General features: G+C 52.9%; 62 protein-coding genes, 1 tRNA gene and 1 other RNA gene (1 of these 64 only partly in view). 25 read left to right on the top strand and 39 right to left on the bottom strand.

Annotated elements, in window-relative coordinates:
* The 9 genes from pabC to yceD all read right to left on the bottom strand — a co-directional run.
* On the bottom strand, positions 1–112 hold the 5' portion of the coding sequence (gene pabC / locus ACJ9N4_RS15730) for an aminodeoxychorismate lyase (RefSeq protein WP_182919794.1). The gene continues 698 nt to the left of window position 1, outside the view; only the first 112 of its 810 coding nucleotides appear in the window; the start codon lies at positions 110–112; its stop codon lies beyond the left edge, outside the window.
* Positions 113–233: 121 nt separating this feature from the next.
* The gene (fabF, locus tag ACJ9N4_RS15725) at positions 234–1,475 is read right to left on the bottom strand and encodes a beta-ketoacyl-ACP synthase II (RefSeq protein ID WP_182919793.1); all 1,242 of its coding nucleotides are present in this window, start codon (positions 1,473–1,475) and stop codon (positions 234–236) included.
* A 92-nt stretch (positions 1,476–1,567) separates the two neighbouring features.
* Complete coding sequence (gene acpP / locus ACJ9N4_RS15720) at positions 1,568–1,804, bottom strand: acyl carrier protein (RefSeq protein WP_003857954.1); 237 nt, start codon at positions 1,802–1,804, stop codon at positions 1,568–1,570.
* 154 nt (positions 1,805–1,958) lie between these two features.
* Positions 1,959–2,693: a 3-oxoacyl-ACP reductase FabG gene (fabG, locus tag ACJ9N4_RS15715; RefSeq protein ID WP_182271026.1), complete on the bottom strand. Its 735-nt coding sequence runs from the start codon at positions 2,691–2,693 to the stop codon at positions 1,959–1,961.
* 12 nt (positions 2,694–2,705) lie between these two features.
* Entirely contained in the window at positions 2,706–3,635 is a 930-nt protein-coding gene (gene fabD / locus ACJ9N4_RS15710) for an ACP S-malonyltransferase (RefSeq protein WP_182271025.1), read from the bottom strand.
* Positions 3,636–3,650: 15 nt separating this feature from the next.
* Positions 3,651–4,604 (bottom strand): beta-ketoacyl-ACP synthase III, encoded by a 954-nt coding sequence (locus ACJ9N4_RS15705; protein ID WP_182919791.1) that lies wholly within the window; start codon positions 4,602–4,604, stop codon positions 3,651–3,653.
* Between the two features lie 6 nt (positions 4,605–4,610).
* On the bottom strand, positions 4,611–5,645 hold the full coding sequence (plsX, locus tag ACJ9N4_RS15700) for a phosphate acyltransferase PlsX (protein ID WP_182274491.1): 1,035 nt from the start codon (positions 5,643–5,645) through the stop codon (positions 4,611–4,613).
* Between the two features lie 79 nt (positions 5,646–5,724).
* The gene (gene rpmF, locus ACJ9N4_RS15695; RefSeq protein WP_003857964.1) at positions 5,725–5,898 is read right to left on the bottom strand and encodes a 50S ribosomal protein L32; all 174 of its coding nucleotides are present in this window, start codon (positions 5,896–5,898) and stop codon (positions 5,725–5,727) included.
* 16 nt (positions 5,899–5,914) lie between these two features.
* Positions 5,915–6,436, bottom strand: a complete 522-nt coding sequence (yceD, locus tag ACJ9N4_RS15690; RefSeq protein ID WP_182271023.1) for a 23S rRNA accumulation protein YceD — start codon at positions 6,434–6,436, stop codon at positions 5,915–5,917.
* Positions 6,437–6,577: 141 nt separating this feature from the next.
* Here yceD and ACJ9N4_RS15685 point away from each other — a divergent pair, with 141 nt between their 5' ends.
* Positions 6,578–7,162 (top strand): Maf family protein, encoded by a 585-nt coding sequence (locus ACJ9N4_RS15685; RefSeq protein WP_182271022.1) that lies wholly within the window; start codon positions 6,578–6,580, stop codon positions 7,160–7,162.
* A gap of 100 nt (positions 7,163–7,262) precedes the next feature.
* Here ACJ9N4_RS15685 and rluC read toward each other — a convergent pair whose 3' ends face one another.
* Positions 7,263–8,210: a 23S rRNA pseudouridine(955/2504/2580) synthase RluC gene (rluC, locus tag ACJ9N4_RS15680; protein WP_411500605.1), complete on the bottom strand. Its 948-nt coding sequence runs from the start codon at positions 8,208–8,210 to the stop codon at positions 7,263–7,265.
* A 571-nt stretch (positions 8,211–8,781) separates the two neighbouring features.
* On the opposite strand from rluC, the gene rne reads away from it, so the two are divergent.
* A complete protein-coding gene (rne, locus tag ACJ9N4_RS15675; RefSeq protein ID WP_411500604.1) occupies positions 8,782–11,898 on the top strand; it encodes a ribonuclease E in 3,117 nt (1,038 codons plus the stop codon).
* 40 nt (positions 11,899–11,938) lie between these two features.
* Here the strand turns inward: rne and ACJ9N4_RS15670 are convergent, their stop codons facing one another.
* A complete protein-coding gene (locus tag ACJ9N4_RS15670) occupies positions 11,939–12,970 on the bottom strand; it encodes a LysR family transcriptional regulator (protein ID WP_411500631.1) in 1,032 nt (343 codons plus the stop codon).
* 16 nt (positions 12,971–12,986) lie between these two features.
* Between ACJ9N4_RS15670 and ACJ9N4_RS15665 the strand changes: the two genes are divergently transcribed.
* Positions 12,987–14,201, top strand: a complete 1,215-nt coding sequence (locus ACJ9N4_RS15665; RefSeq protein ID WP_182919788.1) for an MFS transporter — start codon at positions 12,987–12,989, stop codon at positions 14,199–14,201.
* Positions 14,202–14,278: 77 nt separating this feature from the next.
* Here ACJ9N4_RS15665 and flgL read toward each other — a convergent pair whose 3' ends face one another.
* The 11 genes from flgL to flgB form a co-directional block, all read right to left on the bottom strand.
* The gene (flgL, locus tag ACJ9N4_RS15660) at positions 14,279–15,232 is read right to left on the bottom strand and encodes a flagellar hook-associated protein FlgL (protein ID WP_411500603.1); all 954 of its coding nucleotides are present in this window, start codon (positions 15,230–15,232) and stop codon (positions 14,279–14,281) included.
* A gap of 14 nt (positions 15,233–15,246) precedes the next feature.
* Entirely contained in the window at positions 15,247–16,887 is a 1,641-nt protein-coding gene (gene flgK / locus ACJ9N4_RS15655) for a flagellar hook-associated protein FlgK (RefSeq protein WP_182271016.1), read from the bottom strand.
* Between the two features lie 75 nt (positions 16,888–16,962).
* Positions 16,963–17,916, bottom strand: a complete 954-nt coding sequence (gene flgJ, locus ACJ9N4_RS15650) for a flagellar assembly peptidoglycan hydrolase FlgJ (RefSeq protein WP_182919786.1) — start codon at positions 17,914–17,916, stop codon at positions 16,963–16,965.
* Positions 17,916–19,013 (bottom strand): flagellar basal body P-ring protein FlgI, encoded by a 1,098-nt coding sequence (locus ACJ9N4_RS15645; RefSeq protein ID WP_182271014.1) that lies wholly within the window; start codon positions 19,011–19,013, stop codon positions 17,916–17,918. Before ACJ9N4_RS15645 ends, flgJ begins: the two co-directional genes overlap by 1 nt.
* A 12-nt stretch (positions 19,014–19,025) precedes the next feature.
* Positions 19,026–19,724 (bottom strand): flagellar basal body L-ring protein FlgH, encoded by a 699-nt coding sequence (flgH, locus tag ACJ9N4_RS15640; RefSeq protein WP_024909015.1) that lies wholly within the window; start codon positions 19,722–19,724, stop codon positions 19,026–19,028.
* 57 nt (positions 19,725–19,781) lie between these two features.
* The gene (flgG, locus tag ACJ9N4_RS15635; RefSeq protein WP_182271013.1) at positions 19,782–20,564 is read right to left on the bottom strand and encodes a flagellar basal-body rod protein FlgG; all 783 of its coding nucleotides are present in this window, start codon (positions 20,562–20,564) and stop codon (positions 19,782–19,784) included.
* Between the two features lie 11 nt (positions 20,565–20,575).
* Positions 20,576–21,331 (bottom strand): flagellar basal body rod protein FlgF, encoded by a 756-nt coding sequence (locus tag ACJ9N4_RS15630; RefSeq protein ID WP_182271012.1) that lies wholly within the window; start codon positions 21,329–21,331, stop codon positions 20,576–20,578.
* A gap of 20 nt (positions 21,332–21,351) precedes the next feature.
* Positions 21,352–22,602: a flagellar hook protein FlgE gene (gene flgE / locus ACJ9N4_RS15625; RefSeq protein WP_182271011.1), complete on the bottom strand. Its 1,251-nt coding sequence runs from the start codon at positions 22,600–22,602 to the stop codon at positions 21,352–21,354.
* A 26-nt stretch (positions 22,603–22,628) separates the two neighbouring features.
* Positions 22,629–23,342 carry a flagellar hook assembly protein FlgD gene (gene flgD, locus ACJ9N4_RS15620; RefSeq protein WP_182271010.1) on the bottom strand — a complete coding sequence of 238 codons (714 nt, stop codon included), beginning with the start codon at positions 23,340–23,342 and terminating at the stop codon, positions 22,629–22,631.
* Between the two features lie 11 nt (positions 23,343–23,353).
* On the bottom strand, positions 23,354–23,758 hold the full coding sequence (gene flgC / locus ACJ9N4_RS15615; RefSeq protein WP_003857997.1) for a flagellar basal body rod protein FlgC: 405 nt from the start codon (positions 23,756–23,758) through the stop codon (positions 23,354–23,356).
* Positions 23,759–23,761: 3 nt separating this feature from the next.
* Positions 23,762–24,178, bottom strand: a complete 417-nt coding sequence (gene flgB / locus ACJ9N4_RS15610; RefSeq protein ID WP_182271009.1) for a flagellar basal body rod protein FlgB — start codon at positions 24,176–24,178, stop codon at positions 23,762–23,764.
* A 157-nt stretch (positions 24,179–24,335) separates the two neighbouring features.
* Between flgB and flgA the strand changes: the two genes are divergently transcribed.
* The 3 genes from flgA (at position 24,336) to flgN (ending at position 25,812) form a co-directional block, all read left to right on the top strand.
* Entirely contained in the window at positions 24,336–24,995 is a 660-nt protein-coding gene (gene flgA, locus ACJ9N4_RS15605; protein WP_182271008.1) for a flagellar basal body P-ring formation chaperone FlgA, read from the top strand.
* Between the two features lie 93 nt (positions 24,996–25,088).
* Positions 25,089–25,382: a flagellar biosynthesis anti-sigma factor FlgM gene (gene flgM, locus ACJ9N4_RS15600; RefSeq protein WP_182919785.1), complete on the top strand. Its 294-nt coding sequence runs from the start codon at positions 25,089–25,091 to the stop codon at positions 25,380–25,382.
* A 4-nt stretch (positions 25,383–25,386) separates the two neighbouring features.
* Entirely contained in the window at positions 25,387–25,812 is a 426-nt protein-coding gene (flgN, locus tag ACJ9N4_RS15595; RefSeq protein WP_182271006.1) for a flagella biosynthesis chaperone FlgN, read from the top strand.
* A gap of 59 nt (positions 25,813–25,871) precedes the next feature.
* On the opposite strand, the gene murJ is transcribed toward flgN, so the two are convergent.
* The 4 genes from murJ to rimJ form a co-directional block, all read right to left on the bottom strand.
* Positions 25,872–27,407 (bottom strand): murein biosynthesis integral membrane protein MurJ, encoded by a 1,536-nt coding sequence (gene murJ, locus ACJ9N4_RS15590; protein WP_182271005.1) that lies wholly within the window; start codon positions 27,405–27,407, stop codon positions 25,872–25,874.
* Between the two features lie 192 nt (positions 27,408–27,599).
* Entirely contained in the window at positions 27,600–28,523 is a 924-nt protein-coding gene (locus ACJ9N4_RS15585; protein WP_182920017.1) for a Gfo/Idh/MocA family protein, read from the bottom strand.
* A 2-nt stretch (positions 28,524–28,525) separates the two neighbouring features.
* Positions 28,526–29,176 carry a YceH family protein gene (locus tag ACJ9N4_RS15580; RefSeq protein ID WP_182919784.1) on the bottom strand — a complete coding sequence of 217 codons (651 nt, stop codon included), beginning with the start codon at positions 29,174–29,176 and terminating at the stop codon, positions 28,526–28,528.
* 9 nt (positions 29,177–29,185) lie between these two features.
* Positions 29,186–29,770, bottom strand: coding sequence for a ribosomal protein S5-alanine N-acetyltransferase (gene rimJ, locus ACJ9N4_RS15575; protein WP_182271003.1), 585 nt, complete (start codon positions 29,768–29,770; stop codon positions 29,186–29,188).
* Positions 29,771–29,996: 226 nt separating this feature from the next.
* Between rimJ and mdtH the strand changes: the two genes are divergently transcribed.
* The 9 genes from mdtH (at position 29,997) to ACJ9N4_RS15530 (ending at position 36,691) form a co-directional block, all read left to right on the top strand.
* Positions 29,997–31,205 (top strand): multidrug efflux MFS transporter MdtH, encoded by a 1,209-nt coding sequence (gene mdtH, locus ACJ9N4_RS15570; protein ID WP_182919783.1) that lies wholly within the window; start codon positions 29,997–29,999, stop codon positions 31,203–31,205.
* A gap of 124 nt (positions 31,206–31,329) precedes the next feature.
* Entirely contained in the window at positions 31,330–31,890 is a 561-nt protein-coding gene (locus ACJ9N4_RS15565) for a lipoprotein (protein WP_182271001.1), read from the top strand.
* A gap of 126 nt (positions 31,891–32,016) precedes the next feature.
* Entirely contained in the window at positions 32,017–33,063 is a 1,047-nt protein-coding gene (pyrC, locus tag ACJ9N4_RS15560; RefSeq protein ID WP_182271000.1) for a dihydroorotase, read from the top strand.
* Positions 33,064–33,137: 74 nt separating this feature from the next.
* Complete coding sequence (dinI, locus tag ACJ9N4_RS15555) at positions 33,138–33,383, top strand: DNA damage-inducible protein I (protein WP_182270999.1); 246 nt, start codon at positions 33,138–33,140, stop codon at positions 33,381–33,383.
* A 272-nt stretch (positions 33,384–33,655) separates the two neighbouring features.
* Positions 33,656–33,910 carry a biofilm formation regulator BssS gene (bssS, locus tag ACJ9N4_RS15550; RefSeq protein WP_008500827.1) on the top strand — a complete coding sequence of 85 codons (255 nt, stop codon included), beginning with the start codon at positions 33,656–33,658 and terminating at the stop codon, positions 33,908–33,910.
* Positions 33,911–34,024: 114 nt separating this feature from the next.
* Positions 34,025–35,143, top strand: a complete 1,119-nt coding sequence (solA, locus tag ACJ9N4_RS15545) for an N-methyl-L-tryptophan oxidase (RefSeq protein WP_196391149.1) — start codon at positions 34,025–34,027, stop codon at positions 35,141–35,143.
* 59 nt (positions 35,144–35,202) lie between these two features.
* Complete coding sequence (locus ACJ9N4_RS15540) at positions 35,203–35,316, top strand: DUF2770 family protein (RefSeq protein WP_182920016.1); 114 nt, start codon at positions 35,203–35,205, stop codon at positions 35,314–35,316.
* A 227-nt stretch (positions 35,317–35,543) separates the two neighbouring features.
* Positions 35,544–36,110 carry a cytochrome b gene (locus ACJ9N4_RS15535; RefSeq protein WP_182919781.1) on the top strand — a complete coding sequence of 189 codons (567 nt, stop codon included), beginning with the start codon at positions 35,544–35,546 and terminating at the stop codon, positions 36,108–36,110.
* A gap of 2 nt (positions 36,111–36,112) precedes the next feature.
* A complete protein-coding gene (locus tag ACJ9N4_RS15530) occupies positions 36,113–36,691 on the top strand; it encodes a YceI family protein (protein WP_182270997.1) in 579 nt (192 codons plus the stop codon).
* A 41-nt stretch (positions 36,692–36,732) separates the two neighbouring features.
* Here the strand turns inward: ACJ9N4_RS15530 and ACJ9N4_RS15525 are convergent, their stop codons facing one another.
* Entirely contained in the window at positions 36,733–37,782 is a 1,050-nt protein-coding gene (locus ACJ9N4_RS15525; protein ID WP_182270996.1) for a rhodanese-related sulfurtransferase, read from the bottom strand.
* Positions 37,783–38,005: 223 nt separating this feature from the next.
* On the opposite strand from ACJ9N4_RS15525, the gene ACJ9N4_RS15520 reads away from it, so the two are divergent.
* From ACJ9N4_RS15520 to ACJ9N4_RS15510, 3 genes are all read left to right on the top strand, one after another.
* On the top strand, positions 38,006–38,932 hold the full coding sequence (locus ACJ9N4_RS15520; protein WP_182919779.1) for a Kdo(2)-lipid IV(A) acyltransferase: 927 nt from the start codon (positions 38,006–38,008) through the stop codon (positions 38,930–38,932).
* Positions 38,933–39,073: 141 nt separating this feature from the next.
* A complete protein-coding gene (gene mdtG, locus ACJ9N4_RS15515; RefSeq protein WP_182270994.1) occupies positions 39,074–40,324 on the top strand; it encodes a multidrug efflux MFS transporter MdtG in 1,251 nt (416 codons plus the stop codon).
* Between the two features lie 98 nt (positions 40,325–40,422).
* Positions 40,423–40,797, top strand: a complete 375-nt coding sequence (locus ACJ9N4_RS15510) for a MysB family protein (RefSeq protein WP_411500602.1) — start codon at positions 40,423–40,425, stop codon at positions 40,795–40,797.
* Between the two features lie 7 nt (positions 40,798–40,804).
* Here the strand turns inward: ACJ9N4_RS15510 and ACJ9N4_RS15505 are convergent, their stop codons facing one another.
* The 3 genes from ACJ9N4_RS15505 to mdoG form a co-directional block, all read right to left on the bottom strand.
* Positions 40,805–41,032 carry a YceK/YidQ family lipoprotein gene (locus tag ACJ9N4_RS15505; RefSeq protein ID WP_182270992.1) on the bottom strand — a complete coding sequence of 76 codons (228 nt, stop codon included), beginning with the start codon at positions 41,030–41,032 and terminating at the stop codon, positions 40,805–40,807.
* 109 nt (positions 41,033–41,141) lie between these two features.
* Positions 41,142–43,670 carry a glucans biosynthesis glucosyltransferase MdoH gene (mdoH, locus tag ACJ9N4_RS15500; RefSeq protein WP_182270991.1) on the bottom strand — a complete coding sequence of 843 codons (2,529 nt, stop codon included), beginning with the start codon at positions 43,668–43,670 and terminating at the stop codon, positions 41,142–41,144.
* A complete protein-coding gene (mdoG, locus tag ACJ9N4_RS15495) occupies positions 43,663–45,216 on the bottom strand; it encodes a glucans biosynthesis protein MdoG (protein ID WP_182270990.1) in 1,554 nt (517 codons plus the stop codon). The genes mdoH and mdoG overlap by 8 nt, the downstream gene beginning before the upstream one ends.
* 255 nt (positions 45,217–45,471) lie before the next feature.
* Here mdoG and mdoC point away from each other — a divergent pair, with 255 nt between their 5' ends.
* Positions 45,472–46,611, top strand: coding sequence for a glucans biosynthesis protein MdoC (mdoC, locus tag ACJ9N4_RS15490; protein ID WP_182919778.1), 1,140 nt, complete (start codon positions 45,472–45,474; stop codon positions 46,609–46,611).
* Positions 46,612–46,646: 35 nt separating this feature from the next.
* On the opposite strand, the gene ymdB is transcribed toward mdoC, so the two are convergent.
* The 5 genes from ymdB to csgB form a co-directional block, all read right to left on the bottom strand.
* Positions 46,647–47,189, bottom strand: a complete 543-nt coding sequence (gene ymdB / locus ACJ9N4_RS15485) for an O-acetyl-ADP-ribose deacetylase (protein ID WP_182919777.1) — start codon at positions 47,187–47,189, stop codon at positions 46,647–46,649.
* Between the two features lie 104 nt (positions 47,190–47,293).
* On the bottom strand, positions 47,294–47,614 hold the full coding sequence (locus ACJ9N4_RS15480; RefSeq protein ID WP_411500601.1) for a type 1 fimbrial protein: 321 nt from the start codon (positions 47,612–47,614) through the stop codon (positions 47,294–47,296).
* Between the two features lie 165 nt (positions 47,615–47,779).
* The gene (gene csgC / locus ACJ9N4_RS15475) at positions 47,780–48,112 is read right to left on the bottom strand and encodes a curli assembly chaperone CsgC (RefSeq protein WP_182274673.1); all 333 of its coding nucleotides are present in this window, start codon (positions 48,110–48,112) and stop codon (positions 47,780–47,782) included.
* Positions 48,113–48,173: 61 nt separating this feature from the next.
* On the bottom strand, positions 48,174–48,617 hold the full coding sequence (gene csgA / locus ACJ9N4_RS15470) for a curli major subunit CsgA (protein ID WP_182919775.1): 444 nt from the start codon (positions 48,615–48,617) through the stop codon (positions 48,174–48,176).
* A 42-nt stretch (positions 48,618–48,659) separates the two neighbouring features.
* Entirely contained in the window at positions 48,660–49,115 is a 456-nt protein-coding gene (gene csgB / locus ACJ9N4_RS15465; protein ID WP_182274671.1) for a curli minor subunit CsgB, read from the bottom strand.
* A gap of 769 nt (positions 49,116–49,884) precedes the next feature.
* On the opposite strand from csgB, the gene csgD reads away from it, so the two are divergent.
* From csgD to csgG, 4 genes are read left to right on the top strand one after another with little or no spacing between them, the layout of a single operon-like run.
* Positions 49,885–50,535, top strand: a complete 651-nt coding sequence (csgD, locus tag ACJ9N4_RS15460) for a biofilm master transcriptional regulator CsgD (RefSeq protein WP_182274670.1) — start codon at positions 49,885–49,887, stop codon at positions 50,533–50,535.
* Between the two features lie 4 nt (positions 50,536–50,539).
* Entirely contained in the window at positions 50,540–50,929 is a 390-nt protein-coding gene (gene csgE, locus ACJ9N4_RS15455) for a curli production assembly/transport protein CsgE (RefSeq protein ID WP_182274669.1), read from the top strand.
* 23 nt (positions 50,930–50,952) lie between these two features.
* Positions 50,953–51,366 (top strand): curli production assembly/transport protein CsgF, encoded by a 414-nt coding sequence (csgF, locus tag ACJ9N4_RS15450; RefSeq protein ID WP_182274668.1) that lies wholly within the window; start codon positions 50,953–50,955, stop codon positions 51,364–51,366.
* 26 nt (positions 51,367–51,392) lie between these two features.
* The gene (csgG, locus tag ACJ9N4_RS15445; RefSeq protein WP_182274667.1) at positions 51,393–52,226 is read left to right on the top strand and encodes a curli production assembly/transport protein CsgG; all 834 of its coding nucleotides are present in this window, start codon (positions 51,393–51,395) and stop codon (positions 52,224–52,226) included.
* 43 nt (positions 52,227–52,269) lie between these two features.
* Here the strand turns inward: csgG and ACJ9N4_RS15440 are convergent, their stop codons facing one another.
* From ACJ9N4_RS15440 to ghrA, 4 genes are all read right to left on the bottom strand, one after another.
* Complete coding sequence (locus tag ACJ9N4_RS15440) at positions 52,270–52,752, bottom strand: DUF1097 domain-containing protein (protein ID WP_220471165.1); 483 nt, start codon at positions 52,750–52,752, stop codon at positions 52,270–52,272.
* A gap of 96 nt (positions 52,753–52,848) precedes the next feature.
* Positions 52,849–53,403, bottom strand: coding sequence for a molecular chaperone (locus ACJ9N4_RS15435; protein WP_182274665.1), 555 nt, complete (start codon positions 53,401–53,403; stop codon positions 52,849–52,851).
* A 19-nt stretch (positions 53,404–53,422) separates the two neighbouring features.
* Complete coding sequence (locus ACJ9N4_RS15430) at positions 53,423–54,160, bottom strand: phosphatase (RefSeq protein WP_182274664.1); 738 nt, start codon at positions 54,158–54,160, stop codon at positions 53,423–53,425.
* A gap of 84 nt (positions 54,161–54,244) precedes the next feature.
* Complete coding sequence (gene ghrA / locus ACJ9N4_RS15425; RefSeq protein WP_182919774.1) at positions 54,245–55,183, bottom strand: glyoxylate/hydroxypyruvate reductase GhrA; 939 nt, start codon at positions 55,181–55,183, stop codon at positions 54,245–54,247.
* 231 nt (positions 55,184–55,414) lie between these two features.
* On the opposite strand from ghrA, the gene ACJ9N4_RS15420 reads away from it, so the two are divergent.
* Both ACJ9N4_RS15420 and ACJ9N4_RS15415 read left to right on the top strand, forming a co-directional pair.
* Positions 55,415–55,502 (top strand) — tRNA-Ser (locus ACJ9N4_RS15420).
* Positions 55,503–55,547: 45 nt separating this feature from the next.
* Positions 55,548–55,684: non-coding RNA, RtT sRNA (locus ACJ9N4_RS15415), on the top strand.
* Positions 55,685–55,983: the final 299 nt, after the last annotated feature.

Here is a 55,983-nt window from a genome sequence, read left to right as displayed (position 1 = left end):
GGCATACATCCCCGTCAAGAATGCGCGCCGTCGTAAAGCAGCCATCACCAAACTGAGTTGCTCTGTCGCTGGCAGGCAGAGAATCTAGCTCAAGGCCATTGATTAAAAACATGGTGGCTCCTTATGCGTGGGGGTTCAGTCTGGCAGGATGTCGTACACCCGACAAGAAGAAAAGACCTAATAAAAAAGGTCCGACAAGCGGACCTTTTTTGATAGCCATCGGGCAGCCAGACTCAAATCTTTTTGAAGATCAGAGAGCCGTTGGTGCCACCAAAGCCGAAGGAGTTACACAGCGTGTACTCCATGCCACTAACCTGACGCGCTTCGTGCGGTACGAAATCCAGGTCACAACCTTCATCCGGGTTATCCAGGTTGATGGTTGGCGGTACAGCCTGATCGCGCAGCGCCAGGATAGAGTAGATAGACTCTACTGCACCCGCCGCACCCAACAGGTGACCGGTCATGGATTTCGTCGAGCTCACCAGTACGCGGCGGGCAGATTCGCCGAAGATAGACTTAACGGCCTGAGTTTCTGCTTTATCGCCCGCAGGAGTAGACGTACCGTGCGCGTTAACGTAGCCGATCTGCGCAGGGGTAATACCCGCATCGCGAATCGCATTTGCCATTGCCAGCGCGGCACCGGCACCATTTTCTGGTGGTGACGTCATGTGGTAGGCATCACTGCTCATACCAAAGCCAACGATTTCAGCATAAATTTTCGCACCGCGTTTTTTCGCGTGCTCGTACTCTTCCAGCACGATCATGCCCGCACCGTCACCCAACACGAAACCATCACGGTCTTTATCCCACGGACGGCTCGCCGCCTGAGGGTTATCGTTACGGGTAGACAGCGCACGCGCCGCACCAAAGCCACCTACACCCAGCGGGGTACTGGCTTTTTCCGCACCGCCTGCAACCATAGCATCTGCATCGCCGTACGCAATGATACGCGCGGCCTGGCCGATGTTATGTACGCCAGACGTACATGCGGTAGCGATAGAAATGCTTGGCCCACGCAGGCCGAACATGATAGTCAGGTGACCTGCCACCATGTTAACAATCGTGGACGGAACGAAGAACGGGCTGATCTTACGCGGGCCACCATTCATCAGAGATGTATGGTTTTCCTCGATCAGGCCAAGACCGCCAATCCCGGAGCCGATAGCGGCACCGATACGGGTTGCGTTCTCTTCCGTAATTTCAAGACCAGAATCCTGCATGGCCTGAACGCCAGCGACAATTCCATATTGAATGAAGGCATCCATCTTGCGCTGTTCTTTGCGCGAGATTATCTCTTCACAGTTAAAATCCTTTACTAAGCCAGCAAATTTCGTTGCATAGGCGCTAGTATCGAAATGGTCGATTAGGCTGATGCCGCTCTGACCGGCAAGGAGAGCTTTCCAGGTGGACTCTACGGTATTGCCGACAGGAGACAACATGCCAAGTCCGGTCACAACTACACGACGCTTAGACACGTTTGTCCTCCAGGGAGGGATAAAAAAAAGAGATTCGTGGGACTAAAAAAGATAAAACTCAGGCGGTCGAATGACCGCCTGGAGATGTTCACTTACGCCTGGTGACCGTTGATGTAATCAATGGCAGCCTGAACGGTGGTGATTTTCTCAGCTTCTTCGTCCGGAATCTCAGTATCAAACTCTTCTTCCAGAGCCATTACCAGCTCAACGGTGTCAAGAGAATCTGCGCCCAGGTCTTCAACGAAGGAAGCGGAGTTCACAACTTCTTCCTGCTTAACGCCCAGCTGTTCGCCAATAATTTTCTTAACGCGTTCTTCGATAGTGCTCATACTCTTAAATTTCCTATCAAAACTCGCTTTCGCGATGGTTTTCGTAGTGTATAAAATGTTGAAAAATTTGCAACTAAATCCCGGCAGGTCTTACCACGATTTTACGTTATTTTGAGGCCATTCGCCCTAATAACGCAAATATTTTCGATCGTGATTAAACCATGTACATTCCGCCGTTGACGTGGAGGGTTTCACCAGTGATGTAACCCGCTTCGTCAGAGGCTAAAAATGCAACCGCGCTGGCGATTTCTTTAGGGTCGCCAAGACGACCCGCCGGAACTGCCGCCAACGTACCCGCACGCTGATCATCGGTCAGCGCACGCGTCATGTCCGTTTCAATAAAGCCCGGAGCAACAACGTTTACAGTAATACCGCGTGACGCGACTTCACGCGCCAGCGACTTACTGAAACCGATCAGACCCGCTTTCGCCGCAGCGTAGTTAGCCTGACCAGCATTTCCCATGGTACCAACCACAGAACCAACAGTGATAATACGACCATGACGCTTTTTCATCATAGCGCGCATTACCGCTTTTGACAGACGGAATACAGATGACAGATTGGTTTCGATAATATCGTTCCACTCGTCGTCTTTCATTCGCATCAACAGGTTGTCGCGCGTGATCCCGGCATTATTTACCAGAATGTCCACTTCGCCAAACTCTGCGCGAATATTTTCCAGAACAGATTCGATAGATGCAGGTTCAGTCACATTCAGTACCAGACCTTTACCGTTCGCACCCAGATATTCGCTGATGGCTTTAGCGCCATTCTCGCTGGTCGCTGTACCAATCACTTTCGCGCCGCGCGCAACCAGTGTTTCAGCAATTGCACGCCCGATACCACGGCTTGCGCCGGTGACCAGTGCGATTTTTCCTTCAAAACTCATGGTATTCCTCTTTTATTGCGAGAGTGCCGCTGACATCGCTTCCGGCTCGTTAATCGCCGAGGCAGTCAGGGTGTCAACAATACGTTTTGTCAGACCGGTGAGGACTTTACCTGGGCCAACTTCATACAGATGCTCAACGCCCTGTGACGCCATAAACTCAACGGTTTTGGTCCACTGTACCGGGCTATAAAGCTGGCGAACCAGCGCGTTACGGATAGCTTCCGGCGCGGTTTCGCATTTCACATCGACGTTGTTCACAACGGAAATCGTCGGTGCGTTAAAGACAATTTTTTCCAGCTCAATGGCCAGTTTGTCGGCTGCTGGTTTCATCAGCGCGCAATGAGATGGAACGCTCACTGGCAGCGGCAGAGCACGCTTCGCACCTGCAGCTTTACAGGCGGCACCTGCACGTTCAACCGCTTCTTTATGGCCCGCGATAACCACCTGGCCCGGCGAGTTGAAGTTAACCGGAGAAACCACCTGGCCTTCGGCTGATTCTTCACATGCTTTCGCAATAGAGGCATCATCCAGACCGATGATGGCAGACATGCCACCCGTTCCTTCTGGCACCGCTTCCTGCATGAATTTACCACGCAGTTCGACCAGACGTACTGCATCAGCAAAGGCGATCACACCTGCACATACCAGCGCAGAGTATTCACCCAGGCTGTGACCCGCGAGCAGCGCTGGCGTTTTACCGCCCTGCTGCTGCCATGCACGCCACAGCGCAACGGATGCGGTCAGCAGTGCTGGCTGAGTCTGCCAGGTTTTGTTCAGCTCTTCGGCTGGGCCCTGCTGGGTCAACGACCACAGATCATAACCCAGCGCATCGGAAGCTTCACGGAAAGTCTCTTCGATTACCGGATAGTTTGCTGCCATTTCAGACAACATCCCAACGGTTTGAGAGCCCTGGCCCGGGAACACAAAAGCAAATTGCGTCATTTTTTAATCCTTATTCTAGAAACGAACCAGCGCGGAACCCCAGGTGAATCCACCACCGAAGGCTTCAAGCAAGACCAACTGGCCCCGTTTGATTCGTCCATCGCGTACCGCTTCGTCAAATGCACACGGTACCGACGCCGCAGAGGTGTTGCCGTGGCGATCCAGCGTCACGACAACGTTATCCATCGGCATGCCCAGCTTTTTAGCGGTCGCAGTGATGATACGCAGGTTCGCCTGATGCGGTACCAGCCAGTCGAGCGCAGAGCGTTCAAGGTGATTCGCTTCCAGCGTTTCATCGACAATATGTGCAAGCTCGGTCACCGCCACCTTGAATACCTCATTACCTGCCATTGTCAGGTGGATTGAGTTCTCCGGATTAACGCGATCGGCGTTAGGCAGTGTCAACAGCTCGCCGTAGCTACCGTCGGCATGCAAATGCGTGGAGATGATGCCCGGCTCTTCGGACTGGCCCAGCAACACTGCGCCCGCACCATCACCAAAAATAATGATCGTACCACGATCGGTTGGATCGCAGGTACGTGCCAGCACGTCAGCACCGATCACCAGCGCATACTTTACTGCGCCAGATTTGACATACTGATCGGCAACGCTCAGTGCATAGGTGAAACCTGCGCATGCAGCAGCAACATCAAACGCCGGGCAACCCTTAATACCGAGCATGTTCTGCACCTGGCATGCCGCGCTTGGGAAAGCATGCGTGGCGGACGTCGTGGCAACCACGATCAAACCAATTTGTTCTTTATCGATGCCGGCCATCTCGAGCGCACGCTGTGCCGCTTCGTAGCCCATAGTCGCAACGGTTTCATCTGGCGCGGCGATACGACGCTCACGGATACCTGTGCGCGTGACAATCCACTCGTCAGACGTATCTACCATTTTTTCCAGATCGGCGTTGGTTCGCACTTGTTTTGGCAGATAGCTGCCGGTACCAATAATCTTCGTATACATGTACGCTCAGTCACTTTTAGCTAATACAGATCCCAGGCGAGCGGCAATCCGCTGAGGGACTTGTCGCTGCACCGCCTGCACTGCCTGTTCAATCGCGACGGAAAATGCTCGCTGATTGGCGGCTCCATGACTCTTAATCACGATGCCGCGCAATCCTAACAGACAGGCGCCATTATACTGGTCGGGGTTGAGGTGACTGAATCGCCGCGTCAGGCTTTTTTGTAACCAACGCTTTAATAAAATCAGCCACCAGGACCTTTTTTTACCTTCTCCCTGGGTTTTCAGCAGAGAAAGAAACATCCGAACGACCCCTTCCATGGTCTTCAGCGTTACGTTTCCGGTGAAGCCATCACACACTAATACATCCGTTTTACCCGTCAGCAACTCATTGGCTTCGAGATAACCAATATAGTTGATGGAAGGAACCTGTTTAAGTAATTCGGCAGCATCACGAATACTATCCAGGCCTTTGGTCTCTTCTTCACCAATATTCAGCAACGCAACGCGGGGGTTTTTAATCCCGACCACATCTTCTGCCAGCACCGACCCCATCACGGCGAACTGAACCAGCATTGTACTATCACAATCGACGTTAGCACCCAGATCGAGCACCACCGTTTTGCCCTTTTGCTGGTGCGGTAACACCGTCACCAGCGCCGGGCGCTCAATGCCCTCAATAGGCTTGAGCAATAATTTCGACAGCCCCATCAGCGCGCCGGTATTTCCCGCACTGACGCAAGCCTGCGCTCGCCCTTCTTTCACCAGCTCCAGTGCTATTCGCATGGAGCTGCCACGGCTATTGCGAATCGCTTGCGATGGCCGGGCATCACTGGCAATAACTGACTGCGCAGGAATAATCTGCAGACGCGAACGTTGTTCGAAGTCAGCTTTTGCAAGTAATGGCGTGATTGTGTCGGGGTTACCGACTAAAAGAAGTGTGAGTTGCGAATTAGAATTCAGTGCCTGCAATGCTGCAGGCACTGTCACAGAAGGGCCAAAATCTCCCCCCATGACATCTAACGCCAGGGTTAGACGTGTCAAGGTATCGTCACTGCCTGGTTTGGTGTTTCCCCAGTGACCTGGGGAAATCCTCACTAAGCTTCATCACGCTTGCGCGTGATTACTTAGTGATAACCTTGCGGCCGCGGTAGAAACCGTCAGCAGTGATGTGGTGACGCAGGTGTTTTTCACCAGAAGTCTTGTCTACAGACAGGCTGGTAACTGCAGTCAGCGCGTCATGGGAACGACGCATGCCACGTTTGGAACGGGTTGGTTTATTCTGTTGTACGGCCATGGACCTTACTCCTCAATTACTTACGCTTTAAGCTGGCTAATACGGCAAATGGGTTTGGTTTTTGCGCTTCATCAGGCAGTTCCCCAAAGACCATGTCCGCCTCGGACACTTCACAGTGTTCAGAATCATGCACCGGAACTACAGGCAAGGAGAGGATAATTTCATCTTCTACCAGAGCCAGCAGATCGATTTCACCGAATTCGTTAACCTCAATCGGCTCATACGCTTCCGGGAGTGCCTCAGCCTGTTCGACAGAGCGAACCGGACTGAAACAATACGTTGTGTGAACATGTTGTACGAACGGTTTCCCGCAACGCTGACATTCGAGCGTTACCGTCACCTTTGCATCACCGGTTAATACGGCAAGGCGCTGGTTATCGATAGCGAACGACATGGAGCATTCCACATCACTGTCCACACTGACTACGGATTCGGCGATACGCTCAGCCTGATCGGAAGAATAGATCCCTTCATAATCGAGGCGTTTTTGAGCCGTACGAACCGGATCAAGAGTCAGGGGTAATTTTACCTTTTGCATAGGGCGCGCATATTAACTTTGTAACGTCATATAGTCAAAGAAAAAGGCAACCAGGGCTGCCTTTTGCCAATTATTCGCACACATTGCGGCCTGTAGTTTAAAATGGCTGGCATCGATACGCTATATCCTGGTGATAAAAATATGCCAAATCTGGTTCTCGCCTCCACTTCACCCTACCGCCGAATGTTGCTTGAAAAGCTCGGGATCCCGTTTGAATGTGCTGCACCCGACGTTGACGAGACGCCACAACCTGGCGAATCTCCACGCCATCTGGTGACCCGTCTGGCCCAGGAAAAAGCACAATCGCTTGCCGTACGTTACCCTGCACATCTGATTATAGGCTCCGATCAGGTTTGTGTGCTGGACGGAGAAATCACCGGCAAACCCCATACTGAAGAAAACGCCCGCCAACAGCTCATGCGAGCGCGCGGTAACATTGTCACCTTCTATACTGGCCTCGCGCTCTATAACTCTGCCTCCGGTCACCTGCAGACCGAGTGCGAGCCTTTTGACGTACACTTCCGCCATCTCAGCGAACAAGAGATTATCGACTACGTGCGCCGGGAACGGCCACTCAACTGTGCGGGCAGTTTTAAAAGCGAAGGGTTAGGGATTGCGCTGTTTGAAAAGCTGGAGGGACGCGATCCGAATACGCTGATTGGGTTACCGCTGATTGCGCTGTGTCAGATGTTAAGGCGAGAAGAGTATAATCCGCTGACGATGTGATTGGATCGCTGCGGCCTGATGCCCTCGCCCCGGCACTCTCCCACAGGACGAGGGAGCAAACATTAAAAACGGCAACATTCGTTGCCGTTTTACCTTTACCTTAACCGCGCAGAATTTTAAGACAGCGCTTCAACTGCTCATCCAGCGGCGCTTCAATACGGATAACTTCGCCCGTATTCGGGTGGGTAAACTTCAGCGCTGCCGCGTGCAGGAAAAGACGAGACAACCCCGTGCCCGCTAACTGCTTATCAAATTCACGATCGCCATAACGATCGTCAAACGCAATCGGATGCCCGGCATACTGGGTATGCACACGGATCTGGTGAGTACGACCGGTCACCGGACTACAACGCATCAGCGTGGCAAATTCATAGCGTTCTTCAACTTTGAATCGCGTTTCAGAAGGCTTGCCTTCCTGACTCACACGGACAATACGCTCGCCGCTTTGCAGAATATTTTTCAGCAACGGTGCCTGCACTACCTTAACGTGGGACTGCCACTGGCCGCGAACCAGCGCCAGATAATCCTTCTGCATCCCTTTTTCGCGCAGTTGTTCATGAAGAGAACGCAGTGCAGAACGCTTTTTCGCCACCAACAGCACGCCGGAGGTGTCACGATCAAGGCGGTGAACCAGTTCGAGGAAACGTGCTTCCGGGCGCAGTGCGCGCAGCCCTTCAATCACACCGAAGCTCAGACCGCTACCGCCATGCACAGCCGTGCCTGACGGCTTGTTCAGCACCAGGATATAGTCATCTTCATAGAGGATAACATCACTCAGGGCCGCCACTTTCTGTAGCTTCGGTGAAACCGCTTCTTCTTCGCGCTCGGCAACACGTACCGGCGGGATACGCACTTCATCACCGGCTTCGAGTTTATACTCAGGCTTCACGCGTTTTTTGTTAACCCGCACCTCACCCTTACGCAAGATGCGATAAATCATGCTCTTTGGCACCCCTTTCAGTTGGGTGCGCAAAAAGTTATCGATACGTTGCCCCGCGTAGTCATCCGCGATAGCAACCATTTTTACGGCTGGAGTCTCTGTTTTCATGGTTGGCGATTCTAAATATCGTCAGGCATTAGCGCCACTCATTTTTCTATGCTTATATTTACTTTTATCCGGCCTGCCCTCCGTTTCGCGCAATCGATTTGGTGGTTATTAAACCAATCACCGCGTTGAAGTGAAGAAACTGTGAGTAACCGGGTGATAATTGGTAAAAGTCATCTTGCTATAACCCGGCGAGCAGTGGAATAATGATGCCGTTTTCCGTGTTAAATCCTGGTTAAGTAAGGATACTGACGGAATGACCAATTTTGTCTGACCGATCATCCACGCAGCAATGGCGTAAGACGTATTGATCTTTCAGGCAGTTAGCGGGCTGCGGGTTGCAGTACTTCCCGGTATAAGGATTGTTTTCTGGAGAGTTTTCCCAGGCAATTCCCCTGATAATTGCGCTGTATTTCCGTATGAAATACAGGCAACCGACACTCTGCGCCTCTTAAGCGGGCGACAACCGTGAGGTTGGCGACGTGAATAGACACGAGGCCATCGGTTCATACCCCGGAAAGCGTCACCTTGCCCGCAGCTTTGTCGTCAATGTAAGAATAATGAGTAAGTTACGATGAAAAGAATGTTAATCAACGCAACTCAGCAAGAAGAGTTGCGTGTCGCCCTTGTGGATGGGCAGCGCCTGTACGATCTGGATATCGAAAGTCCTGGACACGAACAGAAAAAAGCGAACATTTACAAAGGCAAAATCACCCGCATTGAACCAAGCCTTGAAGCTGCATTTGTCGACTACGGTGCTGAGCGTCATGGTTTCCTCCCTCTGAAAGAAATCGCCCGCGAATATTTCCCTGCAAACTACAACTCTCATGGCCGTCCGAACATTAAAGATGTTCTGCGTGAAGGTCAGGAAGTTATCGTTCAGATTGATAAAGAAGAGCGTGGCAACAAAGGGGCCGCACTAACCACCTTTATCAGCCTGGCGGGAAGTTATCTGGTTCTGATGCCAAACAACCCGCGTGCGGGTGGTATCTCTCGCCGTATCGAAGGTGATGACCGTACCGAACTGAAAGAAGCGCTGGCAAGTCTTGAACTGCCGGATGGCATGGGGCTTATCGTTCGCACCGCAGGTGTAGGCAAATCTGCCGAAGCGCTGCAGTGGGACTTAAGCTTCCGTCTGAAGCACTGGGAAGCTATCCAGAAAGCTGCAGAAAACCGCCCTGCACCGTTCCTGATCCACCAGGAAAGTAACGTTATCGTACGTGCCTTCCGTGACTACCTGCGTCAGGACATCGGCGAAATTCTGATTGATAACCCGAAAGTGCTTGAGCTGGCCCGCCAGCACATCGCCGCGCTGGGTCGTCCGGATTTCACCAGCAAAATCAAACTGTACACCGGTGAAATCCCGCTGTTCAGCCACTATCAGATCGAATCCCAGATTGAGTCCGCCTTCCAGCGTGAAGTGCGTCTGCCGTCTGGCGGTTCTATCGTTATCGATACTACTGAAGCGCTGACCGCGATCGACATCAACTCCGCACGTGCAACGCGCGGTGGTGATATCGAAGAGACGGCCTTCAACACCAACCTTGAAGCCGCTGATGAAATCGCCCGCCAGCTCCGCCTGCGCGACCTGGGTGGTCTGATCGTTATCGACTTTATCGACATGACACCGGTTCGTCACCAGCGTGCGGTTGAAAACCGTCTGCGCGAAGCGGTACGTCAGGACAGAGCCCGTATCCAGATCAGCCACATTTCACGTTTTGGCCTGCTGGAGATGTCCCGTCAGCGTCTGAGCCCATCACTGGGTGAATCCAGCCATCACGTGTGCCCACGCTGTTCCGGTACGGGTACCGTGCGTGACAACGAATCTCTGTCTCTGTCTATTCTGCGTCTGATTGAAGAAGAAGCGCTGAAAGAGAACACCAAAGAGGTTCATGCCATTGTTCCGGTGCCAATTGCCTCCTACCTGCTGAACGAAAAACGTGCAGCGGTCAGCGCCATTGAAGCACGTCAGGGCGGCGTTCGCTGCATCATCGTACCAAACGATCAGATGCAGACCCCGCACTATCACGTGCTGCGCGTGCGTAAAGGTGAAGAGACGTCTACTCTCAGCTACCTGCTGCCGAAACTGCATGAAGAAGAGATGGCACTGCCATCCGATGAAGAACCTGCCGAGCGTAAACTGCCTGAGCAGCCAGCATTAGCAACCTTCATCATGCCGGAAGCACCGCCTGAAGCGGCACTGGAAAAACTGGCAGCAAAACCTGCGGCGCAAAAACCAGCGGCAGAAGTGGCAAAAGCACAACCTGAACAACCGGGTCTGCTGAGTCGCTTCTTCGGTGCGCTGAAAAAGATGTTTGCAGGCGAAGAAGTTCAGCCGGAGCAGCCAAAAGAGGCAACGAAAGAAGCCAAACCTGAGCGCCAGCAGGATCGTCGTAAACGCCAGAACAACCGCCGCGATCGTAACGACCGCAGTGACCGTAATGACCGTAATGAGCGTCGTGACAACCGTTCTGACAATAACGAAGGCCGTGAGCAACGCGAAGACAACCGTCGTAACCGTCGCGATAAACAACAGCAGAATGTTGAAGATCGTGAAATTCGCCAGCAGGCGGGCGATGAGTCTGAGAAGAGCAAACAGCGTGACGAGCAGCAGCCTCGCCGTGAACGTAACCGTCGCCGCAACGACGAGAAACGTCAGGCGCAGCAGGAAGTTAAAAACCTGAACCGTGAAGAACCTGTTGAACAGCAGGACACGGAACAGGAAGAGCGCACTCAGGTGATGCAGCGTCGTAAACCGCGCCAGCTGGCTCAAAAAGTCCGTATTGGTGGCCAGCCAGCGGAAGAGACTGCAATTGTCAGCGCGGAAGTGACCGAAAGTGCACCGAACATGCAGCTGGCTAAAGTTGATCTGCCTGCAGTGGTAGAAAACAACGTCGAGCAGGATGAAAACGGTGAAGGCCGTGATAACGCCGGTATGCCGCGCCGTTCACGCCGTTCTCCGCGCCACCTGCGCGTCAGCGGCCAGCGTCGTCGTCGTTACCGTGACGAGCGTTACCCGACTCAGTCACCAATGCCGTTAACCGTGGCGTGCGCGTCACCTGAAATGGCATCCGGCAAAGTCTGGATCCGCTACCCGGTTGCACGCCCGGAACAAATTGTTGAAGAGCAAGCGCTCACTGAAGAAGTGATTGCACCTGTCGCTGCCGTTGAAGATGTGGCCGCTGCAGCCGCAACAGTGGTTGAACCGCAGGTTGTCGACGCAGCAGCACCTCACGCTGTTGCAGTAGAAACGACCCATCCTGAAGTGATTGCCGCGCCGGTTGATGCTGCACCGCAGTTTATCGCTGCAGAAGACACGGTGGTGGCTGAAGAAGTAGCAGAAGAAGTTGAACCTGCCGCAGCGGTTGAAGAAACCACTGAAGCCGTGGCTGAAACTGCCGCTGCAGAAGTCGTTCAGGAAGCCGCTGTTGACGTTGAACCTGTTCGCGAAGCCCAGGAAGTGAAAGCGCCTGAGGTGAAACCAGAGCCGGTTGTTGCTGCCCCTGCGTCTGCACACGTTGCGACAGCACCTATGACGCGTGCCCCGGCACCTGAATATGTGCCAGAAGCACCGCGTCACAGCGACTGGGTTCGCCCTGCATTCAGCTTTGAAGGCAAAGGTTCTGCCGGTGGTCACAGTGCAACGCACCAGGCTACTGCGCCAGCTACCCGTCCGCAGTCTGCCGAGTAAATCGACATAATGTAAAAAGCCGACCTCCGGGTCGGCTTTTTTATTGCTCGCTGACGGGCTTTCTCATCCCGGCAATATCCGGCATCACCTGCTTCATCATCTCCAGGAAACGTCGCAAGCGTGCCGGGTAATATCGGGACCACGGATACACCAGATGGACGGGCAGTGCCGCTGGCTGCCATTCTGGCAGCAGATGAATTAAACGTCCTTCCCGGATATCCTCTTTTACCGTCCAGCTTGATACCACGGCGACACCCAGACCCGTCAGCACGGTATTACGCGCCACATGGAGGCTGTCAGTGCTCAAGCGCGGGGTAATGGCGATACGTCGTGGCTGCATCGAAAGACCGTCAAACAAATCCACATGCCGTTGATAAAAGGTGCTGATGGCAATCCAGGGAAGCACCAGAAGATCTTCCGGGGTGTTAACCGGGGGGAACTGCGCCAGCAACGCGGGTGATGCCACCACACAGCGCGGTACTTCAGCCAGCATGACCGACACCGTCGCGGGATCTACCTCGGCCCCGACACGGATTGCACAATCAAGATTATCGCTCAGAAAATCCACCGACTTATCATTCAGCATCCACTCGACGGACAGCTGCGGATAACGCTGTAAAAATTCCGTTAACGGTTTCAGAAGCTGATCCTGCCCAAAAGCATGCGGGGCACGCACCCGTAATACCCCAACAGGCTCATCCTCCGCCTGCCCGACTTCGTCTTCCAGCGCCAGCCAGCTATCAATCACACGTCTGGCATGCTGATAACAGCGCTCACCGTCGTCGGTGAGCTTGGTCGCATGGGTCGTACGCAACAGCAGGCGTGCCCCCAACAGGGTTTCCAGAGACTGCAAACGCCGGCTCACCGTGGCCTGGGTGGTAGAAAGCTGCCTTGCCGCCGCCGATAACGACCCGGTTTCCACGATACGCACAAAGGTGCGCATCAGCTCTACCCTGTCTATACGTTCAACTCGTTTCATATTTTCATCTGTCATACACCTAACGTATATGCGTTTTACCACCGGGCCGTCTACCGTCGCAAGACGTACTGATAAAAAATAGCCGCACACTATGACTGAGGAACGTCTTATGAACACAACAACTGCTCCCCACGCGGCAAGCCGCTGGGTGATTTTAATGCTGGCTCTGGGGGCTGGCTTCAGCGTGGCATCCATTTACTACGCACAACCGCTGTTGCCGCTGATGGGGTCAGACCTTCATCTGAGCATTGAAGGCATGGGGCTGGTTCCGACATTGACCCAGGCAGGCTATGCGCTCGGCATACTCTTCTTACTACCGCTTGGCGATCGCCACGACCGCAGAACGCTGATCCTGATTAAGAGCGTCGCCCTGGCCCTCTTCCTGCTGGGTTGTAGCCTGGCCGGACAATTGCACTCATTGCTGCTGGCAAGCCTGCTGATCGGGATGGCGGCAACAATGGCGCAGGATATCGTCCCTGCCGCCGCCATCCTCGCGCCGGAAGGGAAACAGGGTAAAACCGTGGGAACAGTGATGACAGGGCTGTTGCTGGGTATATTGCTGTCGAGAACCGTCAGCGGCGTGGCGGGTGAAGCTTTTGGCTGGCGCGTCATGTACCAGCTGGCAGCGGCAAGCATTGCGTTTGTCGGCGTGGCGATGTGGGCAGTCCTTCCCCGATTTGCCATCCACTCTACGCTCAGCTATCCCGCGTTGATGCGTTCAATGGAACATCTGTGGCGTCGTTATCCGGCACTGCGTCGTGCGGCGCTGGCTCAGGGGTTCCTGTCGATTGCCTTTAGCGCATTCTGGTCAACGCTTGCCGTTATGCTCTACGAACACTATCACTTCGGCAGCGCCGTGGCGGGTGGGTTTGGTATTGCGGGTGCCGCAGGTGCATTGGCCGCCCCACTGGCAGGGGGACTGGCGGATAAGCTGGGTGCAAGGAAAGTCACACAGCTGGGAGCCATGCTCGTCACCGCCGCGTTTGCCCTGATGTTTCTGATGCCCATTTTTGGTCTTCACGGACAACTCATTCTGATTGCCGTGTCCGCCGTCGGGTTTGATCTTGGTCTGCAGTCGAGTCTGGTGGCACACCAGAATCTGGTGTACAGCCTTGAACCTCAGGCCCGTGGACGCCTTAACGCTCTGCTGTTTACGGTGGTGTTTATCGGTATGGCGATGGGTTCTGCTTTAGGGAGCAATATCTATACCCTGGCGGGCTGGTCTGGCGTAGTGGCTCTGGCGACAGTGTGTGGTGTCATTGCACTGGCGATCCGTCTGACTGAAAGCACCCACATCACCTCTGCACCGGTAAAGGCCGCATAAAAAAATGCCCAATCCATTTACGGATTGGGCAGTCAGAATATGCCCAGTTTCAAGACATGTTCTAAGAGGTCAAGACTTTATTTATTCATCTGGAACAGCGACATACCTTGCATATCACTGAACGCTTTATAAGACGCCTTCAGGGCCGCCTGTTGCATGGAGTAAGACGAGATCACCGAGTTCCAGTCAACGTCCACCAGGTTACTCATCTGCTGAGTTTGCCCCAGCGCACGGTCATCACCCAGTGAATCCAGCTTGCCCAGTTCATCCAGTTTAATCCCCAGATCGGCACGCACGGTAAGCACGTTGTTCAGAGAATTGCTCAGACCACGGTTGGCTTTATCCATACTGGCCTTGAACGCATCCGCTTTGGTCTGATCATCGCCTACTGGCGTATTCAGTGCAGCAATGGCGGTATCCAGGATCTTAAACAGGTTAGTTTCCGGCGCGCTGCCATCCGGCTCTGGTTTCGCGTTGCTGGTAAAGCTGTCGAAAACTTCGGTTCCCGTATGGCTGATTTGCATCGTACGGGAGGCGTCAACCTGCTGGATAATTGGCGTAGTCCCGCCATTATAATTACCCGTGGTCTGGTCGAACGCCGCCGCTTCCGTTTTGTAACCGGCAAAGATGTAACGACCATTACCGTCCGTGCTGTTTGCCAGGTTCATCAGCTGATCGCGAAGACCTTTCAGGTTGGTTCCCAGCGAGGCACGGTCGTCGTCACTCAACGTTCCGTTACCCGCGTTCACAATTTTTTCCTGCGAGCTGATAATCGCCGAGGTCACCTGCTGCAGTACGTTCTCTTCCAGCGACACTTTGGTCGTTGCAAAGGTACGCGCCAGAGCATACTGGCTGTTCTGCGTTTGAGCCTGAGACAGCACAACGGCCTGAGAGGCGGCAATCGGATCGTCTGATGGGCGGTTTACCCGCTTACCGGTAGACATCTGCTCGCCGTAGCCCATCCAGAGACTTTGGGAGTTCGTCACTCCACGCATGCTCTGCTCATACATCATTTGAGTACTAATACGCATTTTTAACCTCAGCCTTAGCGAATATTAATTAACGCATCAAACAGCGTGCTCGCCGTTTGCAGAACCTGCGCATTCGCCAGGTAGTACTGCTGATAACGCTGCAGGTTACCGTACTCTTCATCCAGGTTAACCCCGGAAATAGACTGCTGCTGCTTAGTCAACTGCGTCACCACGTTGACTTTGGTTTCGCTACTGGTTTTCAGTGACGCCGTGGTGCTCCCCACGGTACTCACCAGAGCCGCATAAGCATCGTTGAAGGTCTTGTTGCCCCCCACCCGTTTAGCATTCTGCAGATCCAGCAGTTTTTGACCGTTGGTATTGTCGCTCTCACCGCTGGTACTTGATGAAGCCATCGCCAGTTTGGATTCGTCGCTGATCGCAACGTCCATATTCATGATGACGTCATTCACCGGTTTGACGAGGAAACTGTCTTTCGTGTTGGCAGAACCGCTGATATTGAGGTTCAAACCATCAAATGCCAGGTTACCGCTGGCGTCCGGCGTTGCGGTGAAGCTGGTTTTGTCAGACAGACGCGTCACCGTCCAGTTGGTACCGTTATATTCAACTTTATAGTTGGTCGCCTGAACCGCAGAGCTGTTCGTCATGGACACCGTCACCGACGCGCTACCGGTGTTTTTACCGTTACTCAGCGCTGACGGAGAGCCGAAATCAAACAGTTTACCGCCAGCATCACCGTTCGCATCGAATCCGGCTTGATGCTGGGTATTCATGGCATCGGCAAAGGCCAACGCCATCTGGTTCAGGGCGTTACGCGCGTTATCCAGGTCTCCGGAGCGGAAAGTCAACAGCCCACCCAGTGAACCGGTGGTGATCTGCTTTTCCGGGATCTCTACGCTACCGGCTGCGGCATCAACATAGGCAATGGTGGTACGCGCCGGATCGGCGCTTGATTTCACCGCAGCCAGCTGGCTGGCGGTACTACCCTGCACCAGGGTGTAACCATTAGCGAACGAGACGTTATAGGTGCCACCGTCCTGTACGGCCACTTCCACGCCCACAATCTGGTTAAGCTGGCTCACCAGTTGGTCACGCTGGTCGAGCAATTCGTTAGGTGATGCGCCTGCGCCGACACCGGTCAGACGGGAAATCTGATCGTTAAGGTTAGCAATCTGCTTCGCATAGTTATTGATCTGATCAACGCTGGTCGTAATCGCCGTGTTAACCTGCGAATCCTGGTCACGAAGATATTGATCGTTGGTTTTAAACTGGTTTACCAGGCCATCCGCTTTACCGATAACCGTCTGGCGCGCAGCCGGATCTTCGGCGTTGCTGACCAACGTCTGCATGCTTTTAAAGAAATCCTGCAGGGTGGTCGCCAGCGAATTGGTGGTATCAGAGAGCACATCGTCAATTTTTGACATCTGCTGATAACGCGTCGTCAGACCGCTGCTCTGCGTCTGCGCGGCGCGCAGCTGATTGGTAATAAAGGCATCATACTCACGCTGCACACCGGAGACATAAACCCCGTTACCCACCCAGCCACCGCCGGTCAGTGTGCTGTTAGCCGCACCCAGAATAGTATTCTGACGGGTATAACCTGCCACGTTATAGCTTGAAATATTATTACTTACGGTATTGAGTGCCGCCTGTGCAGCACCGAGGCCACTCATGGCGCTGTTAATCAAACTGGACATGGGGGTTCCTTTTATACTTTCAGACACGAGTCCTGATGAAGGTTATCGGCAACCTCCAGCGGGACTTGAGAACTTTCAGAACAGATTTTCGAGATCTGTGCTATAGGCTTTGCTGACCTTCTCACCCATTGATTTCAGTTGCTGAATCATGCTGGTGAGCTTGCGCGCATAGTTCGGATCGGTGGCATAGCCGGCATTTTGCAGCGCCTGTGCCCCCTGCTCCGGCGTCGCCGCCTGCGTGACGGCGGTATAGCGTGGGTTTCGGCTCAACAAGCCCACATAATCAGACAACGCCTCAAGATAAGAGCTGTAGACGCGGAATTTGGCTTTGACCTTCACCGCCGCACCGTTTTCATATTCGGTGGTGGTGATCTCGGTTGTCGGCCCCTTCCAGCTGGCGTTGGCCTTCACGCCGAAGATGTTAAAGCTTGGTTCGCCATTTTCCTTACGGATCTGCCGCTGGCCCCAGCCCGATTCCAGCGCAGCCTGCGCCAGGATCAGGTGATGAGGCACACCACTTTGCTCACTGGCAAGACGTGCAGGCAGAGAAAGCTGCGCCAGGAAGTCTTTGCTGTCACCTGAAAGCGGTGTATCACCGCCGTCCGTGGCCTTCGGCATCGCTTTACGTACCATCTGCGTCAGTGCCTGGTTCTGATAACTGGTCACCGTTTCCAGGTCAAACTTCATTGGCACCTGCTGCGGCTGATCCTGAGGCTGAATGCCCTGCGCGGCTTCGGTCTGTTTCACAATCATGTCAGCCAGACCGAGGCCTTTTCCGGCGGTCATCTGCTGCGCAATCTGCTGGTCATACATGCTGGTGTAGAGACGCGTCGAATCGCTGCTGAACATCCCGTCTTTCGGCAGGGTTTCACGCATACTTTTCAACATCATCTGTACAAACATCCCTTCCACCTGGCGGGCAACCGGGCGGATATTCGCCGACGGATCTTTGCCTGCTTTGGTTTTCAGTTCGTTGAGCGACTGGGCATCCCAGGCAGCACTGGTCAACAGTTTGCTATCGGTTAGCATCAGATGATTTCCAGTTTGGCGCGCAGACAGCCTGCACTTTGCATGGATTGCAGGATGGACATCAGATCCATCGGCGTCGCACCCAGCGCATTCAGGGCACGTACCACGCTGTTCAGGTTGGCACTGGCACGCACGCTTTGCAGTGAACCACCGCTCTGGCGCATATCAATCTGTGTTTGTGGTGTCACAACGGTCTGGCCACCGCCAAATGGCGTTGTTGGCTGGCTGACGTTAGCCGAGCGGTTCACCGTCACTGAGAGGTTGCCCTGTGCGACAGCACAGCTGTCCAGCGAGACTTCGCGGTTCATCACCACCGAGCCGGTACGTGAGTTGATGATCACTTTGGCATCCTGAACCGGAACGTTAACTTCCATATTCTGGATATCCGCCAGCATGCGCACCTGGCTGCTGCTACCTGATGAGGTGCGGATCTGCACGGTACGGGCATCCAGCGCGGTAGCGCTGCCATAGCCACGGCTGCGGTTGATGGTGTCGGCAATTTGCTGCGCCATGGTGAAGTCTTCATTATTCAGCTGCAGGTTAATGGTATTACCGGCACCGAACTGAGTCGGCAGTTCACGCTCGATGATTGCCCCGTTAGTGATACGCCCACCGTTCAGCTGGTTCACCTGCACGCTGCTTCCGCCTGCGGACGCGCCCGCACCGCCCACCAGGATGTTCCCCTGCGCCAGCGCATAAACCTGGCTGTCGACACCCTTCAGCGGTGTCATCAGCAGCGTACCGCCGCGCAGGCTTTTAGCGTTCCCCATTGAGGAAACCACCACATCAATGGTTTGACCCTGACGCGCGAACGCCGGGAAGGAGGCCGTGACCATCACTGCCGCCACGTTTTTCAACTGCATGTTGGTTCCCGCCGGTACGGTGATACCGAGCTGGGAAAGCATGTTGTTTAAGCTCTGAGTGGTGAATGGCGTCTGGGTAGTCTGGTCGCCCGTGCCATCCAGCCCCACGACCAGGCCATAGCCAATCAGCGAGTTTTCTCGTACGCCCTGAACGCTGGTGAGATCGCGAATACGGTCAGCCTGGGTACAGGTTGCCACCAGGGCCAGCGCCATTGCGAAGAAGAATTTAAACATGGGTCACCTCGCTTACATCGGCGATAAGTTAAGGAAGAAGCGCTGCAGCCAGCCCATATTTTGCGCCTCATTGATGTAGCCGTTGCCGACGTACTCGATGCGCGCATCCGCCACCTGGGTGGACGGTACGGTATTGGTGCCGCTGATGGTGCGAGGGTTAACCACACCGGAGAAGCGGATGAACTCGGTGCCCTGGTTGATGGCAATCTGTTTTTCACCCACAACGTGTAAGTTGCCGTTAACCAGTACCTGGTCAACTGTCACCGTCAGCGTACCGCTGAAGGTATTGCTGGCATTCGCGCCACCTTTACCATTAAAGGTATTGCCGCCAGACGCGTTCACATCAGCACGCGCATTGCCGAACAGCCCTTCGAGATAGCGTGGCACGGTATCGAAGCCAAAATTCGTTTTGCCATCGCGGCTGGCATTCGCCGACGAGCTTTTGCTCGCGCTGACGTTTTCCTGCAGCACAATGGTCAATGTATCGCCGACATTACGCGGGCGGCGATCTTCAAACAGCGGCTGATAACCGTAATTAATCGGCTGCGCGGTCTGGAAAATGGAGCCGTTTACCACTGGCGCAGGGCCAGGAACGGGTTGGGCAGTCGTCGCACCCTGGACCAATGGTTTAGACGGGATCAAAGCACACCCGCTGAGGGTGACAGCCAGAACAGTCAGTATCGGATAACGAAACGCCGCGTTTTTTTGCATTGCCTTCATCTTCGAAAACAGGGAGCCGGTGCGGCATTTACCGCACCGGTCTGCACCTTAGAGTTGCGTCAGTTTCTGCAGCATCTGGTCGGTCGTCGACACTGCTTTACTGTTAATTTCATATGCGCGCTGAACCTGGATCATATTCACCAGTTCTTCCGCAACGTTTACGTTGGAGGTTTCGACATAACCCTGATACAGCAAACCTGCGCCGTTCAGACCAGGTGTACTTTCATTCGGCGTACCGGAGGACTGGGTTTCGGTGTAGAGGTTCTCACCAATGCTTTCCAGACCGGTATCGTTCATGAAGGTGGTCAGGTTAAGCTGCCCGACCTGCACCGGGTTGGCCTGCCCCTGCTGGGTCACACTCACGACCCCATCACGCCCGATGGTAATGCTCAGGGCATTCGCCGGGATGGTGATCGCAGGCTGAACCTGGAAGCCGCCCGCCGTCACCAGCTGACCGTTCTGATCCACCTGGAATGAGCCGTCGCGGGTATAGGCTGAGGTTCCGTCAGGCAACTGAACCTGGAAGAAACCCTGACCTTTAATGGCCACATCTTTACTGTTATTGGTCTGGGACAGGTTGCCCTGGCTGTGCAGACGTTCCGTTGCCACCGGACGAACACCGGTACCAATCTGGAGACCTGACGGCAGCGTTGTTTGCTCAGAAGACTGCGCACCCGGCTGACGAATGGTTTGATAAAGCAAATCTTCAAAAACGGCACGCTGACGCTTAAAACCATTGGTGCTGACGTTTGCCAGGTTGTTGGCAATCACATCCATGTTGGTTTGCTGCGCGTCCAGGCCAGTTTTCGCGATCCATAAAGAACTGATCATAAGAAGTCCTGTTAACTCATAGCCAGAAGTTGGTTAGCCTTGCTCGCGTTTTCGTCCACGCTGCTGATAACCTTCATCTGCATTTCAAAACGACGGGCGCTGGCGATCATGTCGGTCATGGCTTCTACCGGTTTGACGTTACTGCCTTCCAGTACTCCCGACATCACACGGATGCCCGGATCGGCCTGTAACGTGGCACCGCGGGTAGCCTGTGCTGCCTGGGTCAGACGGAACATACCGTCATCGCCACGCTGCACTTCTTTGCCGTCCGCTTTAACCAGCTTCAGACGCCCGACAGGCGCAACGGTATTGGCCGGGTCGCCCGGATTCAACGCCGAGATGGTGCCGTCTGCCGCAATGGTCAGCTCTGATCCTTCCGGCACCGTAAGCGGGCCTGCTTCGCCCATCACCGGATGCCCCTGAATCGTCAACTGACCGGTGGCGCTGACCTGGATATTCCCGTTACGGGTATACCCTTCGCCGCCATCTGCCGTTTGCACCGCCAGCCAGCCGTCCTGCTGCAGGGCCACGTCCAGCGGACGCGAGGTGTAATCCATCTGGCCTGGCGTCATATCAGCACCCGGAGTGGATGCCGTCACCAGCGTACGTGTCGGCAGGGAAAGCCCTTCTACCGGCACCGCACGCAGCGCATTAAGCTGCGCACGAAAGCCCGGCGTAGAGGCGTTTGCCAGGTTGCTGGCCGTAACGGCCTGCTGATTGAGCGTCTGACTTGCCGCGCCCATCGCGGTATATATTGCGTGATCCATTGCGCTTTCCTGTTAGCCGCTTAACGCAGGTTAACCAGCGTGTTGAGGATCTGATCCTGAGTTTTGATGGTCTGCGCGTTCGACTGATAGTTACGTTGCGCGACAATCATGTTCACCAGCTCTTTACTCAGATCAACGTTAGAGGCTTCCAGCGCACCGTTAGTCAACTTACCGAAGTTACCGGTACCCGCTGTACCCAACAGCGCCACGCCGGAGGACTGGGTCGCAGACCAGACGTTGTCGCCTTCAGATTTCAGACCTTCGTTGTTCGCGAAGTTTGCCAGCACGATCTGGCCCAGAACCTGAGACTGTTCGTTGGAATATTTACCCACAACGGAACCGTCATCGTTGATCTGGTAGCTCACCAGGTCACCCGGTTTGTAGCCGTTCTGATTGGTTGCCACAACGCTGTTCGCACCGGTGTTCTGTTGCATGGAGTTCAGGAAGCTCAGGGAGAAGGTGGCCGCCGTCGCACCACTGACTGAACCTGTGGTGACATTGATTGCTGGCGTTGTGTTTGCTGTTGCGCTCAACACACCCGCAGCGTCGTAGTTGTACACACCAGCCAGGCTACCATTCACATCGAAATTCATCTGTGCCGCTTTCGTTGCAGCAGAGCCGGTAACGCTACCGTCCTGAGTGTAGAGATCCCATTTATTGTTGGCTGTCTTAACGTAGTAGACATACATGTTATGGGCGTTACCCTGGCTGTCGAATACGGTCACGGTGCCTTTTTTGTTATAGGTATCCGGGTTAGTTGCATCGAAAGGGGCCGTTTGAACAGGATCGGTCGAATTCAGGTTGATCTGCTGCGTCGCGGTGGTAGTCGATTTCGCCGCCATCAGGGTATTCGGGATAGTAATCGCCTGTGGGTTCGCACCGGTCTGAACGGTCGGGGGCGTTCCGGCAACCGGATACCCTGTCAGCTGCATACCCTGCATGTTCACCAGGTTACGGTTTTCGTCCAGCTTGAACTGACCGTTACGGCTGTAGAACACGGAACCGTTGGAATCGACCATACGGAAGAAACCGTTCTGGCTAATGGCAACGTCCAGGCCACGACCCGTGTTGGTGGTCGTACCGTCGGTAAAGTCCTGAGTGATACCCGCAACTTTTACGCCCAGGCCTACTTTGGAACCGGCAAACATGTCTGCAAATGAGGCAGAACCGGATTTAAAACCATAGGTCGCGGAGTTGGCGATGTTGTTGCCAATGACATCCAGGTTGGTGGCCGCAGCATTCAGGCCGCTGACCGCTTGAGAAAAGGCCATGACTTACTCCTGATAAGTGTTAAGGCTTAGATAATCTGCCGAACTTCGTCGAGTGTGGTGGTACCAGAGGTACCCAAATCCAGTTTGTTGTTGCCATCGCTACCTTTAATGACGCCCTGAACCAGCGCGAACTGCAGCGGTTGTGCCACCAGCTGGGTGGAGCCGTTGCTGGCGCTGATCGCCACTTTGTAGGAACCGTTTGGTGCTTTCGTGCCGTCTGTAATGCTGCCATCCCAGGTAAAGGTATGAACACCTGCGTCCAGCTTACCGATATCAATGGTACGAACCACGGCACCGGTCGCATCGGTGATCGTCGCCGTCACCTTGTCAGCTGCCTGCTGCAGCTCTACGCCAAACGGGGTGGTGGAGGTCGTGGTTGTCCCTTCCGTCGTACTGCTACCCGCAAGAACGGTGGTACCCGGGATCATCACTCCGTGACCAATCAGGTTCGCGGCCTGCAGGGATTGACTGCTGTCGATTTGACCCGAGACGGAGCCGAGGGTGGTATTGAGTTTTTCGATGCCGCTCACGGTACTGATCTGCGCAAGCTGCGTGGTCAGTTCGTTGTTCTGCATCGGGTTGGTTGGATCCTGGTTCTTAAGCTGAGCCACCAGCAGCGTCAGGAAGCTGCTTTGTAGATCGGAGGCGCTGTTAGTGGTCAGGGAACTGGAACTCGTCGAACTTTTTGTACTACTGACACCTGAGTTCGTTGGGTCATTCACATTTACGGCGATGGACATGCGTGTCTCCTTTACTGGCCGAGCGTGAGCGTTTTGAGCATCATGCTCTTCACGGTATTAAGCACTTCGACGTTTGCCTGGTAGCTACGTGAGGCAGACATGGAGTTCACCATCTCACCGACCACATCCACGTTAGGCATTTTCACGTAACCGCTGGCATCGGCGAGTGGGTTACCCGGTTCATACACCAGCTTGTCGGGTGCCTGGCTCTCGACCACGTCAGCGACTTTCACGCCGCCCGTCGCTGCGCCTGGCGCGGCATCCACCTGAAAAACCACCTGTTTTGCACGATAAGGTTGTCCGTCAGGGCCGGTCACGCTGTCGGCGTTGGCCAGGTTACTGGCCGCTACGTTCAGGCGTTTGGACTGAGCGGTTAACGCAGAACCGGCAATATCAAAAATATTCAGCAAAGCCATTGATTAGTTGCCCCCCTGCAGGACGCTCATCACGCTTTTAATTTGCCCGCCGAGCACATTCAGCCCTGTCTGGTATTGCAGGCTGTTATCGGCAAACTGTGTACGTTCCCTGTCCATATCAACGGTGTTACCGTCGAGAGAAGGCTGATCGGGAATGCGATAAAGTAAGTCGGTCGTGGGTGCGGTCATCGCCTGAGCGGGAATATGGCGAGAGGATGTCATTGCAAGTGCGACACCCGTGCCTTCGGCACGTCCACGCTCCATCACTTTTTTGAGTTCACTGGAGAAATCGATATCGCGCGCCTGATACCCTGGCGTATCGGCGTTAGCGATATTGGCGGCTAAAATCTCCTGCCGCTGGGCGCGTAAATTGAGCGCTTCCTGCTGAAAACGTAACGCGGCGTCGAGTTTATCGAGCATGTCTCCTCCGCTGATGGCAAAATTTCAGTTCACAGCTTAAATCTCAACCCGTCCGCCTTATCGACGGAATAAGCGCAAAATGCGTCGCTATTTATTCCGTTGATGCAAAACCACTGCAGGTAAAATCGTCCCACTTCTGGAAACGGTGGAATTTGCGATGCGGACGTGGAAAAGAGCCCTGGTGGCAACCTTATTGCTGTTAAGCCCCCTGGTGCAGGCGGAAGGTCTGCAGGCTCAACTGACGGCTTTTTTTGCTCAGCAACTGGCGGGTTTTAGCGATGACGTCAGTGTGACCGTTCGCACACCGCCTAATTTGTACCCCTCCTGCGAACAACCCTCCTTCAGCGTGGCCGGCACGACAAAACTGTGGGGTAACGTGAACGTTCTGGCGCGTTGTGCCAATGAAAAACGCTATTTACAGGTTGCAGTTCAGGCCACAGGCAATTATGTTGTCGCCGCCGTTCCCATCGCCCGTGGCAGCGCGCTGCAGACCAGCAGCGTGACGCTGAAGCGTGGCCGTCTGGATCAACTGCCTCCGCGGACGATGCTTGAAATTAACCAGGCGCAGGATGCCATCAGCCTGCGTGATGTTGCTCCCGGACAACCCATCCAGCTCTCAATGCTGCGTCAGGCATGGCGGGTTAAGGCGGGTCAACAGGTGATGGTGGTGGCCAACGGAGACGGCTTTAGTATCAACAGCGAAGGGAAGGCATTAAACAATGCCGCCGTGGCGCAAAATGCCCGAGTCAAAATGTCCTCAGGCCAGGTGGTTAGCGGAACCGTCGATTCTGATGGGAATATTCTGATTAACCTATAATCTTTTTAAAGATTTCGTGGCGGCTGCCGATAAATAATCAACTAATGATGATGTCAGGCGCAAACGCCGCGAACCCTCGATGAGGACCACAATATGAGCATTGATCGTACATCAGCCCTGAAGCCGGTTAGCACTGTACAACCTCGCGAAACGAATGACGCTACGCCACAGAAAACGCGTCTGGAAAAACCGTCAACCGCCAACAGCACCAGCGTGACCCTGAGCGATGCCCAGGCAAAACTGATGCAGCCAGGCAGCAGCGATATCAACATGGAACGTGTTGAAGCGCTGAAAACGGCGATTCGTAATGGTGAACTGAAAATGGACACCAGCAAAATTGCTGACGCGCTGATTCAGGAAGCGCAGAGTTTCTTACAGAGTAACTAATCGTATGAGTCGACTGTCAGAAATACTGGATCAAATGACGGTTGTCCTGAATGACCTGAAAACGGTAATGGATGCAGAACAACACCACCTGTCTTCTGGTCAAATCAACGGCAGCGCGTTGCAACGCATTACTGAAGACAAAAGTTCGCTGCTGGCGACACTGGACTATCTGGAGCAGCAGCGTCGCGCGGAACAAGATCCGCACCGCAGTGCCAATGATGAAATTATTGAGCGCTGGCAGACTATTACAGAAAAAACCCAGCATCTGCGCGATCTCAACCAGCATAACGGCTGGCTGCTTGAAGGCCAGATAGTGCGTAATCAGCAAGCGCTTGAGGTATTAAAGCCTCATAAAGAGACTGGACTGTACGGCGCGGATGGTCAGACATCCACGGCGCGAATTACAGGCGGGAAAAAGATTTCGATTTGAAGCAAAAGCGACAAATCATGCAGTGGGGAGCACCAGCAGGTGAACTCCCCTTTTGGCGTTTACGCCGTACGGCGGGTGAACTCTTTCACTTTAAAGCCCAGCACGGCGAGCGTGGCAAAGTAAGCGACAATACCGACCACCACCACGGCCATCAGACGCATCAGACGGTAAGGCATGGTGCCCAGTGACCACTCAGGCATCACATACATCATGCCGTACAGTGCCGCTGACATCACCAGCACCGCAATCACCAGGCGCACGAGGAAACTCGTCCAGCCAGGCTGCGGGGTGAAGATCTTCTGCTTGCGCAGCTGCCAGTACAACAACCCGGCGTTCAGACAGGCCGCCAGACCAATCGACAATGACAGACCCGCATGCTTCAGCGGACCAATAAATGCCAGGTTCATCAGCTGCGTCATAATCAGCGTCACAATGGCAATCTTCACCGGCGTTTTGATGTTCTGACGTGAGTAGAACCCCGGAGCCAGCACCTTAACGACGATAAGCCCCATCAACCCTACCGAGTACGCCACCAGCGCGCGCTGCGTCATCGCCGCGTCAAAGGCGGTAAATTTGCCGTACTGGAACAGAGACACCGTCAGCGGTTTCGCCAGGATCCCCAGAGCCACCGCGCTTGGCAGCGCCAGCAGGAAGCACAGACGTAATCCCCAGTCCATCAGACGGCAATATTCATCATGGTTACCGCTGGCAAAGCTTTTCGACAGCGACGGCAGCAAAATCGTCCCCAGCGCTACGCCCAACACCCCGGACGGAAACTCCATCAGGCGGTCAGCGTAGTACATCCAGGAAACCGAGCCGGAAACCAGGAAAGAGGCAAAGATGGTGTTGATGATAAGCGAAATCTGGCTCACGGAGACGCCAAGGATTGCGGGCCCCATCTGCTTGATCACGCGCATTGCGCCAGCATCACGGAAGTTAACGCGCGGCAGCACCAGCATGCCGATTTTTTTCAGATGCGGAAGTTGATAAGCCAGCTGCAATACCCCGCCCACGGTCACCGCCCAGGCCAGTGCCAGCACCGGTGGGTGGAAGTGTGGTGCGGCGAACAGCGCAAAACCGATCATGCTGACGTTGAGGAACGTCGGTGCAAACGCCGGAACGGAGAAACGGTTCCAGGTATTCAGGATCGCCCCCACCAGGGAAGCCAGTGAAATCAGCAGAATATAAGGAAAGGTAATACGCAGTAGCTGAGTGGTGAGCGCAAATTTGTCTGCCGTATCGGCAAACCCCGGGGCCGTCACCATAATGACCCAGGGCGCAGCCAGCATCCCGACAACGGTCACCACCGCCAGTGCCAGCGTCAGTAACCCTGAAACGTAAGACACGAACACCCGGGTCGCATCTTCACCCTGCTTGCTTTTATATTCCGCGAGGATAGGGACAAACGCTTGCGAAAACGCCCCTTCTGCAAAAATACGGCGCAGCAGGTTCGGCAGTTTGAACGCGACGAAAAAGGCGTCCGTTGCCATCCCTGCGCCAAAAACCCTTGCCACAATCGCGTCGCGGGCAAAGCCGAGCACGCGGGAAAACATGGTCATCGAGCTGACTGCTGCCAGCGATTTTAATAAGTTCATTAACGTGAATTTCCACAACCCTACGGCAAAACGCCTGCAATGCAGGCGTAATTATTGCCCGGCGGCGCGTCGCTTGTGCGGGCCTACGGACTTGCAGTCCGGGTTAGCGTAAGCGCCACCCGGCTAAATCAACAATCGGCGCTTAGTCTACCCCGATTTAAGGGAATTACTATCGACAGATGTTACAGAGGATTATTCACTCATGGCATCGCGCCAGAGCCTTTCCACAACGCGTTGCGCCATAATGGCCTGCTCGCCGGATGTTTCCGGAACCGTCTGATTTTGCACGCAAGTGATAAAGTGACGCGCACACCCGACGAAGCCGCGCTGTTCCAGCATACTCTGCCAGCCCGGAACCGGAAGCGTGACCACACCGCTGCCCTTCTCTTCCCGCCATTCACGCATGTCGGTAAGGTCATACAGCGCGCCGTCCGTGACAGCCTGCACAGACTCTCGCTGGCTACCAGCACGGCGGTGCATACTGGTCGTCACCTGGAGGTGATCGGCGGCGAAATGGTGTTCGGCATAAACCATCTCACCCTGTTCGTTGGTCAGCAACGTACCGCTTTTCAGCTGTGCATGACCGCCGGTAAGCCAGAGCGCCGTGTCCACGACATGCAGATAATCGTCCAGAAGCGTAAAGCGCAGGTCGTTAGGCCCGATGCTGTCAGTACGGTGCTTATCCATTCGCAGCGAGGCAAGATTGCCCGCCTGTGCCTTCAGTTGCTGATAAAGCGGCGCGAAACGGCGGTTGAAACCCACCATCAGCGTCAGCTTTTTGCGCGCCGCCAGCTCAATCAGGCGTTCTGCATCCTGCACGTTTTCCGCCAGTGGCTTATCCACGCAGACGTGAACACCTGCATTTAGCAGCTCACTCACCACCTGATAGTGGGTTGCCGTTGAGGTATGGACAAACACCACATCACACTCACAGGCTAACGCCGGCAACGAGCTGGCGTACGGTATCCGCCAGGTTTCACAGATACGCTCTGCCTTTTCACGGGTGGGAGACCACGCCCCCTGTAACGTCCAGTCTGACGCGGCCCCCAGGACAGGCAGCCAGGCTTTTTGCGCAATACCACCCAACCCCACCACGCCCACACGTAATTTTTTCACCATCAATCTCCTAAATGTGCCAGCAATGCATCCAGACGCTGTTTCAGCCCGGCGACCTCGTCTTCCAGCGCCTCCACACGCGCCGTCAGGCTATCATTGACGACTGCGGATCCAGCTTCTGTTGCCATTGTTGAGGCCTCTACCTCACCGCAGAACAGGTGCATATAGCGGCTTTCACGTTTACCCGGCTCGCGCGCCAGACGTACCACATAAGGGCCATCATCGCGGGTGGCAAGCCCTTCCAGGGTTTGTTCGACTTCCTGCATATCGCTGAATTCATGCATTCGGGAAGCGCGCGTGCGCAGCTCGCCCGGCGTTTGCGCCCCGCGTAGCAGCAGGGTGGTGATCACCGCCACTTCCGCCTGACTTAGCTTCAAATCACCAAATTCGGAATTACAGAAACGCTGCTCATATTTGGTCACACGGTTACCGAAACCACTGACGGTGCGCAGATAGTGACGTTTAACCAGTTCATCCAGAATGTCCTGCACGTCATGCTCACCGAGGTTCATCACCGGCTCACGGTTGGTCTTTTGATTGCAGGCCATCGTCACGGCATTCACAGAGAGCGGATACTGCTCCGGGGTGGTGACCTGTTTTTCAAGCAAGCACCCGATAACGCGCGCTTCTGTACCGCTTAACTGATATTTCATTTTTTCTCCTTAGCGACCTGCACTCCAGTCCTGGGTGGTTAATGCCGTGAGCACGTGGTCTCGCCATTCCCCATCAATAAGCAGATAGTCTTTGGCGTAGCCCTCTTTCTCAAACCCTAAACGCGCCAGCAAATTACCGCTGCGCTGATTATGCGGCATGTAGTTCGCCATAATGCGATGGATATGTTGCGTGCGTTGCATGTAGCGGATCGCCACCGTTAACGCCTCGTACATCATCCCCTGCCCCTGCCATTTCTGACCGATGGAATAGCCGAGATAACAGGCGTGAAACGACCCGCGCACCACGTTTGAAAAATTGGCAATGCCGATGATCTCTTTTTCATCCGGATCCAGCAGCGCAAAGTAGAAGGCGCTGCCCTGTTTATGAAATTCCGTAATCATGCTGAGGCGCGCCTGCCAGCCGGAGGGGTAGCAATGGCTCTCATCCCGAACGGGTTCCCAGGGTTTTAAAAACTGGCGATTCTCGGCGTAATAATCCGCCAGACGCCAGGCATCACGCTCATGCACCAGACGAACGACCAGCCTGTCCGTTGTCAGACGCACTTTTGGCACATTACTACGATAGCCAAACATTGATACCACTCCTTCCCGTCACTTCTGCTCTGCCCATTAGCTTTACTATACCTGCGCCTGCGCCGTCTGTGAAAACAGTGACATACCATTTTCACATTTTTCGATGAGAACTCTCTATCAAAGCACTCTTTTGATAAAAAAATATTGTCGTAGTCGGGGGTGGGAAAAAACATGGCGACATCGCAGAATGTTAGCGTGCTCACCGTCTCTTTTCCCTGGAGGGGAAATGTCCCGCGTATCACAGGCCAGGAGCCTGGGTAAATATTTCCTGCTGGTCGATAACATGCTGGTCGTGCTCGGCTTTTTTGTTGTGTTTCCTCTCATCTCGATCCGCTTTGTCGATCAAATGGGCTGGGCAGCATTAATGGTCGGTATCGCGCTGGGATTACGCCAGTTTGTCCAGCAAGGCCTGGGCGTCTTTGGCGGGGCCATTGCTGACCGCTTTGGCGCAAAACCGATGATCGTCACCGGCATGCTGTTACGCGCAGCAGGCTTTGCCACAATGGCAATCGCCCATGATCCCTGGCTACTGTGGTTCTCCTGCTTCCTCTCCGGTATTGGCGGCACCCTGTTTGATCCGCCGCGTACCGCGCTGGTGGTGAAATTAATTCATCCGCGGCAGCGGGGCCGCTTCTTCTCGATTCTGATGATGCAGGACAGCGCCGGGGCAGTTGTTGGCGCACTGCTGGGAAGCTGGTTGCTGCAGTACGACTTCCGTCTGGTCTGCGCAGCCGGGGCGGTACTCTTTATTCTGTGCGCCCTGTTTAATGGGCTGTTTCTGCCCGCCTGGAAGCTGTCGACAGTTAAAGCACCGGTGCGCGAAGGTCTTGGCCGCGTTCTGCGCGACAAACGTTTCGTCACCTACGTGTTGACCCTGACGGGCTACTACATGCTGGCCGTGCAGGTCATGCTGATGTTACCGATCATGGTTAACGACATCGCTGGTACGCCTGCGGCCGTCAAATGGATGTACGCCATTGAAGCCTGTCTTTCATTGACGCTGCTGTATCCGATTGCCCGCTGGAGCGAACGGCGTTTTCGCCTTGAACATCGTCTGATGGCAGGGCTTTTGCTGATGACGCTGAGCATGGTGCCGGTCGGTATGGTGAGTACACTTCAGCAACTGTTTACGCTAATTTGCACCTTTTATATCGGCTCCATTATCGCTGAACCCGCCCGTGAAACGCTGAGCGCCTCGCTGGCAGATGCCCGCGCCCGTGGCAGCTATATGGGGTTCAGTCGGCTGGGTCTGGCCTTTGGCGGTGCATTAGGCTATGCCGGAGGCGGCTGGCTGTTCGACGCCGGCAAAGCGCTGAATCAGCCGGAGCTCCCGTGGATGATGCTTGGCGCGGTAGGCATTATGACGCTGCTGGCCCTGTGGTGGCAGTTCAGCCAGAAACGCAGCACCAGCGGAATGTTCGAACCTGGCGCGTAGCCCTTCTCTCTGGCGGGATCCCTGTTCCGCCTTTATTCTCAGTTTTTTCTGCTAGTTTCTGCTATTTCACACTGACATACTGACGCTTCAGGACAGAAGCGCCGATTTTTCGTTGAGGAACACCATGAAGAAGATTGTCATTGCTGCTGCATTAGTCATCAGTGGTCTGCTGGTAGGCTGTAACCAGCTTACGCAATACACTGTCAGTGAACAGGAAATTAATCAGGCGCTGGAAAAACACAACAACTTTTCCAAAGACATTGGCGTGCCGGGGCTTGCCGATGCGCATATCGTCCTCAGCAATCTCACCAGTCAGATTGGGCGTGAAGAGCCCAATAAAGTCACCCTTTCCGGGGATGCGAACCTGGATATGACATCGTTATTCGGCAACCAGAAAGCAAACATTAAGCTGAAGCTCAAGGCACTGCCGGTCTTCAATAAAGAAAAAGGGGCCATTTACCTGCAGGAGATGGAAGTGGTCGACGCCGTGGTTACTCCAGACAAGATGAAACCGGTCCTGCAAACCCTGATGCCCTATCTGAACCAGTCGCTGAGCAGCTATTTTAACCAGCAACCGGCGTATGTCTTAAGTGAAGACAAGAGCAAGGGCGAAGCGCTCGCGAAGAAATATGCAAAAGGGATCGAGGTGAAACCGGGCGAAATTATCATTCCTTTCACCGATTAACCTGAAGGGCGCAGAAGCGCCCTTTTTTTTACGGAAAAGTGTGCAAAGGAAAACGTTTCCGCTTATGATTTGTGTCCGGCAAAAACAGCCATCCTAATGACTGATCCCTGACAAGCCGGAGCTTCCATGACTGCACAATCCCAGGTTCTTAAAATCCGCCGCCCTGACGACTGGCATATCCATCTGCGCGATGGCGATATGCTGAAAACCGTTGTGCCGTATACCAGCGAAATTTATGGCCGTGCGATTGTCATGCCTAACCTGGCTCCACCCGTCACCACCGTTGATGCCGCTATCGCTTATCGCCAGCGTATTCTTGATGCGGTTCCGGCGGGACATGATTTCACCCCGCTGATGACCTGCTACCTGACCGATTCACTCGACCCGAATGAAGTGGAGCGTGGGTTTAACGAAGGCGTGTTCACCGCCGCCAAACTTTACCCGGCCAATGCCACCACCAACTCCAGCCACGGCGTCACCAGCATTGATGCCATCATGCCGGTTCTGGAACGCATGCAAAAACTGGGCATGCCGCTGCTGGTACACGGTGAAGTGACGCACGCTGAGATTGATATCTTCGATCGTGAAGCCCGGTTTATCGATACCGTGATGGAGCCGCTGCGTCAGCGTCTTCCTGCGCTGAAAGTGGTATTTGAACATATCACCACCAAAGATGCGGCGGAATATGTCCGCGAGGGTAACGAACTTATTGCGGCCACCATCACCCCTCAGCATCTGATGTTTAACCGCAACCACATGCTGGTGGGCGGCGTGCGCCCTCACCTGTATTGCCTGCCAATCCTCAAACGCAACGTCCACCAGCAGGCCCTGCGCGAGCTGGTTGCCAGCGGCTTCTCCCGTGCATTCCTGGGTACAGACTCCGCGCCTCACGCGCGCCATCGCAAAGAAGCAAGCTGTGGTTGTGCAGGGTGTTTCAACGCGCCGACCGCTCTTGCAAGCTACGCAACCGTGTTTGAAGAGATGAATGCGCTGCAGCATTTCGAGGCGTTCTGCTCCCTTAATGGCCCGCGTTTCTACGGGCTGCCCGTCAATGACACCTTTATTGAGCTGGAGCGCAAAGCGCATCAGGTGGATGGATCTATTCCGCTGACGGATGACACGCTGATCCCATTCCTGGCGGGTGAAACCGTAAACTGGACGGTAAAACGCTAAAAAATCAACGCCCCTTGTTGTCAAATCAGCAATATACCTGTATAAATACACAGTATATTACACAGGGGGCATTTATGCGTATTGAAGTCACCATAGCCAAAACAACCGTCCTGCCTGCCGGCGCACTTGATGCGCTGGCGGGCGAACTTTCTCGCCGCATTAACAATACTTTCCCGGAAAACGAAGGTGCCGTAACGGTGCGTTATGCGACGGCGAACAACCTCTCCGTCATCGGCGGTGCAAAAGAAGATAAAGATCGTATCAGCGAAATCCTGCAAGAAACGTGGGAAAGCGCCGAAGACTGGTTCATTACCGATTAAATTTTGCTCCCTCATTGTGTTTTTTGCCGGGTCGCCCCGGCTTTTTTTTGCTCTGTTCCCAGAAAGTTCAATTTAATTCAGCATCTTCTTAAAAATCGTGAGCAAGATGGTGTTTTATTGTTCGAACAATCCTAAAGCGCAGAAAAATGTGTTGCCAGCTATTTATTTTTCCCTTCAGAACCCTTATTTATTGATATACTGAAAAAGCTTTCAGAAAAACATGCATTGAACCTCAAAGTCGTTGTCTTCTAACACGTATTAAGGGGGTTATAATGGAAAAGAATAGTGAAGTCATCCAGACCCACCCACTTGTTGGCTGGGATATCAGTACCGTAGACAGCTACGATGCACTGATGCTGCGTTTGCACTACCAGACCCCGAATCAACTAAACCGTGAAGAAGCGGAAGTTGGACAGACGCTGTGGCTTACAACAGACGTCGCACGTCAGTTTATTTCTATTTTAGAAGCAGGCATCGCAAAAATAGAATCTGGCGACTACCAGGAAAATGAGTATAAACGGCATTAATCTTATGCCAACTGTCACTCAACAGGCACCCTCGGGGTGCCTTATTTATTTCTCCCTTGTATAACCCCCCGATGTTAATTACTCTGCTAACAAAGCGTTAGTTAAGAGATCCCCATGAAATACGATTTAATCATTATTGGTAGCGGCTCCGTTGGCTCTGCTGCAGGCTATTACGCGACACAGGCAGGGCTGAACGTCCTGATGATTGATGCCCACCTTCCCCCGCATTCGGAAGGCAGCCATCATGGTGATACCCGGCTCATTCGTCATGCTTATGGCGAAGGTGAACGCTATGTCCCGCTGGTGCTCCGCGCTCAGACGCTGTGGGATGAGCTGGCAAAACTGACCGAAGAACGTATTTTCGATCGCACAGGGGTTATCAACCTCGGCCCGGCCAGTTCGGCGTTTCTCGCGACGGTCGAACACAGTGCAAACGCATTTCACCTCGATGTGGAGCGGATGGACGCCCCGGCCATCATGAAACGCTGGCCAGAGATTTCCGTTCCGGACGATTATATCGGGCTGTTTGAAGCCAACTCTGGCGTCCTGCATTGCGAAACCGCCATTAAAACCTGGGTGGATCTTGCCGCGAAAGCAGGCTGCGCGCAGCTCTTCAACTGCCCGGTGGACGCCATCACGCATCATGCTGACGGTGTCACAGTGACCACCCAGGATGGGGAATATTCGGCCTCCCGTCTGTTGATTAGCGCGGGGACCTGGGTCACCAGACTGCTGCCAGACCTGCCCGTTCAACCGGTGCGCAAGGTCTTCTCCTGGTTCCAGTCGGATGGTCGTTACAGCAGCCAGAACAAATTCCCGGCGTTCACCGGCGAATTGCCCAATGGCGATCAGTTCTATGGTTTCCCGTCGGAAAAAGACGCGCTCAAAATCGGGAAACATAACGGCGGGCAGATCATCTCCTCGCCAGAAGAGCGTAAACCGTTTGGCGCATACCCTCAGGATGGTTCAGAAGCCTTTACTTTTCTGCGCAATATTCTGCCGGGCATTGGTGGCTTACTCTATGGTGCAGCATGCACCTACGACAACACGCCTGATGAAGACTTTATCATCGACACCCTGCCCGGGCATGACAATACGTTGCTGATTACCGGGCTAAGCGGCCACGGCTTTAAGTTTGCCTCCGTTCTGGGCGAAATCGCCGCGCAGTTTGCCCAGGGGATAACGCCACAGTTTGATCTGACGCCCTTCTCGCTGTCGCGTTTTAACGGATAATCCTCCACGGGCTCCGGGTGTCCGGGGTCCGTTTTCTTCACACATTTTCGCGGGGAATGATGCACAAGATCGTGAGCTTTCTTATCAACAATATTCGCGAGCATTTCATGCTCTATATTTTATTGTGGTCAGTACTGGCCATCATCGATTTTATTTACATTGTATTTTACTGAAAAGAATAACTTACAATTATTGACGTTACTTTATGTTTATTGAATAACATCACTTCATCATATAAGCCATTCACCCTGCCTCGCTCGAAGCCATTGAATTACATTTCCGGATCACTTTCAAAATAGCTGAAATAAGAAAAATAAAAATGATTATTCATTTATTTCAGTTGCAATATTTCCTCTTCCCGTTCATTTTTATTATTCTGTTTTTTTGAATGGTACTCCTTATGCAATTGCGTAACTCCCCCCAGCGCTACGGGATAATATCCATGTGCCTGCACTGGATATTTGCCCTCGCCGTTTATGCTATGTTCGGGCTTGGACTCTGGATGGTGACGCTCAGTTATTATGATGGCTGGTATCACCAGGCACCTGAATTACATAAGAGTATTGGGGTTCTGCTGATGATGGGGCTGGTCATTCGTGTGATCTGGCGACATCTGTCCCCACCGCCCGCCGCGCCGAAAACCCACAGTAAATTGACCCGCGTCAGCGCAACGGCAGCCCATATTGCACTCTACACTCTGCTCTTCGCTATTCTGATTAGCGGCTATCTTATTTCAACGGCAGACGGTAAACCCGTTAGCGTATTTGGCTTTTTTGACGTTCCGGCAACGTTTACCGATGCGGGTTCTCAGGCTGACACTGCGGGCGTTATTCATCTCTGGCTGGCGTGGAGCGTGGTGATCCTTTCCGTGCTGCACGGGCTTGCCGCCCTTAAACACCATTTTATCGATAAAGACAATACGCTCAGGCGCATGCTTGGCCGTTCGTCAGTTGACTCTGGAGCATAAAAATGAAAAAACACCTGTCAGGCATCGCATTAGGTTCTCTGTTATTTATCACCGGCTCAGCCGTCGCCGCTGATTATAAAATTGATAAAGAAGGTCAGCATGCTTTCGTTAATTTCCGTATTCAGCATCTTGGCTATAGCTGGCTGTATGGCACCTTTAAGGATTTCGACGGCACATTCAGCTTTGACGAGAAAAATCCTGCGTCTGATAAAGTCAATGTGACCATTAATACCAACAGCGTCGACACCAACCATGCTGAACGCGATAAACATTTGCGCAGTGCAGAATTCCTGAATGTGACAAAATTCCCGCAGGCCACTTTTGCCTCCACTGGGGTAAAAAGGGATGGCGATAAACTGGACATTACCGGAAATCTGACGCTTAACGGCGTAACAAAACCCGTCACACTTAGTGCTAAATTAATGGGCCAGGGTGATGATCCGTGGGGAGGCAAGCGCGCAGGTTTCGAAGCCGCAGGTAAAATTCACCTGAAAGATTTTAATATCACAACAGATTTAGGTCCGGCATCGCAGGATGTGGAGCTGATTATTTCTGTGGAAGGGGTTCAGCAGAAGTCATAATCAATACGCCCGGCAGGCTTTCACTCCGCCGGGCGTTATCGTTATTCAGGATCGGGAATACCGAGTTTGGTATTCAGCCGGCCACGGGATTTATTAAAGATCTTATTCCCGTTTTCACGCCCTGCACGACGGCGACGCTGCTCTTCTTCCGGCAACACGCTCTCTTCACTGCACAGCTCGCTACAGCAGCCGTTAAACTTCACGGCACACGTCGGACACTGAATAAACAGCAGATGGCAACCATCATTTTTACAGTTCGTGTGCGTATCACACGGCGCACCGCACTGATGGCATTGTGCGATCACATCTTCAGAAATGCGCTCACCCATACGCTCGTCAAAGACAAAGTTTTTACCGATAAAACGTACCGGCAAACCCTGTTCGCGGGCACGGCGGGCGTACTCGATAATGCCGCCTTCGATATGCCAGACCTTATTAAAGCCATTGTGCTTCATCCACGCGCTGGCTTTCTCACAGCGGATACCCCCGGTGCAGTACATAACGATCTTTTTGTCTTTATGTTCCTGCATCATTTCAACGGCTTTTGGCAACTGCTCGCGGAAGGTGTCCGCCGGGATTTCCATCGCATTCTCGAAATGCCCCACCTCATACTCATAGTGGTTACGCATATCAATGAATACTGCATCAGGATCGTCGAGCATCGCATTCACTTCTGCGGCTTTGAGGTATTCACCCACATCGCCCGGGTTGAACGCCGGATCGTCAATACCATCCGCCACGATACGTTCACGCACCTTCATACGCAGAACCCAGAACGATTTCCCGTCATCATCCAGGGCAATGTTCAGGCGTAAACCGCTGAGTGCCGGATCGAACGCGTAAAGGAAATCGCGAAAAGCGCCCACTTTACTTTCCGGTACGCTAATTTGCGCATTGATACCCTCACGTGCCAGATAGACGCGTCCGAACACATTCAGCGTGGTGAAAGCCTGGTAGAGTACATCGCGGGTCGCTTGTGGATCGTTGATAGTGAAGTATTTGTAGAATGAGATTGTCGTGCGCGGTTCGGTTTCAGCCAACATGCGCGCCTTTAACATCTCATTCGAAACGCGGTTGTGTAACACTGGCATGGTGTACAAGTCCTGCAATCGTTATTGAGAAAGAAAAATCGGTCGGCATCATATAGCAAACAATGACAATTTACATCCATACAATTTACGTTACATTTCATTCGGCCTGGCCCATCTGTCTTAACATTTGCTGTAGTAGTGCGCGTTTCGGTGACAGATATTTTGGCTATGCCTTAAAAAATGAGAGAATAAGACCTTCAGGACGTTAGAAAACAGGACAGACATGACTCAGTTACCGAAATTTACTGTCGCCCTTTTGCATCCCCGCTATTGGTTGACCTGGCTTGGCATTGGCATTTTGTGGCTTCTTGTACAACTTCCCTACCCCGTGATTTTCCGTCTGGGCAACTGTCTGGGTCGTATTGCGCAAAAATTCATGAAACGTCGCGCCAGGATTGCGTACCGCAATCTTGAGCTGTGCTTCCCGCAAATGCGCGAATCGGAACGTCATGAAATGGTCACAAAGAATTTTGAATCCGTTGGCATGGGGCTGATGGAAACCGGGATGGCATGGTTCTGGCCGGACAAACGTATGGCACGCTGGAGCGAAGTCACCGGAACCGGGATGGAGCCTGTACATACGCTCCAGGCGAATCAAACCGGTGTTCTGCTGATTGGCGTGCACTTTTTGACGCTCGAAATCGGCGCACGCATGTTCGGCATTCAGGCTCCTGGCATTGGCGTTTATCGTCCGAATGACAACCCGGTGATCGATTTAATCCAGACCAATGGCCGCATGCGTTCCAACAAAAGCATGATCGACCGTAAAGATTTAAAGGGCATGATCCGCGCGCTAAAATCAGGCGAAGTTATCTGGTACGCTCCTGACCACGATTACGGCCCGCAATCCAGCGTGTTTGTGCCCTTCTTTGCCGTTGAAGAGGCGGCCACCACCACCGGTACCTGGATGCTGGCGCGGATGTCCAAGGCGGCCATTGTCCCCTTTGTACCTCGCCGCAAACCAGACGGCTCTGGCTACCAGTTAATTATGCTCGAACCAGAGCTTGCCCCACCGCTGGACGATGCGGAGACAACCGCTCGCTGGATGAACGGCATCGTCGAGAAGTGCATTATGCTCGCTCCCGAGCAGTATATGTGGCTGCACCGTCGCTTTAAAACCCGCCCTGAGGGCGTCCCTTCTCGCTACTGATCCTCATGCGGCCACGATGGCCGCATGCTGTTTTAGCTTTAAAAGCCCCTCCGCATTGCAGCAATCATAAACCCGGCGCATAATTAGCAGGCTTATTACCTCACGGTTCCCCGTGCCCTGCACCTCATTATGCGGATAGTTATGTCACCCTCAGATGCCCCCATAAGCTGGAAACGTAACCTCGCGGTTGCCTGGCTTGGCTGTTTTCTTACAGGCGCGGCATTTAGCCTGGTTATGCCCTTCCTGCCTCTCTACGTCGAACAGTTGGGCGTGACGGGTCACAGCTCACTCAATATGTGGTCTGGCCTGGTGTTTAGCATCACGTTTCTTTTTTCCGCTATTGCTTCGCCCTTCTGGGGAGGTCTTGCCGACCGCAAGGGGCGTAAAATTATGCTGCTGCGTTCAGCGCTGGGGATGGCCGTCATCATGGCGCTGATGGGGGTGGCACAAAACGTCTGGCAGTTCCTGATTTTACGAGCGTTACTTGGTCTGTTGGGGGGATTTATCCCGAATGCTAATGCCCTGATCGCCACGCAAATTCCGCGTCATAAAAGCGGCTGGGCGCTCGGGACGCTCTCAACCGGCGGTGTGAGCGGCGCGCTGCTGGGGCCACTGGCGGGTGGGTTACTGGCAGACAGCTACGGCCTGCGGCCCGTCTTTTTCATTACGGCCAGCGTATTGTTCCTCTGCTTTGTCGTCACCCTGCTTTGCATCCGTGAGAACTTCACCCCTGTGACCAAAAAAGAGATGCTTCACGCCCGGGATGTACTGACTTCGCTGAAAAACCCACGACTGGTACTGAGCCTGTTTGTCACCACCATGATAATCCAGGTGGCGACCGGGTCGATTGCCCCAATACTGACGCTTTACGTTCGCGATCTGGCTGGTAACGTCAGCAATATTGCGTTTATCAGCGGGCTGATTGCCTCGGTACCTGGCGTGGCAGCGCTGCTCAGCGCACCACGGCTGGGAAAACTGGGCGACCGTGTTGGCCCGGAAAAAATCCTGATTTGCGCACTGGTGGTTTCCGTCCTGCTGCTTATCCCGATGTCGATGGTGCAGTCCCCGTGGCAGTTGGGTCTGTTACGTTTCTTACTGGGCGCGGCGGATGGCGCGTTATTGCCTGCAGTCCAGACCTTGCTGGTCTACAACTCGACCAACCAGATTTCCGGCCGTATTTTTAGCTACAACCAGTCATTTCGCGATATCGGTAATGTTACCGGGCCGCTTGTCGGGGCGGGTATTTCGGCCAGCTTCGGTTTCCGTGCCGTTTTTATCGTCACGGCAGGTGTCGTGCTGTTCAATGCCATTTATTCGTGGCTCAGCTTATCCCGGACGTTACGCCCTTCCTCCTCTCAGCAGACGGAGCAAAACAGAACCGCGCCTGAATAAGACAAATGCGTGATAGCTTATTTGCGCATTCATACTTGCAGGATCAGATATTCAGCTATTCTTTCCCTGAATACCTTCTCGAAAACAGGGAGACACCAATGACTATGTACGCCACGCTGGAAGAAGCTATTGATGCCGCTCGCGAAGAATTCCTTGCCGATAATCCCGGCATTGAGGAAGAAGATGCTGACGTGCAACAACTCAATATCCAAAAATATATTCTGCAGGACGGGGATATTATGTGGCAGGCTGAATTCTTCGCAGAAGAAGGCGAAGATGGAGAATGCTTGCCGATCCTGAGCGGTGAAGGTGCACAGGCCATCTTCGATGGTGACTATGATGAAATCGAGCTACGTCAGGAGTGGCTTGAAGAAAATACCCTGCACGAGTGGGATGAGGGAGAATTTCAGCTTGAACCTCCGCTGGATACGGAAGAGGGTCAGACCGCTGCCGACGAGTGGGACGAACGTTAACTTACCCTTACTCGTAGGGACCGTGCTGGGCGTCAATCGGTAACAGTAGCGTATCGAATACCAGTGAGAATGGTAGATCGAGCACGGTCAGATAGCGCCATGCGGAATCACGTACATCCCATTTCACGCCGGGGTAGTACTGATTGCCATGACCTTGCCCTGGAATGGTGCGGCTGATGATACTGCCGCAACCGCTGAGTAAACACGCCATCATCACAACGATGATTATTCTCATGAGTAACCTCTAAAAAAATACCGGCCTCTCAGCCGGTATTTTGTTGCCGGGTGGTGCTTCGCTGACCCGACCTACGTGATTTTCAGGCCCGCGCACGGGCAAAGAAAACCTATTTTGCCTTCAGCGCCAGTGGGTTAAGCTTCAGCCCTTCATAGTAGCCCACCCACGAAGAGTATTTCTCCGGAGCAGACCACACACGATAGTGAAGCCGGGCCATGGTGACCGGGTCGCTCAACAGAACCAGACGACGGTCGCGGTTCAGTTTTTCCGGCGTCTCATTCAGCGCTTGCTCAACGTGACGATCGCGGGCAATTTCCAGCACTTTACTTGCACGGTGACGCGCCGTCGCCATTGCCGTTGCCAGGGCGTTGAATGACGGGTTAAACACCGCGTGCATAAAGCCATCATCCAGCGTGCGGTTACGGTTCAGCTCCAGATATTTGTCCGTATCAACCAGTACCTGCGGCGGTGAATACTCTTCCGGGATCAGGAACAGCTTCCAGCGTTTGGTACGCAGCCCCACCGTTGAACGGCTGGAGATCACGGAGACAAACGGCGACAGGATCAGCGAGAAGACAATCGGGGCAAGCCAGAACAGGAAGCGCAGATCCAGCCACGCCATCCCTGCCGCCCACACCAGACCCAGCAGCAACTGCGAACCGTGACGCATAAAGGCTTCACTCCACGGCGTGGAATCATCGTCACGCTGTGGTGAGTTCCATACCACTTCCCAGCCCAGGAACGCGCTGACCACAAACACGGTATGGAACAGCATACGAACCGGTGCCAGCAGCACGGAGAACAGCACCTCAAGGAGCAACGACACCGTCACACGGCAGAAACCGCCATACTCTTTCGAGCCTTTGCACCAGATCAGGATGATACTGAGCAGCTTCGGCAGGAACAGCAGCACCATTGTTGAGGCAAACAGCGCAATCGCCAGTTCAGGACGCCACTGCGGCCACACCGGGAACAACTGGCGCGGCTGCAGGAAGTACTGTGGTTCCGTCAGGGCATGTACCACCTGTAACGCGGTGGAGAGTGCAAGGAACATAAACCACAGCGGTGCGGAGAGATAGGACATCACACCCGTCAGGAATACCGCACGGTGAACCGGGTGCATCCCTTTCACCAGGAACAGGCGGAAGTTCATCAGGTTACCGTGACACCAGCGGCGGTCACGCTTGAGTTCATCCAGCAGGTTCGGTGGCAGTTCTTCATATGAGCCAGGCAGATCGTAGGCAATCCAGACGCCCCACCCTGCACGACGCATCAGCGCCGCTTCCACGAAGTCGTGCGACAGAATAGACCCGGCAAACGAACCTTCACCCGGCAGCGGTGCCAGCGCACAGTGCTCGATGAACGGTTTCACGCGGATAATAGCGTTGTGGCCCCAGTAGTGAGACTCACCCAGTTGCCAGAAGTGCAGACCCGCAGTGAACAGCGGCCCGTAAACACGCGTGGCAAACTGTTGGCAGCGCGCATAAAGCGTGTCCATACCGGATGCTTTTGGCGAGGACTGAATGATACCCGCGTTCGGGTTAGCTTCCATCAGACGCACCAGGCCGGTCAGACAGTCACCGCTCATCACGGAGTCGGCATCCAGCACCACCATGTAGCTGTACTGATTACCCCAACGACGGCAGAAGTCATCGATGTTACCGCTCTTACGCTTCACACGACGACGACGGCGGCGGTAGAAAATCTGGCCTTCGCCCTGCACTTCGGCAATCAACTCCATCCAGGCCTTTTGCTCGGCCACGCAGATATCCGGGTTGTAGCTGTCACTCAGGATATAGACGTCGAAATGTTCCGCGTTGCCGGTCGCCTTAACGGACTCCCAGGTTGCACGCAGCCCCGCAAATACGCGGTCAACGTCTTCGTTACAAATAGGCATGATCAGCGCAGTACGGTGTTCAGGATTAAGGGGTTCATCCCCAACCGTTGACGCGGAAATGCTGTATTTGTCTCGTCCCATCAGTAGCTGCAGGAAGCCCATCAGCGCCGTCCAGAAACCGGCCGATACCCAGCAGAACAGAACGGCGAACAGCAGAAGGATGCCACTTTGCAGGATATACGGCAGCAACTGCATGAAGGAGACCCAGAAATTCTGGCCCACCATGTCAGCTGGGTTGATAAGCGCCCAGCCCTGGTAAGGCAGAATGGTTTTCATGTACCAGGTTGCAACGACCGTTTGCGCCAGCGTCAGCAACAGCAAAATGTAGCGACGGATCGTCCCCACGGTACGCCATTTCTGTTCCGATGCCTGTTCTTCTTTCGTCAGACGCGACAGATAGCGGGGCGTCACATCACGCCCGCGCAAGCGGTCCCAGAAGCGGCCTACCGGGTTGGTACGCCAGGGATCCGGGAACATAGAGGAACGCGTTGCCTTCGGCATTGCCTGCAGCTGGTCACGTCCTTCATCGTCTTTGATCAGCTGCCCTTCTGCCAGCGAGTCTGGCCATGCCTGCGCCAGACGCGCCTTCACTGACCCCAGAGGCGTATCATCATCACGGGTAAACTGACGATGTTCACCATCCAGCGCGGTTTGCACCGCACGGATGTCGCTCTCAGGCAGTGCCGCTTTTTCAATGTCCGTCAGCGGCATGGCATCAATATATTCAGTTGTATTATTCATTGGCAGGTAGCTGATAGCTCCAGGTTTCACTCAGCGGCTGATCGTCACTCACCAGCGCAGCGCGCATTTCAGTGGTCTGTTTCGGATCTTTCACTTTCACGCGCAGGGTCAGACGCCACCCTTTCGTTACCGGGTTATAACGCACGGCATTCTCAACGATCTCACCGTTATCACCGATGCTGGCCTGTGCGGTAACAGCGGTATCCGGAGACAGTTTTTTCATATCCTGCCCGGTGAAATCCACGACAAATGCAAGAGTGCCATCCGGCTGACGGATAAGATTAGACTGCTTCACATCACCCGTAGAACGGCGCGTCTGCATGACATACGCATTATCCGGCGCATGCAGTTTGTCTTCGTCACGGCTAAAGGTAATGGTGTATTTGAAGTTCATCTCTTTACCGGATTCCGGGAGTTGATCCGGCGTCCAGTAAGCAACGATGTTATCGTTGGTTTCGTCGTTGGTTGGAATTTCAACCAGCTCAACCTTCCCTTTACCCCAGTCACCTTTTGGTGTTACCCAGGCGCTTGGGCGCTGATCGTAACGGTCATCCAGATCTTCAAAGCGGGAGAACTGACGACCGCGTTGCAGAAGGCCGAAACCTTGCGGGTTTTCCATCGCAAAGCTGCTAACCGCCAGATGTTTCGGGTTGTTCAGCGGACGCCAGATCCACTCACCGTTACCGGCATGAATAGAGAGACCGTTGGAGTCATGCAGTTCCGGGCGGAAGTTGGTCGCCGGTGACGGCTGATTCGGCCCGAACAGGAACATACTGGTCAGTGGCGCAACACCCAGTTTGCCCACTTTATCGCGCAGGTACACTTTAGACTGCACGTCAACAACCGTGTCACGTCCTGGCATAATCACGAAGCGATAAGCACCTGTTGCGCGAGGGGAATCCAGCAGTGCGTAGATAGTCAGACGTTTATCCGTTGGTTTTGGACGTTCAATCCAGAACTCACGAAAACGTGGGAACTCTTCACCGGAAGGCAGTGCGGTATCAATAGCCAGGCCACGCGCAGAAAGCCCGTATACCTGCCCTGAGCCAATCACGCGGAAGTAGCTGGCACCGAGCATACTGACGATTTCGTCGTTTTTATCTTTGCTGTTGATAGGGTAAAGCACTTTGAAGCCAGCAAAGCCCAGGTCCTTCACCGTGTCTTTGTCGTGCTGCACATCACCAAAATTGAAATAACCCGGGTTGTACTTGATTTTACGTACCGTGTTCGCGGTCACTTCATTGATCGCAACAGGCGTGTCGAAGTACATGCCCTGGTGATAAAACTCAAGCTTGAACGGGGTTTTAATATTGTTCCAGTACGCTTTGTCGTGATTGAACTGGATCTGCTGATAGTCCGCATACTTCATGTCGCGGAAAACGGAGGGCAAGTTACTTTTCGGCGCTTCATAGCCCTTGCCAGCCATCGATTTCGCCTGTTTTGCGACATCATCGATGTTAAAGGCCAGTGCCGATGAGGTATACAGGGACAAGACCACTGCCGCACCCAACCAACGCATTTTCATCATCTGTGGTTTATGTTTCATAATAAGTAAGCACTTCCCCCTTTGTGTGCTTATATCGATCCGATCCATTTTAATGGAAACTCAGGCAATCCGACAACATTATCACTGCTTTGTTCAGCTCGCTGGCTCAGGGATTAAGCAAATGAAAGAACCTGCTTTTCACTTTGCGTGCTTATCCTGGAGACAGGGTGTCGGTCTTGGTGTAGGGTTGGCTTCGAATGTAACCATTATGAGTCTTAGGGATAAGGCGAAAAGTCTGAGAATGCACAAAGTTATATGAGCACAACACCCGTACAACGTGAATATTTCCTCGACTCGATCCGGGCATGGCTGATGCTATTGGGGATCCCATTCCACATTTCATTGATTTATTCCAGCCACACCTGGCACGTTAACAGCCAGGTTCCTTCCTGGTGGCTCACGCTGTTTAATGATTTTATTCACGCCTTCCGTATGCAGGTGTTTTTTGTCATTTCCGGTTACTTTTCCTACATGCTGTTTTTGCGCTATCCGATCAAGCGCTGGTGGAAAGTGCGAGTGGAGCGAGTAGGCATCCCGATGTTGACCGCTATCCCGCTGCTGACGCTGCCTCAGTTTATTATGCTGCAGTATGTAAAAGGTAAAGCGGAGAACTGGCCCAATCTGTCGCTGTATGAAAAATACAACACGCTGGTCTGGGAGCTGGTATCCCACCTCTGGTTCTTGCTGGTTCTGGTGGTGCTCACTACGGTCAGTCTGGTGATATTCGGTCGCCTGCGCCGTCACCTGAGCGATCAAACCGACCGTTTCTTCGCCAGCATTACCCTGGGTAAACTGTCACTGCTCTTTTTGCTGCTGGGTATCATTTATGCGGCCATAAGACGCACCCTTTTTATTGTCTATCCACCGATACTGAGCGACGGGTTGTTCAATTTTGTGGTAATGCAGTCGCTGTTCTATATCCCTTTCTTTTTAATCGGGGCACTGGCATTTGTTTATCCGAAGCTTAAATCGCTCTTTACAACCCCGTCACCGTGGTGCGCTTTCGGTGCGGCAATCGCCTTTATGGCCTACCTGCTGAACCAGCGTTACGGCAGCGGCGATGCATGGATGTATGAAACCGAGAGCGTCATCACCATGCTGCTCGGTTTGTGGATGGTCAATGTGGTATTCGCGTTAGGCCATCGCCTGCTGAATTTTAAATCCCACCGGGTGACCTATTTCGTCAACGCATCGCTGTTTATTTATCTGGTGCACCACCCGCTGACACTCTTCTTCGGAGCCTATATTACGCCGCATATCGCCTCCAACACGCTGGGCTTCTTTACCGGGCTGGTCTTTGTTGTTGGCCTGGCGCTCGTGCTCTACGAAATCCATCTGCGGATCCCGCTGCTGCGCTTCCTTTTTTCGGGAAAAACGCAAACGAAAACCTCATAAACAACGCGGCGCACTCAGTGCGCCGCGTTTGCATTTCAGGTATCGAATTCTTGCCCACACTGGGCCAATAGTCGCTGATAGAGGTGTGTCGTTTCTTCATCGAAACAGACAAAGAACACCTGCTCAGGCATCGGTTTGAGGGACAGGTATCGGTAAACGGTTTCAACGGCGATGGTTGCCGCTGCAGCCCTGGGATAGCCGAAAACACCGGTACTGATGGCCGGGAAGGCCATCGTTTTATAGCCATTGTCGGCAGCAAGGCGCAGACAGTTACGGTATGCATCTTCCAGGATCCGTGCCTCATGCTGTTCGCCACCCTGCCATATCGGCCCCACGGTGTGAATCACTGCTTTGGCAGGGAGATTACCCGCAATTGTAATCACCGCATGCCCGGGAGGACATTCACCTTGTTGCTGACGCACCATTTTACAGGCTTCTGACAACTGTGGCCCTGCTGCACGGTGGATAGCGCCATCCACACCCCCTCCCCCCATCAGTGATGGATTTGCTGCATTGACGATCACGTCGACGTGCTGCGTCGTAATATCGCCGTGAATGACTTCAATTTGCGGTTTCATAAATACCCTCTGCTACCCGCCTTTTTCTTAAGTGTATCGCAGAGGAGGTATTGAGAAAAAACTATCGGAAAAAACCTCTTCCGCCGCCCAGCGGAAGAGAGGGATCAACGATACTGAATTTGTACAACCGCAAGCGTTTTTTCAGGATTGAGGTACTTCATACTGAGAGTCGCCAGGCTGGAAGCGGCCTCCTTACCGTTCAGGGCATCCTCGTAGCTGATCGTGCGCGTTTGCATCCGGTTATTATCCGGACAAGACATCGCCAACTGTCGCTGTTGCGGTGTGACCTCACACGGATCGGCGACAATGGCTCCACGAAAATGAATCACCCCACCATCAACAACGGTTGCTGAAAAGGCCGGGGGAATAAAAGCAGATATGATTAGGGCAAGACCTGAAACGAGTTGAGCGTTATATTTAGTCATGAGACATACTCCTCAATGAAAATCGTCCTTGAGGGGCAAAGCGCTCCATTATGACAAACGCAGTATCAGGCGACTGGACAGCACATTTTTCTCAGTCCCTGATCACATCATAGTAACAACCAGCGAATATCGCCACAGCACTCAACTCATTGATTTAATGAATAATTACAGGGCCGAACCTGGCGGTGACCATTGCTGCGATAAATGAAGCGATTTTCCATCGGAAACGGTGACCGTAATCTTCACCGTATCCCCTGCACCAATATTTAAACTCAATCTTGTTAAATCAATCGTCTGATTAGCGGGTATAGAAAGGGTATTTTGCTGTTGCGACGTACTTTGTCCCCCCAGCCCTTGCCGCACAGAGAGAACCTGAACCCGACACTCACACGATTCCGTCAATATTACCTGGGGAATAATGGTCGTCATATTTCCCTGTTGCGAGGTTTTAAACGTTATCTGACTTGAGAGTGCAGCGAGGAGTATTAAGGTATTCATGATGAACTCCCGAAAAAAAACAGGGCATATGCCCTGTTTTTTTGTAGCACAGATTTCAGTATTAATACTGATGAGCTGTCACGTGGTTACCAAAACCGACCTGCTGCACAGTCACACTTGAGTTAGATGCAGTCTGATCGACAATGGCACCGTTACCACCACCGTACTGGCTAACATTCATAGTGGAGTTTTTGCTGTTCCACTGGTCAAGTGTTGCGCTGTTGCCAAAACCATGCTGGGTCAGGTTAATAGTACTGTCGTCAGAGCCCTGGCCAACGTCAGCACCGTTACCGCCACCACTCTGACGAATTGTCAGGCTGGAATTTCTTGCGTCAGTCTGCAAGGCGACAGCAGAGTTACCACCACCGTACTGGTAAATGCTCATGGTTGAATTTGGACCATTGTCATGACCGCCATGACCCCAACCGCCTTGATCAATCATACCGGCCATAGCACTACCAGAAACAACGATTGCTGCAAGTGCTGCCACTTTGATAAATTTCATGGTAAAACCCCCATCGGATTGATTAAAGTCGCCGCTAAATAACTAACGTTGGATAACGCGAATTGCCATTTGCGACTGTTTCTGCACTACAACTGCGGTTTTCTGCGTACCGTACTGCGTAATACTTGCTTTATTACCCGACCCTTGTTGGATAATCATTGCCGTATTACCATATGCACCTTGCGTAATACTCGCATCGTTCGCGCTTCCGCTCTGAGCGATATAAGCAAAGTTATAAGTCCCTGATTGATCAACTCTCGCTCTGTTGCCTACCCCATCCTGGGAAACAACGGACAGTAATTTAGCCCCGCCCTGACGAACCTGAGCGTCATTATTTACGCCCTGTTGACCAACAATGGCTGCCTGATTTAAAGATGACCGACTTAACTCATTAACCGCGAAATTATATTCAGCGTTTGCTAAATCTGAACTCGCCGCGATAACAAATCCAGGCACACCCAGTAATGTAAACATCATAAATAACGATGTGTTTTTCATGTTGTCACCCTGGACCTGGCTATATACAAAAAACATAACCTTGAAAATGTGACTTAGGGTTAAAACGACTCGTTGTTTTGTTAACGTGTCGTTACGGTGAAGAGTATGTCTGTTGAAACATTTTTAATATCTCACCCGCGTGGATTATTTTTATTTATCATGTCACCTCAAAGTATTAATTTATGCCAAAAATCGCTGTATTCAGCACCATTTGGTTTTTTATAAAAAAGTTCTGCGCGGCAGGCTGTACAAGGGCAGGGCTGGTTGTCCAGCCTTTCATGACGGGCATGTTATGTGACGCAAGGATAACATTTTGATCATCACGCGATCACGAGATGCACTTTCTTAAGAGGATTTCAGCTGGATTAAAGGACTTAGAAATTTTCACGAGCTCATACCTTTACAAAGCATATCAACAATAAAAAATATCAATATAAATTATAATGTTATAAATATTTGTATGATTTTTAAAATCTATGCAGGGCTATTAGCATGTACAACTTTCCTATCAAATCGCAGCATTTCAAATGTTCATTTTTCACAAATTAATATTGATTTTTACATCTTGTTACACGTTTAACACTTGCTTTAAAGTTCGTAATAGCTAGATTGAAATTAGATGTACGAGATTTGTTTTATATTTACCTCCTCCTGGAGGTTATGGTCTGATTCTACACACAGCAGTGCAACATCTGTCAGTACTTCTGGTGTCCTCTTTTCTTTATTAAGAGGATAGCTGCCAGGTGTCATAAAAAAGTGGGGTTTCATCATGTATAATGAAGTCCATAGTTTACATGGTCATACATTACTGTTGATCACCAAACCTTCTTTGCAAGCGACCGCTTTATTACAACATTTAAAGCAATCTTTATCATTGAACGGGAAATTGCATAATATTCAACGTTCTTTCGATGATATTGCACCTGGTAGCATAATTCTTCTCGATATGATGGAAGCGGATAAAAAGCTCATCCATTACTGGCAAGATAATTTAAGCAGGAAAAACAATAATATCCGAGTGCTATTATTGAATACTCCTGATGAGTATCCTTTCAGAGACATTGAAAGCTGGCCGCATATCAATGGCGTTTTTTACGTCACTGATGAAGAAGATCGGGTTGTGGAAGGCATGCAGGGCATCTTGCGCGGAGAGTGCTATTTTTCGCAAAAACTTGCCAGCTACCTCATCACACACTCCGGAAATTATCGCTATAACAGTTCAGAGTCGGCACTCCTTACGCATCGTGAGAAAGAGATCCTGAACAAGTTGCGTATCGGTGCTTCAAATATTGAAATCGCCCGTTCGTTATTTATCAGCGAAAATACCGTTAAGACGCATCTCTATAATCTTTTCAAGAAGATAGCTGTTAAAAACCGAACTCAGGCAGTTTCATGGGCAAACGATAACCTCAGGCGTTAATCACATGAAACGCACGTTGAGTTGGATTGCCGCAGCGGGCTTTCTGCTCGCTGCTGGGAACCTTCAGGCCGTCGAGGTTGAAGTTCCCGGATTGTTAACAGACCACACTGTCTCATCTACCGGACACAGTTTTTATCGTGCCTTTAGCGACAAATGGGACGGTAAGTACCCTGGGAATATAACAATCAACGAACGGCCCAGTGCTCGATGGGGAAGCTGGATAACAATAACGGCGAATCAGGACGTTATTTACCAGACATTTTTATTTCCCACGAAAATAGACTTCGATAAAAACGTAGCCTTAGCACTGGCACAAACTGAAGACGCTATTAATCGCCTGCAAATAGATAAAGCCCTATTAAGCACCAGCGATTTAGCAAAAGACGAGTTTTAGTGAACCTATATCCGGAGGCTGTCATGCGTATTGCATATGCAGTTATTTCGTTAATGCTAGTAGCACCAGTAAGCTGGGCCGGAAATATGACGTTCCAGTTCCGTAACCCTAACTTTGGCGGTAACCCCAACAACGGGGCGTTCCTGTTGAACGAAGCCCAGGCACAAAACTCCTATAAAGATCCAAGCCTTAAGAATTATAACGTAGACACTCCATCAGCACTGGACAACTTCACGCAGGCTATTCAGTCGCAAATTTTGGGTGGTTTGTTGACCAACATTAATACCGGTAAACCAGGCCGAATGGTGACCAACGACTTTATTGTCGACATCGCCAATACGGATGGGCAGCTACAGCTGAACGTGACCGATCGGAAAACGGGGAAAACATCCACCATCCAGGTTTCCGGTTTACAAAGTAACTCCACGAACTTCTGAACAACATCAAAATAAGGACAACGATCATGCAGCGCTTCCTGATATTTGTTGCAGTGTGCTTATTGAGCGGTTGTTTAACTGCTCCACCTAAAGAAGCTGCAAAACCAACATTAATGCCTCGGGCTCAAAGTTACCGTGATTTAACCCATTTACCTGCACCAACGGGTAAAATATTTGTCTCCGTTTACAACATTCAGGATGAAACGGGGCAATTTAAGCCTTACCCAGCCAGTAACTTCTCTACGGCAGTGCCACAGAGTGCCACTGCCATGCTGGTTACCGCGCTCAAGGACTCGCACTGGTTTATTCCTCTGGAACGCCAGGGGCTTCAGAACCTGTTGAATGAACGTAAAATTATTCGTGCCGCACAGGAAAATGGCACAGTGGCAATGAATAACCGCACGCCACTGCAATCACTGGCGGCGGCGAACGTGATGATCGAAGGTTCGATTATTGGCTACGAAAGCAACGTTAAATCTGGTGGCGTCGGGGCGCGTTACTTCGGTATCGGTGCAGATACCCAGTATCAGCTTGACCAAATCGCCGTAAACCTGCGCGTGGTCAACGTCAGCACGGGTGAGGTTCTGTCTTCGGTCACTACCAGTAAAACCATTCTTTCTTATGAAGTACAGGCGGGGGTATTCCGCTTTATTGATTACCAGCGTTTACTGGAAGGTGAAATTGGTTATACCTCAAACGAGCCGGTCATGATGTGTTTGATGTCAGCCATTGAAACTGGCGTCATTTTCCTGATTAATGACGGGATCGATCGCGGACTGTGGGATCTGCAGAACAAAGCAGATGTGCAAAACCCGGTACTCGTGAAATACCGCGATATGTCGGTGCCTCCGGAATCCTGATCGAAAGCGCATAAAAAAGGCGAGATAGTTATCTCGCCTTTTTTTATTCACTCAGCGCAGAAATGTTTTGTGCCTTTTCCCGTCGCGCCGCCAGCCAAAGACCGCTGTTTTTCATGGCATAGCCAAACAGCAACCCCAGCGCCAGCGAGGGAACCACCAGCTTCCAGTCACCCTGCCCTGCAAAGGTGGCACATGCCCCCATAAAGGTTCCCGGCACAAATGAAAGCAGCAGATGCTTCGCCTGAACACACATCAGGAAGGCCACAATACCTGTCATGACATAGCCCAGGATTTCCAGATGCGGAGCCAGCGCACTGCCTTTCATAATCACCAGTGCCCAGATAACGCCGCTCATCAGCGTGCAGCCAGAGATAAACAGCCCTTTTACGCCACCCTGTGGGCAGGCGAAATAGGCCGTGCAGCCGAGAAACCCGGCCCAGCTAAGCAGCCCGAGAGACACCGCGACCCATCCCCATAGCCCGGAGAGAATGCCTGTTGTGAGTGCAATACAAAGTAATATGTTCATGGCGCGCATCTTAGCAGAAGCGCGCCATAGAAATGAGATCAGAAGCACATTATGTGCAAATTGAAATGTGCTGTTGCAGAATTTATGTGACCTAAATCACTCTTCACTCTCTTCTTCTAACTCATCCCACATTGCGGCGATAGCATCGCGGGTGAGTGGAGCCAGGGTTCGCCAGAATGGTGAGATCGCATGTGCTTCAACTTTCCCGAGGAAAGTGCCACACCAGGGCAGCAGATACTCTTCGAAGAGGGTTTCGATGGCTTCGTTTTCATCGTCAGAGGCATGATCTTCAATCCAGGAAGCGGCCAGCAGCAGCGTACCAATGTGGTCGGCTGGCATATCGGTCAGCGGCATGCCACGCTCAGAGAGAAAGGCACGCACTTCTGCTTCCGTCGCCCCTTCCTGCCAGGCAGAGCGGTACGGTGACACACGGCACTCTTCGCCCACGAACAGCGCGTTGTAATCGTCCGAAATCTGTTGCATGTCACAGCTTTTTTGCAGGCGCTCCAGCAAATCATCCTGTTCCAGCGGCCAGTTTTGCGCCAGTTTCCCTTCACGGATCATCGTAAAAAGCGGAACCAGCAACGGGTCCTGCGGCTGGCGGTAATACAGCGTACCCAGCACGCGGCAGAGGATAGAAAACTCATTCATTTTTTGTTCCATTACACAATTAAAGATCGGCAAATTCATCAATCGGAGCCATTCCGCGCGACTCCAGGAAATCAAGCATACGGCGTGGCGTGACGTTAAGGATCCGCGCTTCAGGGAAACCGACGTCATTAAGAATATTCAGACACTCGCTAAAATCGCCCAACGTAAATGCAGTATGTGAATCAGAACCCAGCGCCACCATACCACCGGCATCACGCACGGCGGCAGCCACTTCGCGGCAGTTTGCTTCACTACCTTTACGCGAGTGAACAAAGGAGGAATTATTAATTTCCAGCGCCACACGGTGTTTTGCCGCCGCCTGCGCAACGGCCTGAATATCAATCGGGAACTTAGGGTTGCCAGGATGGCTGATAATATGCACGTTGCCGCTGGCAATCGTTGCAATCATCGCTGCGGTGTTGGCCTCTTTATCCTGTGGCGCAAAAACCGGCTCATGGAAACCGGCAATAATCAAATCCAGCGAGGTCAGCATCGGGCCGGTGCAGTCGATTTCACCGTCGATATTTTTAATATTCGCTTCGATGCCACGCAGTATCCCTACTCCGTCCACCAGACGTGGCCAGATCCTCATATTCACAAAATGCCAGTAGTGCGGCGCATCTGCCATATCCGGGCCATGATCGGTTATCGCAAAAAGCTTGATACCTTTTAGCTTTGCTTGCGCGATGTAATCATGGAGGGTGCTATACGCGTGGGTGCTGGCGACGGTGTGCATATGCAGGTCAACGGGATACATCTCTCTCTCCTCTGCGGTTTTTCCCAAGGATAGCAGTTATCTGTCTCGAATATTAGCAAAAACCCGGCTAACGCCGGGTTTCTCTCAGTAACCGCGCTGCCTGTCGACGTGGCCTGTCACTGCATTCCCTTGTTCCATCTCACCTATCGTATGGGAAATATAGGCCACCGCTTCTGCCGGGCGCGTAACGGCCGCCACGTGCGGCGTCATTGCCACGCGCGGGTGAGCCCACAGCGGGCTCTCTGCAGGCAATGGTTCACGGCTGTAAACATCCAGCATCGCGCCTTTGAGCTTTCCAGTGTCCAGAGCGTTCAGCAGATCGGTTTCCACCAGATGCACCCCACGCGCCAGGTTCATTAAGTAGCTCCGGTCAGCCAGTTGATTCAGGAGTGTACTGTTAATGATCCCCACCGTTTCCGTCGTATTCGGCAACAGGTTAATCAGCACACGCGTATCTTTCAGGAACGCCGGAAGTTCATCTGTTCCGGCAAAACTCTTCACACCAGGATAATCCTTGCGGCTGCGGCTCCAGCAGCGCAGCGGGAATCCCCACGGGGCAAGGGCTTCGGCCACTTTTGAGCCAAGCACGCCAGCGCCGAGAATACCTATCGTAAAATCTTCGCGCTGATACTCCGGCAGGGGTTCCCAGTGGGATTGCTGTTTGAGTGCCAGATAATCGTCAAAGCGACGGAACCAGTGCAGTACCTGGCTTACGGCATATTCCTGCATTTGCTGGCCCATTCCGGTATCTTCCAGGCGGAACAACGGGATATCTTCAGGCAGCATTTCAGGGTGCGCTTTCAGTTTACTCAGAATCGAATCCACACCGGCTCCCAGCGCAAAAACGGCCTTCAGTTTGCGTCCCTGCAGCATTTCAACTGGCGGATGCCAGACCAGCGCGTAGTCAGCATGTTCATGATCACCACGCTTCCACTCGCGAACGCGTGCGCCCGGCAATGCAGCCGAAAGCGCCTTAATCCAGTAAGACGTATCAAAAGTGGGGTGATAAAAGATAATATCCATAGTCATTCCTGCCTTTCATTGCGCTTTTTATTTTCATTTTCAACCAGATTGCCAGCATAACAAATTTATCAGCAAACCGCGTTGCTGATAAAAAAGGCACTTTCAGCACATTTAGGAATCAGGTTGTCTGAAGTTTGTCTAAACGCGCCAATTTACTGAAAAAGTGGGTTGACGGCAGTTCGGCTTTTCCTTACATTAGCGCCCGTTCCGGTAACAACGGGATGACAATATGGTGAGGTGTCCGAGTGGCTGAAGGAGCACGCCTGGAAAGTGTGTATACGGCAACGTATCGGGGGTTCGAATCCCCCCCTCACCGCCATATTCGAGAAAGAGCTCGTACGAAAGTACGGGCTTTTTTTTCGCATGTTGCACGCCTGCGGGGGGGATGAGAACACCCGACCGGGGTTCGACAACTGGCGACAGCCAGTTGGACAGATGACGAGCCTGCGAGGAATCTGCCCGAAGGGCGAGCGAAGCGAGTCAATCCCCCCCTCACCGCCATATTCGAGAAAGAGCTCGTACGAAAGTACGGGCTTTTTTTTCGCATGTTGCACGCCTGCGGGGGGGATGAGAACACCCGACCGGGGTTCGACAACTGGCGACAGCCAGTTGGACAGATGACGAGCCTGCGAGGAATCTGCCCGCACAAAAACGCCGGAAGCGTTTTTGAACAACGCCTGCGTTGGCCCCGAAGGGGCGAGGCCCGTGGATGGGCCGAGTAACGGCGAGCGAAGCGAGTCAATCCCCCCCTCACCGCCATATTCGAGAAAGAGCTCGTACGAAAGTACGGGCTTTTTTTT

Origin of the sequence: Enterobacter sp. LM3 (genome assembly GCF_046622475.1) — a bacterium.
Classification (GTDB): Bacteria; Pseudomonadota; Gammaproteobacteria; order Enterobacterales; family Enterobacteriaceae; genus Enterobacter; species Enterobacter cloacae_P.
The sequence above is the reverse complement of the archived record's forward strand: the minus strand, read 5'-3'. Positions and strand labels throughout refer to the sequence as shown.

Bases quoted from the DNA above. Each gene is read 5' to 3' on its own strand.
- acpP (WP_003857954.1), bottom strand. From the start codon at position 1,804: ATGAGCACTATCGAAGAACGCGTTAAGAAAATTATTGGCGAACAGCTG.
- fabG (WP_182271026.1), bottom strand. From the start codon at position 2,693: ATGAGTTTTGAAGGAAAAATCGCACTGGTCACCGGCGCAAGCCGTGGT.
- fabD (WP_182271025.1), bottom strand. From the start codon at position 3,635: ATGACGCAATTTGCTTTTGTGTTCCCGGGCCAGGGCTCTCAAACCGTT.
- ACJ9N4_RS15705 (WP_182919791.1), bottom strand. From the start codon at position 4,604: ATGTATACGAAGATTATTGGTACCGGCAGCTATCTGCCAAAACAAGTG.
- rpmF (WP_003857964.1), bottom strand. From the start codon at position 5,898: ATGGCCGTACAACAGAATAAACCAACCCGTTCCAAACGTGGCATGCGT.
- yceD (WP_182271023.1), bottom strand. From the start codon at position 6,436: ATGCAAAAGGTAAAATTACCCCTGACTCTTGATCCGGTTCGTACGGCT.
- ACJ9N4_RS15685 (WP_182271022.1), top strand. From the start codon at position 6,578: ATGCCAAATCTGGTTCTCGCCTCCACTTCACCCTACCGCCGAATGTTG.
- rluC (WP_411500605.1), bottom strand. From the start codon at position 8,210: ATGAAAACAGAGACTCCAGCCGTAAAAATGGTTGCTATCGCGGATGAC.
- rne (WP_411500604.1), top strand. From the start codon at position 8,782: ATGAAAAGAATGTTAATCAACGCAACTCAGCAAGAAGAGTTGCGTGTC.
- ACJ9N4_RS15665 (WP_182919788.1), top strand. From the start codon at position 12,987: ATGAACACAACAACTGCTCCCCACGCGGCAAGCCGCTGGGTGATTTTA.
- flgL (WP_411500603.1), bottom strand. From the start codon at position 15,232: ATGCGTATTAGTACTCAAATGATGTATGAGCAGAGCATGCGTGGAGTG.
- flgK (WP_182271016.1), bottom strand. From the start codon at position 16,887: ATGTCCAGTTTGATTAACAGCGCCATGAGTGGCCTCGGTGCTGCACAG.
- flgJ (WP_182919786.1), bottom strand. From the start codon at position 17,916: ATGCTAACCGATAGCAAACTGTTGACCAGTGCTGCCTGGGATGCCCAG.
- ACJ9N4_RS15645 (WP_182271014.1), bottom strand. From the start codon at position 19,013: ATGTTTAAATTCTTCTTCGCAATGGCGCTGGCCCTGGTGGCAACCTGT.
- flgH (WP_024909015.1), bottom strand. From the start codon at position 19,724: ATGCAAAAAAACGCGGCGTTTCGTTATCCGATACTGACTGTTCTGGCT.
- flgG (WP_182271013.1), bottom strand. From the start codon at position 20,564: ATGATCAGTTCTTTATGGATCGCGAAAACTGGCCTGGACGCGCAGCAA.
- ACJ9N4_RS15630 (WP_182271012.1), bottom strand. From the start codon at position 21,331: ATGGATCACGCAATATATACCGCGATGGGCGCGGCAAGTCAGACGCTC.
- flgE (WP_182271011.1), bottom strand. From the start codon at position 22,602: ATGGCCTTTTCTCAAGCGGTCAGCGGCCTGAATGCTGCGGCCACCAAC.
- flgD (WP_182271010.1), bottom strand. From the start codon at position 23,342: ATGTCCATCGCCGTAAATGTGAATGACCCAACGAACTCAGGTGTCAGT.
- flgC (WP_003857997.1), bottom strand. From the start codon at position 23,758: ATGGCTTTGCTGAATATTTTTGATATTGCCGGTTCTGCGTTAACCGCT.
- flgB (WP_182271009.1), bottom strand. From the start codon at position 24,178: ATGCTCGATAAACTCGACGCCGCGTTACGTTTTCAGCAGGAAGCGCTC.
- flgA (WP_182271008.1), top strand. From the start codon at position 24,336: ATGCGGACGTGGAAAAGAGCCCTGGTGGCAACCTTATTGCTGTTAAGC.
- flgM (WP_182919785.1), top strand. From the start codon at position 25,089: ATGAGCATTGATCGTACATCAGCCCTGAAGCCGGTTAGCACTGTACAA.
- flgN (WP_182271006.1), top strand. From the start codon at position 25,387: ATGAGTCGACTGTCAGAAATACTGGATCAAATGACGGTTGTCCTGAAT.
- murJ (WP_182271005.1), bottom strand. From the start codon at position 27,407: ATGAACTTATTAAAATCGCTGGCAGCAGTCAGCTCGATGACCATGTTT.
- ACJ9N4_RS15580 (WP_182919784.1), bottom strand. From the start codon at position 29,176: ATGAAATATCAGTTAAGCGGTACAGAAGCGCGCGTTATCGGGTGCTTG.
- rimJ (WP_182271003.1), bottom strand. From the start codon at position 29,770: ATGTTTGGCTATCGTAGTAATGTGCCAAAAGTGCGTCTGACAACGGAC.
- mdtH (WP_182919783.1), top strand. From the start codon at position 29,997: ATGTCCCGCGTATCACAGGCCAGGAGCCTGGGTAAATATTTCCTGCTG.
- ACJ9N4_RS15565 (WP_182271001.1), top strand. From the start codon at position 31,330: ATGAAGAAGATTGTCATTGCTGCTGCATTAGTCATCAGTGGTCTGCTG.
- pyrC (WP_182271000.1), top strand. From the start codon at position 32,017: ATGACTGCACAATCCCAGGTTCTTAAAATCCGCCGCCCTGACGACTGG.
- dinI (WP_182270999.1), top strand. From the start codon at position 33,138: ATGCGTATTGAAGTCACCATAGCCAAAACAACCGTCCTGCCTGCCGGC.
- bssS (WP_008500827.1), top strand. From the start codon at position 33,656: ATGGAAAAGAATAGTGAAGTCATCCAGACCCACCCACTTGTTGGCTGG.
- solA (WP_196391149.1), top strand. From the start codon at position 34,025: ATGAAATACGATTTAATCATTATTGGTAGCGGCTCCGTTGGCTCTGCT.
- ACJ9N4_RS15540 (WP_182920016.1), top strand. From the start codon at position 35,203: ATGCACAAGATCGTGAGCTTTCTTATCAACAATATTCGCGAGCATTTC.
- ACJ9N4_RS15535 (WP_182919781.1), top strand. From the start codon at position 35,544: ATGCAATTGCGTAACTCCCCCCAGCGCTACGGGATAATATCCATGTGC.
- ACJ9N4_RS15530 (WP_182270997.1), top strand. From the start codon at position 36,113: ATGAAAAAACACCTGTCAGGCATCGCATTAGGTTCTCTGTTATTTATC.
- ACJ9N4_RS15525 (WP_182270996.1), bottom strand. From the start codon at position 37,782: ATGCCAGTGTTACACAACCGCGTTTCGAATGAGATGTTAAAGGCGCGC.
- ACJ9N4_RS15520 (WP_182919779.1), top strand. From the start codon at position 38,006: ATGACTCAGTTACCGAAATTTACTGTCGCCCTTTTGCATCCCCGCTAT.
- mdtG (WP_182270994.1), top strand. From the start codon at position 39,074: ATGTCACCCTCAGATGCCCCCATAAGCTGGAAACGTAACCTCGCGGTT.
- ACJ9N4_RS15510 (WP_411500602.1), top strand. From the start codon at position 40,423: ATGACTATGTACGCCACGCTGGAAGAAGCTATTGATGCCGCTCGCGAA.
- ACJ9N4_RS15505 (WP_182270992.1), bottom strand. From the start codon at position 41,032: ATGAGAATAATCATCGTTGTGATGATGGCGTGTTTACTCAGCGGTTGC.
- mdoH (WP_182270991.1), bottom strand. From the start codon at position 43,670: ATGAATAATACAACTGAATATATTGATGCCATGCCGCTGACGGACATT.
- mdoG (WP_182270990.1), bottom strand. From the start codon at position 45,216: ATGAAACATAAACCACAGATGATGAAAATGCGTTGGTTGGGTGCGGCA.
- mdoC (WP_182919778.1), top strand. From the start codon at position 45,472: ATGAGCACAACACCCGTACAACGTGAATATTTCCTCGACTCGATCCGG.
- ymdB (WP_182919777.1), bottom strand. From the start codon at position 47,189: ATGAAACCGCAAATTGAAGTCATTCACGGCGATATTACGACGCAGCAC.
- ACJ9N4_RS15480 (WP_411500601.1), bottom strand. From the start codon at position 47,614: ATGACTAAATATAACGCTCAACTCGTTTCAGGTCTTGCCCTAATCATA.
- csgC (WP_182274673.1), bottom strand. From the start codon at position 48,112: ATGAATACCTTAATACTCCTCGCTGCACTCTCAAGTCAGATAACGTTT.
- csgA (WP_182919775.1), bottom strand. From the start codon at position 48,617: ATGAAATTTATCAAAGTGGCAGCACTTGCAGCAATCGTTGTTTCTGGT.
- csgB (WP_182274671.1), bottom strand. From the start codon at position 49,115: ATGAAAAACACATCGTTATTTATGATGTTTACATTACTGGGTGTGCCT.
- csgD (WP_182274670.1), top strand. From the start codon at position 49,885: ATGTATAATGAAGTCCATAGTTTACATGGTCATACATTACTGTTGATC.
- csgE (WP_182274669.1), top strand. From the start codon at position 50,540: ATGAAACGCACGTTGAGTTGGATTGCCGCAGCGGGCTTTCTGCTCGCT.
- csgF (WP_182274668.1), top strand. From the start codon at position 50,953: ATGCGTATTGCATATGCAGTTATTTCGTTAATGCTAGTAGCACCAGTA.
- csgG (WP_182274667.1), top strand. From the start codon at position 51,393: ATGCAGCGCTTCCTGATATTTGTTGCAGTGTGCTTATTGAGCGGTTGT.
- ACJ9N4_RS15440 (WP_220471165.1), bottom strand. From the start codon at position 52,752: ATGAACATATTACTTTGTATTGCACTCACAACAGGCATTCTCTCCGGG.
- ACJ9N4_RS15435 (WP_182274665.1), bottom strand. From the start codon at position 53,403: ATGAATGAGTTTTCTATCCTCTGCCGCGTGCTGGGTACGCTGTATTAC.
- ACJ9N4_RS15430 (WP_182274664.1), bottom strand. From the start codon at position 54,160: ATGTATCCCGTTGACCTGCATATGCACACCGTCGCCAGCACCCACGCG.
- ghrA (WP_182919774.1), bottom strand. From the start codon at position 55,183: ATGGATATTATCTTTTATCACCCCACTTTTGATACGTCTTACTGGATT.